Here is a 56,461-nt window from a genome sequence, read left to right as displayed (position 1 = left end):
GTGATATGAGGGGTGATGTCATTCTAGCCGCTTGCCCGGGTCAGGGGTACGCCCTGGCCCGCATGCGGCTCATGCATCCACGCCATAGAAATGGCCGAACTGCTGTCCCTGGGAAGGAAAGAGCCCATCGGGGTCGAACAGCGCCCGGACGGCCTGGTCGGTCGATGACGCCGCCGCGCCCGACCCGGCGCGATGCCCATAGCGGGATTCGTAGGGACGCTCGGCAGGAATGCCCTGGCGCTCGTCGAAGACCAGCCATTCGACCCAGCCCAGTTCCCCGCCGTGGCCCAACAGCAGGTGGGACAGGTTCAGCGTGCTCTCCTGTGCCGGGCTGAGCGCATCGAGCCGGTAGCGGGCGTCCCAGAGGGCATCCGCATCTGCGGGCGCAGCCGCCAGGGCGCTGGCATTGAGTTCGAAAAGGCGCGGAATCATGGCCTGCACCCGCAGGTTGTCCAGGGGCTTGCGATTGTCGACCCCGAACGCCCCCAGGTTGGCCTGGGTGCCATCGGCCAGCAGCACCATGGCATGCACCAGGCCGCTGGCAGCGGTCTGCCCGCGATCCCAGTCGCAACTGCGGCGGTCCGCCAGCCAGGCGGCCACGGTCAGGTGAGGCGGCTGATCGCGGAACTGCGGCAGGCCGGCGGATTCCAGTTCCCCCACCAGGCAGCCCGGCTGCACGAACCAGCGTGGATCATCGGCCCCCAGGCGTTCGTAGCGGGCCATGGCCGAACCGGGTTCCACCCACAGCACGGGTGCGTCATCCAGCAAAGCCGGGGACGGAATGCTGTCCAGCGCCAGCGTGACGCCGTATTCGTGACACAGGGCGCGCGCCTGGTAGACGTCCTGCATGTGGCCCGGCACCAGCCGGGCGCTGCCGGCCGGCGTGGAAAAATCGTAGACCTGCCCCTGGGCAGCCCGGCGCAGACGAGCCAGGAAGGCTTCCCAGGGAGATCGATCGGCACGGCGTCCAACCAGAAAGGCGCGGCGCGACGGTGACTGCATAGGGGCCCCCCAAGGCTACAATGAAGCTTTTAGACAATGCGGTAGAGATTCGTCATGGTCCGACTGGCCGACAGAACCCAACGCACGGTGCCATTCTACGCCGTGGAAGTCCTGAAACAGGCGCAGGCGCTGGCTGCCCAAGGCCGCGACATCATCAGCCTGGGGATCGGCGAACCGGATTTCACGGCACCGGCCCGGGTGCTGGAAACCCTGAATCGGGCTGCGGACGCCGGCCTCAGCGGCTATACCGCGCCTGTCGGCATCCCCGCGCTGCGCGAGGCCATCTCGCATTACTACGACACCCACTTCGGCGCACGGGTCGACCCATCCCGTATCCTGGTCACCAGCGGCGCATCCGGCGCCCTGCTGCTGGCCACCCTGGCCCTGATCAACCCCGGCGACGAGGTCCTGATGCCCGACCCGTCCTACCCGGCCAACCAGAATTTCATCACCGCCGCCGGCGGCACCGCCCGGCTGATTCCCACCGACGCCGAGCACCGCTTCCAGCTGCGGCCCGAAGACATCGCCGCCCACTGGGGGCCGGCCACACGGGGGGTGCTGATCGCCTCGCCCAGCAACCCCACCGGCACGTCCATGCCCCGCGAAGCCCTGCGCGCCCTGATCGCCGCCGTGCGCGAACGCGGGGGTTTCGTCATCATGGACGAAATCTACCTGGGCCTGTACTACGACGAGGCCCCGCAAAGCGCCCTGACCCTGGACGACGACCTGGTGGTCATCAACAGCTTCTCGAAATACTTCCACATGACGGGCTGGCGCCTGGGCTGGCTGATGGCCCCGGCCGCCCTGATGCCGGCCATCGAACGGCTGGCGGCCAGCCTGGCCATCTGCGCACCGGCGCTGGCCCAGCATGCGGCGCTCAGCTGCTTCGAGCCTGAAGTCATGCAGATCTACGAGCGCCGGCGCCTGTCCTTCAAGGAAAGACGCGACTACCTGCTGCCGGAATTCGCACGGCTGGGGCTGGACGTGCCCGCCGCACCCGACGGCGCCTTCTATATCTTTGCCGACATCCGCGCCCAGGGCCTGGACGGCGCTGAATTCTGCCACCGGTTGCTGCACGAGGCCGGCGTGGCCGCCGTGCCGGGCCTGGACTTCGGCCGTGCGCATGCCGGCCATACCGTGCGCTTTTCCTATGCCACGGGCCTGGACCGCCTGCGCGAGGCCATATCCCGGATGGAAACCTTTCTGGGTTCGCTGCGTGACACCCAGGCTGCCGCGTCGTCGGCCCAGCCGTTGGCCTGACGAGCGCGCCACGACCCTCTGCAAATGGCTGGGCGGGCCCGCAGTCTGTCAGTCCTTGCCGGGAGGGATACCGGACGCCAGTGCGATGCGGCGACGCTCGGCCAGCACGCTGGCGCCATAGCCCCCGTCGCTGGGGCCTGACGCCCCCACGTAACAGGCCAGGCCACCTTCGATCGAGCCGCGCCGGCGGATGCAGTCCGACAGGATCTGCGCCCCGATGCGGATGTTCACCGAGGGATTGAAGATCGCCGCCGGCCCGCCGTGCGCCTGCAGTTTCTCGCGATGCACCCGGCCCATGATCTGCATCAGGCCCTGGGCCCCGACGGAGCTTTCCACAAAGGGGTTGTAGCGCGACTCGATGGCGATGACGGCCAGCAGCAGCTGCGGATCCACGTGACGTTCCTTGCCCACGGCAAACGCCATGCGCACCAGCGCGCCAGCCACGCTGGAGGCGATGCGGTATTTGCGCGACAGATAGCTGCGCAGGCCCTGGGCCTGGGCCGCCGTCACGCCGGGAATGGCCTTGTCGCCCATGCTGGCGGACAGGGCCTGCATGAAATCCAGAGGCCCGGCGGACGCCACGACGGGTGGCGCGGCCGCCTGGTCGCCTGCGGCGGGCTTTTGGTCTGCTGCCGCGATATCGGGCGAAGGCGCCGCAGTCGGCGCACCGGCATCCGCTGTCGGTGCGGGCGCCTGGCCTGCCGAAGGCGGCGCCCAGGCATAATCGGCGTCGCTGCCGCTATAACCGGCGCCATCGGCCTGGAACATGGTCAGCACGACTTCGTGCAGTTGCTGCGACTGCTGGCGCATGGACGGCAGCACCAGGCTCAGGCCCAGCGTCGTCAACACGGCCAGCCCCAGATAGATGGCGCTGACGTGGATGAATTCACCGACGGGATACAGCACGGCTCGTACGCCATGCTGCAAGCGATCAGGCAGGAACCCTGCAACCATGGATGCCTCCGGCAGCCGTGCGGGCGGGGGGAATGGTAATCTTTGGCACGACGACACTGTAACCTGATTGGCCATTTTCTGTGAAATACCGCGACCTCCGGGACTTCATCGCCCAGCTTGAACGCCAAGGACAACTGAAACGCATCCGCCACCCGGTCTCCACCGCCCTGGAGATGACCGAAATCAGCGATCGCGTGCTGCGCTCCGGCGGCCCCGCCCTGCTGTTCGAGCAGGCGCAGCACGACGGGCAGACCAGCCCCATCCCCGTGCTGACCAACCTGTTCGGCACCCCGCAACGGGTGGCCTGGGGCATGGGCGCCGAAGACGTATCGGCCCTGCGCGACACCGGCGAACTGCTGGCGTCTCTGCGCGAGCCGACCCCGCCCCACGGCATGCGCGACGCCCTGTCGAAAGTCGCCCTGCTGAAATCCGCGCTCTGGGACATGAACCCGCGCCAAGTGCGGGGCGCCGCCTGCCAGGACATCGTGATCGAAGCCGATCAGGTCGACCTGAACACTCTGCCGCTGCAAAGCTGCTGGCCCGGCGACGTGGCGCCTCTGCTGACCTGGGGGCTGGTGATCACGCGCGGCCCCAACGCCCGGCGCCAGAACCTGGGCATCTACCGCCAGCAGCTGATCGGCCGCAACAAGCTCATCATGCGCTGGCTGTCTCACCGTGGCGGCGCCCTGGACTTCCGCGACCATTGCCTGGCGCACCCCGGAAAGCCGTTCCCGATCGCCGTGGCGCTGGGCACCGATCCAGCGACCCTGCTGGCAGCCGTCACCCCGATCCCCGACAGCCTGTCCGAATACCAGTTCGCCGGCCTGCTGCGCGGCTCGCGCACCGAACTGGCGGCGGCGCTGGGCAGCGGCCTGCAGGTACCCGCCCAGGCGGAAATCGTGCTGGAAGGTCACATCCTGCCGGCATCCGACCCCGAGGCTCTCGCGCCTGCGGTGCCCGACGGCGCCCCCCTGCCTCCCGACACCGGGTACGAAATGGCGCTGGAAGGCCCGTACGGAGACCACACGGGCTACTACAACGAACAGGACTGGTTCCCGGTCTTCACGGTCGACCGCATCACCCACCGACGCCAGCCCATCTACCACAGCACCTATACCGGCAAGCCCCCCGACGAGCCCGCCGTGCTGGGCCTGGCCCTGAACGAAGTGTTCGTGCCGCTGCTCAAGCGCCAGTTCCCCGAAATCACGGACTTCTACCTGCCCCCGGAAGGCTGCAGCTACCGGCTGGCGGTGGTGTCGATCCGCAAGCAGTATCCCGGCCACGCCAAGCGCATCCTGTTCGGCTTGTGGAGCGTGCTGCGCCAGTTCATGTACACCAAGTTCATCGTCGTGGTCGACGATGACATCGCCGTGCGCGACTGGGCCGAGGTCATCTGGGCCATGACGACCCGCATGGACCCGGTGCGCGACACCGTGCTGGTGGAAAACACCCCCATCGACTATCTGGACTTCGCCTCGCCGGTGTCCGGGCTGGGCGGCAAGATGGGGCTGGATGCCACCAACAAATGGCCGGGCGAAACCCAGCGTGAATGGGGCCGGCCGATCAGCATGTCCGAGGACGTCAAGCAGCGGGTGGACGCCATGTGGGACCAGCTGGGAATTTCCTGATCAGGCCGGGTGTCCCGGCCGATCAGGTATCGCTGCGATCCGGGGACGCCCGCCGCGCCAGCCAGATCAGTCCGGCGACCAGGGCCGTTTTCAGGGCAACGCGCCGGCGACCGCCAGCGCCCAGGGCCGACCCCAGCAAGGATCCCATCAGGGGATAACGGCGCCAGAGCCGCAGGCCCGTGCCCAGCCATCCCAGGCCGGTGGCCCGCAGATGATCGCCGGCTTGCGCGGCCAGGGCCTCCGGCTTCAGGGCCCCCGCCAGACGGCAGGCGCTTTGGCGCACGGCCAGGCGCTGATAGCCTGCCTGCAGACGCAGCAATTCGATGCGCAGGTGACGATCCTGGGCTGCGGGTGCCTGCTGGGCGGGCCGGGTCATGGGATTTCTCCGGGGATGGCCGATTCATCGGCCGGCCGGCCCTCGGGCCCGGTCGGTGCTTGCCCGAACGCCTTGGCGTCCTGGCGCAGCACATCCGCCGTCACGGCAAAGGGTGTCGGGTCCCGCCGCAGGCGCCTGACGAGCACCACAGCCAGCACCGCGCCTGCAACGGCATACCCCAGGGCCAGCAGCCCCAGCGCCAGGAAACGGTAATCAGTGGGCCAGAAATACAAAGCCAGGGTCAGGGTGGCAACCAGCAGGGCCAGGAACAGGAAAACGGCGGCCGCCAGCAACATGGCCAGGCGGCCCAGCAGCCGGTCGCGGACGTCCTGGGCCTCCAGGCCCAGGAGTTCCAGGCGGGTGCCCAGCAGCGCGGTGGTGTGCGCCGCCAGGTCCGCCGCTGCGCGGCCAAGCGCCCCCATGGGCATCAGCGCCGCGACAGCAGGGCGCCCAGCAGCAAGCCGGCCACGCCCGCGATCCCCACGGCTTTCCAGGGATTGGCCTGGACGTATTCATCGGTGTCCTGGACGACCTTGCGCCCCTGTTCGACCAGATTGGCCTGGGTCTCGGACAGCACCGCGCGGCCCTGGTCCAGTGCCTGCAGGGCCCGGGCCCGCAGGTCGGCGGCTTTGTCGCCGGTCGCGTCGGCCGCTTCGCGCAGCAGCTTTTCAGCCTGGTCCAGGCTGGACTTCAGGTCCTCGATCAGGGCGTCGCCAGCTGATTGGGTGGCGATTTGCTTGCGTGTAGCCATTCGAAAACTCCTTGAATCAGACAGCAGGACCCCTATCCTACCCGATCGTCCGCCCCGAAAATGTCAAAAACTGTGTGACCCTGAGGCAGATCAAGCCGCTGCGTCCGTCAGGGCGCTTCAGTCGGTCTTTTGCCGAGTGCCGAAAATACGATCACCTGCGTCGCCCAACCCGGGGATGATGTAGCCGTCCTCGTTCAGATGGTCGTCGATGGATGCGGTATAGATGTGCACATCCGGATGAGCCCGTTCGACGGCGGCGATGCCCTCGGGGGCCGCCACCAGCACCAGGGCGCGGACGTTGCGGCTGCCGGCTTGTTTAAGCATGTCGATGGCGGCCACCATGGAACCTCCTGTGGCCAGCATGGGATCGACGATCAGCGCCAGGCGCTGGTCCAGCTGGCCGACCAGCCTTTCCAGATAGGGCTGCGCCTGCAGGGTTTCCTCGTTGCGGGCGATGCCCACGGCGCTGACCTTGGCCCCTGGAATCAGGTTGAGCACGCCGTCGAGCATGCCGATGCCGGCCCGCAGGATGGGCACGACCGTGACCTTCTTGCCCGCCAGTTTTTCCACGTCCAGCTCACCCGCCCAGCCGGTAATGCGCGCGGGCTCCAGCGGCAGGTCCTTGGTCGCCTCGTAGGTCAGCAGCGACCCGATTTCCTGCGCCATCTCGCGGAAATTCTTGGTGCTGAGGTCGGCACGGCGCATCAGGCCCAGCTTGTGGCGGATCAGGGGATGGCGAATTTCGTGAATAGGCATGGCGGCTCGGTCAGCAAAGAGAGGGTGGCCTGCAGTGTACTGCCTCTGCAAACGGCCACGCACTCTCGCCGGATCAATCGGGAATCACGGCCGTGACTTCGATCTCGACCTTGGCACGGTCCTCGATCAGGGCGGCGACCTGGACCGCCGTCATGGCGACATTGAAGCTGCCGATCAATTCGCGGAAGGCCTTGCCGATTTCGGGATAGGCGGCCACGTATTCTTGCTTGTCGATGACGTACCAGGTCATGCGCACGATGTGTTCTGGCTTTGCGCCGCCTGCGGTCAGCACGTCGACAATGTTCTGCAAGGCCTGGCGCACCTGGCCGGCCATGTCGTCCGTATGAAATACCCCGTGGGCATCCCAGCCGATCATGCCGGCTACAAAGATCTGACGGCCGCTTACGGCTACGCCATTGGCATATCCCTTGGGCCGGGGCCAGCCCGGGGGAAGCAAGACTTGCATGGGGGAATCCTCCATTGATCCAACAGGTTCTGGGGATCGGGCCGGCTGCACCGGGCCCGACCGGTTTCAGGCGGGCTCATGCAGCTTGAAGCGCTGCAGCTTGCCTGTCTGGGTGCGCGGCAGGGATTCCACGAAATCCAGTGCGCGCGGATACTTGTAGGGCGCGATGCTGGCCTTGACGAAATCCTGCAGGGTCTTCTTCATGTCGTCTCCGGCCGCCTGGCCTGGCCGCAGCACGACGAAGGCCTTGACCAGCTGGCCGCGTTCGTGATCGGGCACACCGATGACCGCGCACTCGGCCACCGCCGGATGCTGCATCAGGGCATCCTCGACATCGGGCGCAGCGATGTTGTAGCCCGAGGAAATGATCATGTCGTCCGTACGCGCCTGGTAGTGGAAATAACCATCGACATCCATCAAATAGGCGTCGCCCGTCAGGTTCCAGCCGTTCTGGACATACTTCCGCTGCCGCTCGTCGTTCAGGTAGCGGCAGCCCGTCGGCCCCCGCACCGCCAGGCGGCCGATGGTGCCGGGCGGGACATCCTGACCCTGCTCATCGACGATCTTGGCCTGATAACCGGGCACCGGCGTACCCGTCGCCCCGGGGCGGGCATGCGCTTCATCGTGGGAAATGAAGATATGCAGCATTTCCGTGGACCCGATGCCGTCGATCATCTCGATGCCGGTGGCCTCTTTCCAGGCCGCCCGGGTCGACGCAGGCAGGGCCTCGCCAGCCGATACGCACTTGCGCAGGGCCGTGCGGCGCAGTTCCGTGCCGCGTGCCGACAGGGTCCTGTAGGAGGTCGGCGCGGTGAACAGCACCGTCGCGCCGAACGTCTGGATGGCTTCCAGCAACTGCGGCGGGCTGGCCTTTTCCAGCAGAACGGTCGACGCGCCCACGTGCAGGGGAAACAGCAGCAGCCCGCCCAGTCCGAAGGTAAAAGCCAGCGGCGGGCTGCCCATGAAGACATCGTCCTCGCTGGGATGCAGCACATGCCGGGGCCAGCACAGGCAGATGGCCATGACGTCCCGGTGATAGTGCATGGTCGCCTTGGGTATGCCCGTGGTTCCGGACGTGAAGCCCAGGATGCAGGTGTCGTCGGACGCCGTCGCGACAGTGTCGAACTCGGGCGAGGCGCGCCGCATCAGGGCCTCCAGGCCGTCCGGCCCGTCATGATTGAAGTGGCGGATGTGTTTCAGGACCGGCTTTTCCGCCACGGCCAGTTCCATCTCTTCTGACAAGGCCGCATCGCACAGGGCGTGCGATACCTGTCCGATGTCGATGATGGCCTTCAGTTCCTTGGCCCGCAGCAATGGCATGGTGGCCACGGCGATGCCGCCGGCCTTGATGATGCCGAACCAGCAGGCCGCCAGCATGGGATTGTTGGGCGCGCGCAGCAAGACGCGGTTGCCCGGGACCAGGCCCATGTCATGCACCAGCACGTTGGCGATGCGATTGGCCTTGTCCTGCAGATCGGCATATGTCCAGTTGATGCCGGGCGCACGGATGCACATCCGCCCCCCACGGCCCTCGCGCACGTGCCGATCCAGCAACTCGGCTGCGCAGTTCAGCTGTTCGGGAAACTGCAATTCGGGAAGATCAAACAGAAATTCAGGCTGCTGGTCCGCAGGCGGCAAATGGTCGCGCGCAAACGTATCCTGGTGGGCACTGCTCATGGTCTTGTCTCCTGATCAAGGATCATCTCTTACGGTCTTCGGGGCCTTGAAGCCCTCTTGCACGGCGTTTCCGGGGGCGCGTCATCCAGGCGGGGTCTGCACGGTCTTCAGCAATTCGCGAGCAATGATCAGCTGCTGCACCTCGGTGGCCCCCTCGTAGATGCGCAGGGCGCGAATTTCCCGATACAGGCGCTCGACCGGCTGTTCGCTGACCACACCCAGGCCGCCAAAGAGCTGCACGGCCGCATCGATGACCTGCTGGGCGTTTTCGGTAGCCGTCATCTTGGCCATGGCGGCCTCCCGTGTAACGGTATGCCCCTGGTCCCGCAGCCAGGCGGCGCGATAGGTCAGCAGCGCCGCGCTGTCGATGGCGGTGGCCATCTGCGCCAATTTCGCCTGACTGAGTTGAAAATCGGCCAGCACCCCCTGGAACATGCGCCGCGTCACGGCACGGTTCAGGGCTTCGTCCAGCGCCCGGCGGGCAAAACCCAGGGCCGCTGCGGCCACGGACGTGCGAAACACGTCCAGGGTGCGCATGGCCAGCTTGAAGCCCTGCCCTGCGGCTCCCAGGCGCTGGCTGGCCGGGATCCGGCATTCGGTAAAGCGCAGGCGCGCCAGCGGATGGGGGGCAATGACTTCGATGCGTTCGGCAATCTCGAACCCCGGTGTCCCGGCGTCGACGATGAATGCGGAAATGCCGCGAGCGCCCGGAGCCTCGCCCGTGCGGGCGAAGAGCACGTAGAAATCGGCGATGCCGCCGTTGGAGATCCAGGTCTTCTCGCCATTGAGCACGTATTGGTCGCCCTCGGCCCGTGCGGAGCAGGACAGGGCCGCCACGTCCGAGCCGGCATCGGGCTCGGACAGGGCGAAGGCAGCGATCGCCGTCCCCTGGGTCACGCGTGGCAGATAGCGCCGGCGTTGCTCGGGCGTGCCTTCCAGGGAGATCGCCCCGGAGCCCAGGCCCTGCATGGCGAAGGCAAAGTCCGCCAGGCCGGAATGACGCGCCAGGGTTTCACGGATCAGGCAGATGGCCCGGGTGTCGATCGTATCGACCAATCCGCCATCGGCCGTTCCGGCCACGGCATGACGCAGCCAGCCAGCCGCCCCCAGCGATCGCGCCAGGGCGCGGCAGGCCTGGTCCACGTCACGTTCATGCGTGACGGAGATGTGTTCTGCGGCCCAGGCATCCAGGGCCTGGGCCAGTTCGCGGTGGCGTGGCTCGAAAAACGGCCAATCCAGATAGGCGGTATCGGCCATGGTCAATCCCCCTGGAACCGAGGTTTCTGCTTGTCCACGAACGCATGGTAGGCACGGGAAAAATCCTGCGTCAGCATGCAGATGGCCTGGGCCTGGGCTTCGGCCTCGATGGCCTGGTCGATGGTCATGGCCCATTCCTGATGCAGCATGGTCTTGGTGATGCCGTTGGCGAAGCTGGGCCCCTGCGCCAGCTGCGCCGCCAAGGCCTGCGCGTCGGCCAACAGGGCATCGGGCTCGCACAGGCGATTGAAGAAGCCCCAGCGTTCGCCTTCCTCGCCGCCCAGGCTGCGACCGGTATACAGCAGTTCGCTGGCCCGGCCCTGGCCCACGATACGCGGCAACAGGGCGCAAGCCCCCATGTCGCAGCCGGCCAGGCCGACCCGGTTGAACAGGAACGCGGTCTTGCTGCGTGCCGTGGCCAGGCGCAGATCGGAGGCCATGGCGAGAATGGCGCCGGCGCCGGCGCACACGCCGTCGACCGCCGCGATGATGGGCTGCGGACAGGCCCGGATGGTCTTGACGACTTCCCCCGTCATGCGCGTGAACATCAACAGTTCCGGCGCCTTCAGGCGGATCAGCGGGCCGATGATCTCATGCACGTCACCACCCGAGCAGAAATTGCCCCCTGCCCCGACCAGCACGACGACCCGCACGTCGTCGGCCCACTTCAGCTGATGAAACAGATCCCGCAGCTCGGCATAGCTCTCGAACGTCAGCGGGTTCTTGCGCTCCGGGCGGTTCAGGGTGACAGTCGCCACGCCATCGCGCACTTCCCAGAGGAAATGGCGGGCCTGATAGCCGGCCATGGGGCGACGGTTGCCGGCCAGCAGGCCAGGGTCGATCACAGATTCAGTCATGAGATTTCCTTCGGGTCGGGTGAACCGCCTTCTTGGCGGTGGCGGCGGCCTCCAGTTCAGGCTGGCGATGGGCCAAATGCACGCGCAACTGGCCCAGCAGCGCGTACAGGGTTTCCTTGCTCTCGACCGGCAGCCCCCGGAACATTTCCGTCAGCCATTTCTCGTGTTCGACGGCCATGGTGGCGAACTGTTCGCGCCCCTGATCGGTCAGGCTGACGAAAAAGGACCGGCGATCCTCGGGGTCTTCCACGCGCCGCACCAGGCCATCTTTCACCAGTTCGTCGGTCAGGCCGGTCACGTTGCCGCCGGTCACCATCAGGTAGCCCGACAGGACTTTCATGCGCAGGCCCTCTGGATGGCGGTCCAGCTGGGCCATGTAGTCGAATCGTCGCAGGCTGGTGGCGATGCGCGTGCGCAGCAATTTGCGGATCTGCTGTTCGATCTGGTTCGAGCAGGCCAGCAGCCGCAGCCAGATCCGGGTGTCCAGATGATCGTCGGCCTGCACACGGGCCTCGAGACCGATGTGCTCGTCGCCCAGGGACTGCAGCAGCTGCTGATGTTGTTTGGCCAGAGTATTCACGGTTCGCGCTCCTTACATCACTTCGCCGCCGCTGACCGAAATCGTCTGCCCGGTCACCGCGCCCGCCCCCGGGCCGCACAGCCAGGCGACGGCATCGGCGACCTCCGCAGGATCGATCAGCCGCCCCTGGGGATTGGTCTTGACGAGCTCGGCGCGCGCGGTGGCCTCGTCGCGCCCGGTGCGCGACACGATGCGGGCGAGGCTCTCGCGCACCAGATCGGTGTCGGTATAGCCCGGACACACGGCATTGACCGTGACGCCGGTCGCGGCCAGTTCGCGGGCCAGGGCGCGGGTCAGGCCAATGACGCCGTGCTTGGCGGCGCAGTAGGCCGACACGTAGGCGTAGCCCGTCTGCCCCGCCGTGCTGGCCACATTGATGACGCGCCCCCAGCCGGCCTGCAGCATGTCCGGCAGCACCGCCTGGGTGCACAGCATGGTGCCGGTCAGGTTTACGTCCAGCATGCGCTGCCACAAGGCAGCGTCCGTTTTCAGAAAGGCGGCGCTCTCGGCCTGGCCGGCGTTGTTGACCAGCAGAGCGATGGGGCCGAAGCGACGCCGGGCCTGGTCCACCGCCTGCGCCAGCTGCCCGGCGTCGGCCACGTCCGCCGTCACGGCGCAAATGCCATCAGGGTCCTGCTCGGCCAGGGCCTGGCCTGGCGCAGCGCTGCGCCCCAGGACCGTGACACGGCAGCCCTGCGCCCGCAGACGCTGGGTGATGGCGGCGCCGATGCCACGGGCTCCGCCCGTCACCAGCGCATGCTGACCGACCACCGTGACCGCCGTCATAGCGCGGCCTTTCCGGCGGCGTGGCGCAAGGCCTGTTCCTGGGCGGCGTGCTCGCGCTGGAACAGGGCTTCCATCTGGCGCTTGCCCTGGAAATACGGCTTGGGCCAGGCGATGTCGGTGTAGCCGATCTTGGCGGCTTCCGTCAGCGTCCAGGCCGGGTTGGCCAGATGCGGGCGCGCCACGGCGCACAGATCGGCGCGACCCGCTGCGAGAATGCTGTTGACGTGATCAGCCTCGCTGATGGCCCCCACGGCAATCGTCGCAATGCCGGCTTCCTGGCGGATATGGTCGGCCAGGGGGGTCTGGTACATGCGGCCAAACACCGGCTTTTCCTGTTTGCTGACCTGCCCGGAAGAACAATCGATCAGGTCCGCTCCTGCGGCCTTGAAGGCGCGGGCAATCTCGACGGCGTCTTCCGGCGTGGTGCCGCCGTCCACCCAGTCCGTGGCGGAAATCCGCACCGACATGGGCTTTTCCTGGGGCCAGATGGCCCGCATGGCGGTGAAGATTTCCAGGGGATAGCGCAGCCGATTGGCCAGGGTCCCGCCGTATTCGTCGGTGCGGTGATTGGTCAGCGGCGAGATGAAGGCCGACAGCAGATAGCCGTGGGCGCAGTGCAGTTCCAGCCAATCGGCGCCCACGTAGACGGCAGCGCGGGTCGAATCCAGGAACTGATCCAGGACCTGATCCATGTCCTGGCGCGTCATCTCTTGGGCGACCTGGCTGACGCCTTCCAGGTACTGCTGCGGCGAAGCCGACATGATGGGCCAATTGCCTTCGGGCAGGGGCAGATCGGTGCCTTCCCAGGCCCGGCGGGTCGAGGCCTTGGGCCCCGCATGCCCCAGCTGCAGGCCGAAACAAGCGTCCGTATTCGCATGGATCCAGTCGGCGATGCGCTTGAAGGCAGCCGTGTGTTCCGGACGATACAGCCCCGGGCAACCCGGGGTGATGCGGCCTTCGGGGCTGACGCAGGCCATTTCGGCAAACACCAGGCCGGCGCCGCCCATGGCCCGCGCGCCCAGATGCACCAGGTGATAGTCGCCCACCAGGCCGTCTTCAGCCGAATACTGCGCCATGGGTGACACCACCACCCGATTCTTCAGCGTCAGGCCGCGCACCGTGTAGGGAGTGAACATGGGCGGCGGCGGAGTCTGCCCGTCGGACACCTCTAAGCCATCGCGCCGGGCGAACCAGCGCTCGTAGCCTTCCAGCCAGCGCTGGTCGCGCAGGCGCAGGTTTTCGTGGCTGATGCGCTGGCTGCGCGTCAGCATGGAATACATGAACTGTTCGGGTTCCAGCTGATCGCAATAGCGCCGCCCGCAGACCTCGAACCATTCCATGGCGTTCCAGGCGGCGTTCTGCAGACGCAGGGTTTCCACCCGGCGTGCCTCCTGATAGGCGGTCAGCACGTCGGGGATACGATCGGGCGTGTCGCCCAGCAGCTTGAACTGCCGGGTCAGCTCGATGGCGTCTTCGATGGCCAGCTTGGTGCCCGAACCGATGGCGAAGTGCGCCGTATGCACGGCATCGCCCATCAGCACGACGTGGCTGCCGTGTTCATTGCGCAGCCACCAGTGCTCGCAGACCACCCGCTGGAAATTCAGCCAGGCCGAACCCCGCAGATGCCGTGCATTGGAAATCAGCGGCTCGCCCTGCAGATTGTCGGCGAACAGCCGTTCGCAGAATTCGATGGACTGGCTCTGGTCCGCCTGGTCCAGGCCGTGCGCCTTCCAGGTGTCCTCCGTGGTTTCAACGATGAAAGTCGAGGTGCTGTCGTCGAATTTGTAGATGTGCGCCTGGAACCAGCCGTGCTCGGTGCGCTGGAAATCAAAGGTGAAGGCATCGTACAGGCGATGCGTGCCCAGCCAGATGTAGCGGTTGGGCCGGGTGACGATGTCCGGCTGGAAGACGGACTCGTATTTCTGGCGGACCCGGGAATTGACGCCGTCGGCGGCGATGATCAGGTCGGCGTCGGGGTAGTCGGCGTCGGACTGGACATCGGTCTCGAACACCAGCCGCACACCCAGCGCCTCGCAGCGAAGCTGCAGGATGTTCAGCAGCTTCTTGCGCCCGATCCCCACGAAACCATGGCCTCCCGAACGAATGCTGCGTCCCTTGAACAACAGTTCGATGTCGTCCCAGTGATTGAAGGCCGCCTGGATTTCATCGGCGGTTTCCGCATCCCACTGGCGCATGTTGTCCATGGTGATGTCCGAAAACACCACGCCCCAGCCAAAGGTGTCGTAGGCGCGGTTGCGCTCGACTACGGTGATGTCATGAGCCGGGTCCAGCTTCTTCATCAGCAGGGCCAGGTACAGGCCGGCAGGCCCGCCGCCGATACATACGATTTTCATGATCCGTCTCCTGATGCCAGGAAGACGCCCGGCATCGCCAACTTAATTTAGTTTCTATTAATTTAAAAGTAAATTAAATTGGTGTCAACGGACGCATCGACAGGTCAATTGTTCCAATCGCCCTGAAAGACCGGCCTCTCCAGGCGACAGTTCTGTCGCGCAAAATGCAGCGCCCCGCTCTGGGAGCGGGGCGCATCGGCATGAACGATCAGAAGGAGGATGCCGTCGGGCTCGTGCGGCCCCGTCAGCGGCTGGCCAGCCAGCGCACGAGTTCGTCATCGAACGGCCGCACCGCCGCCGCACCGGGATGGTTGACGAGACTGACCAGGATGTAGCGTTTGCCGCTGGCGCCACGTACATAGCCGGCCAGGGCGCGGGAATTCTTCAAGGTGCCGGTCTTCAAGTGCGCCTGTCCCCGGGTGTCGTCGGACCGCAGGCGGCGGCGCACCGTGCCATCCATCCCGGAAATCGCCAGCGAAGACACGAATTCAGGCATCATCGGAGACCGCCAGGCGGCATCCAGCATCTGTGCCAGGCCACGCGCCGTGATCCGCCCCTGGCGCGACAGGCCCGAGCCATTGTCCAACACCCATCCGGTGGTATCGACATTCTGGTTCTTCAGGACCTGCTGCACGGCACGGCCGGCGGATTCCGGCGTGGCGCCCGGACCGTTCATGTCCGCCCCCAGGGTCAGCAAAGTCATGCGCGCCATCACGTTGTTGCTGTGCTTGTTGATCTGGCGGATGACGTCGGCCAGCACAGGCGAATCATGCCAGGCCAGAACCTGGCCCTTGGCGGGCGCCTGCCCCTGCGTGAAACCACGCCCCAGCGTGCCGCCCAGTTCGCGCCACAACAACCCGAACAGCGCCTCGAAATGATCCGCCTGCGAACCTGCCAGGCGATACAGGCTGAACTCGCCACAGCTGCCCCAGGCCTTGCCCGCCAGACGGATGGTCGTCACCGGCCCCTGCGTCCTGGCATCCACGACAAAATCGCTGGCGGGGCGGCAGCGCCCATCCTGCCAGGCCAGGCTGCCCTCGACCCGGACAGTGGGCGTCGGCGGATCAATGATGGGAATCCACTGGCGATGCGCCTCGTCCGGCTGGAACAGGATGCGCGTGGCGCCAAAGCCCACCATCATGGCGTCGGGGCTGGCGTTGTACGGCCGGTCGGGCGAATCGTCGAATTCGCCCGGATCGATCGCGACCTGGCCGAACAGGCTGCGGTCGACGACCACGCTGGTGAGATTCTTGATGCCGCGCAGGCGCAATTCACGCAGCACGTTCCAGAGGTCTTCCGTCGTGAACCAGGGGTCGCCAGCCGCCTTGACGTACAGCGGTCCCTGCAAGGTGCCCTGCGCGTCGACCCGGGCACCGGGATCGGACAGAAACTGGGTGCGCCAGACATAATCCGGCCCCAGCGCCGACAGCGCCGTCCAGGTGGTCACGGTCTTCATGACCGAAGCGGGGTTGCGCGGCACATCGGCCTGGATGCTGCTGATGATCGGGCCGCCTGCTTCGCGGATTTCCAGGGACAGCGCGGATTCCGGCAGCTTGGTGGCCTTCCAGGCCTTTTGCAGTTCAGGAGGCAGCCCCTGGGCTGCAGCGCCCAGCGCCATACCCAGCAGCGCTGCCCCGGCCAGGATCCGGCCCAGGCGTGACCAGCCGGCCGGCCCCGACAACCGGAACGATGTCCGTCCATTCCCCCGCTGTGCTGCACGACCCATGCTGCCACCCGACAAAAACCGTCAGCATAATCCAAAGAGCGATGGGACTAAAATACGGGCCGACTTTTATCTTTCCGGCGCCGTGCGCGCCCATGCCCGTGACTGCTGATCTGGACCTTGCCGACTTCGATTACGAACTGCCCCCCGAACTGATTGCCCAGCACCCCGCCGCCCGGCGCGACGCCAGCCGGCTGTTGCACCTGGACGCCGGCGGCAGCCTGCACGACCGGCAGTTCACCGATCTGCCCAGCCTGCTGCGCGCCGGGGATCTGCTGGTTTTCAACAACACCCGCGTCATCAAGGCGCGGCTGAAGGGCCACAAGGACAGCGGCGGGCAGGTGGAAGTCCTGGTAGAACGCATCCTGGATCCGCACCATGCGCTGGCGCACGTGCGCGCCAGCAAATCCCCGCGTCCCGGCACCCGCCTGCTTTTGGCTGACGGCGCCTTCGAGGCCGAGGTGCTGGGTCGCCAGGACGAACTGTTCGAACTGGCGTTTCCGACCCCCATCCTGGACCTGCTGGATCAGCATGGCAGCGTGCCCCTGCCCCCTTACATCACCCACGCGGCCGACGACGATGACGAGTCCCGCTACCAGACCGTCTACGCGCAACAGCCCGGGGCCATCGCCGCGCCCACGGCCGGCCTGCACTTCGACCAGGCCATGCTGGACCGCCTGCGCGACCAGGGCATTGCCCAGGCCTTCGTGACCCTGCATGTAGGCGCGGGCACCTTCCAGCCGGTGCGCGTGACCCACATCCGCGACCACGTCATGCACGCAGAGCGCTACGTCGTGCCGCAGGAAACCCTGCAACAGATCCGCGATACCCACGCCCGGGGCGGGCGGGTGATCGCCGTGGGCACCACCAGCGTCCGCTCGCTGGAAGCCGCTGCCCGCGAAGGCGACGGCCTGCACACCACCGAAGGCGATACACGCCTGTTCATCACCCCCGGCTTCGAATTCGCCCACGTGGATGCCCTGATCACCAATTTTCACCTGCCGCAATCCACCCTGCTGATGCTGGTGTCGGCGCTGGCCGGCATGGAGCCCATCCGGCGGGCCTACGAGCACGCCGTACAATCGCGCTACCGCTTCTTCAGCTACGGCGACGCCATGTTCATCGAGGCCGCCCAGACTTCCTCTGTCCAGACCCCATGACCGGATTGCAATTCGAACTGCTGCACACGGACGGCGCCGCACGGCGCGGCCGCATCACCCTGAACCACGGCATCGTCCAGACGCCGATCTTCATGCCCGTGGGCACCTACGGCAGCGTCAAGGCCATGCTGCCGCACGAACTGGAGGACATCGGCGCCCAGATCGTGCTGGGCAACACCTTCCACCTGTGGCTGCGCCCCGGCACCGACATCATGGACCGGCACGGCGGCCTGCACGGCTTCATGCAGTGGGACAGGCCGATCCTGACGGACTCGGGCGGCTTCCAGGTCTTCAGCTTGGACGGCATGCGCAAGATCACCGAAGAAGGCGTACGTTTTGCTTCGCCCATCGACGGATCGCGACAGTTCCTCTCGCCCGAGGAATCCATGCGCATCCAGCGCAGCCTGAATTCCGACATCGTCATGGTGCTGGACGAATGCACGCCCTACCGCATCGATGACCGGCCAGCCACGCACGAAGAAGCCGCAGCCTCCATGCGCATGTCGCTGCGCTGGGCGCGGCGCTCCCGCCAGGCCTTCCATGACCTGAACAACCCGAATGCGCTCTTTGGCATCATCCAGGGCGGCATGTACGAGGATCTGCGCGACGAATCCCTGGCCGGCCTGACCGACATCGGCTTCGAGGGCTATGCCATCGGCGGCCTGTCGGTGGGCGAGCCCAAGGAAGACATGATGCGGGTGCTGGCGCACGTAGCACCGCGCATGCCCGCGCAGGCGCCCCGCTACCTGATGGGCGTGGGCACCCCGGAAGACCTGGTCGAAGGCGTGCGCCAGGGCGTGGACATGTTCGACTGCGTGATGCCCACTCGCAACGCCCGCAACGGCTGGCTGTTCACCCGCTACGGCGACCTGAAGATCCGCAATGCCCGCTACCGCGACGACACGCGCCCGCTGGACCCGGATTGCCACTGCCACACCTGCCGGCATTTTTCCCGATCCTACCTGCACCACCTGCAGCGCGTCGGAGAGATCACCGGCGCGCGGCTCAATACCCTGCACAATCTGCACTTCTACCTGAACCTGATGGCCGAGATGCGCGCAGCCATCGAGCAGGGCCGGTTCGAGGCCTGGCGCCAGGCCTTCCTGCAGGATCGAGCCCGGGGCATCGACTAGCCGCTCCGCACGATCTGCCCCTTTATCGCTACAATCAAAAGTTAATCTCGTACCCAGACCTCTCGTCCAACCCCTGATTTCCAGGAGCTTTCATGTCCCTCGTTGACACCCTGACCCTGATCCCGGCCCAGGCGGCCGGCGGCGAACCCAACGCGCTGATGAGCATGCTGCCCATCATCCTGATGTTCGTCATCCTGTATTTCCTGATGATCCGCCCCCAGATGAAGCGCCAGAAGGACCACAAGAAAATGGTGTCGGCCCTGTCCAAGGGCGACGAGGTCATCCTGTCGGGCGGCATGCTGGGCAAAATCAGCAAAGTCAGCGACAACTACCTGACCGTGGAAGTCGGCCAGTCCGGCGACAAGGCCGTCGAATCCATCGTCCAGCGCAGCGCCGTGACGGCCGTGCTGCCCAAGGGCACGATCAAGTCGCTCTGATCGCCCCATCCGGCGCCGCTGAAACGCGGCGCCCGGTCTTTTCAGCCCTCCCATCCGACCGACCATGAACCGCTACCCCCTCTGGAAGTACCTCATCGTGCTGGCCGCCGTCCTGATCGGCGTGCTCTACACGCTGCCCAATCTTTATGGCGAATCGCCTGCCGTCCAGATCGCAGGGGCGAAGACGTCGGTCAAAATCGATCAGAACACGCTGGAAAAAGCCGACCAGATCCTGAAGCAGGCCGACATCCAGCCCACGGCCAGCTCATTCGAGATGAACGGCCCCGTGGGATCGGTGCGGCTGCGCTTCGATTCCACCGACACCCAGCTCAAGGCCAAGGACACGCTCGAAAAGGCGCTGAACACCGACCCTCAGAACCCGGACTACACGGTGGCGCTGAACCTGATGTCGGCCTCGCCCAACTGGCTGACGAGCCTGGGCGCGCACCCCATGTACCTGGGTCTGGACCTGCGCGGAGGCGTGCACTTCCTGCTGCAGGTAGACCTGCAAGGCGCCCTGACCAGCCGCTACGACTCCATGGCCGGCGAGGCCCGCACCACCCTGCGCGACGCCAAGCTCAAATTCGAGGACGTAGAGCGCAACCAGCAATCCGTGCGCGCGACGTTCGCCTCGCAGGATGAGCGCGACGCCGCCGCCGATGCGCTGCGTCGCTCCATCCCGGAAATGGTCTTCACGACCAGCCAGTCGGGCAACACCTGGATGCTGGACGGCACGCTCAGCGCGGCCTCGATCACCCAGGTGCAGAACAATGCCCTGAAACAGAACATCCAGACCCTGCACAACCGGATCAATGAACTGGGCGTGGCCGAGCCGGTCATCCAGCAACAGGGCGGCGACCGCATCGTGGTTCAGTTGCCCGGTGTCCAGGACGTGGCCAAGGCCAAGGAAATCCTGGGCCGCACCGCCACCCTGGAAATCCACATGGTGGACGATTCTCCGGCAGCCACGGCAGCCCTGCAATCAGGGCGCGTGCCTTTCGGTCTGGTCCGCTACACCGACCGCGACGGCCGCCCGCTGCTGCTGCGCCGCCAGGTCATCCTGACCGGCGAGAACCTGCAGGACGCCCAGCCCGGCCGCGACCAGCAGACCCAGGAACCCACGGTCAACCTGACGCTCGACTCCAAGGGCGCGCGCATCTTCCGCGACGTCACCCGCGACAACATCGGCAAACGCATGGCCATCGTGCTGTTCGAGAACGGCAAGGGCGAAGTCGTGACGGCCCCGGTGATCCGGTCCGAGATCCCCGGCGGCCAAGTGCAGATTTCCGGCAGCATGACCGCCCAGGAAGCCGCCGACGTGTCGCTGCTGCTGCGCGCGGGCTCCCTGGCCGCGCCGATGCACATCATCGAAGAACGCACCATCGGCCCCAGCCTGGGCGCTGCCAACATCAAGCAGGGCTTCGATTCGACGCTGTACGGCTTTACCGCCATCGCGATCTTCATCATCCTGTACTACCACCTGTTCGGCCTGTTCTCGACCCTGGGGCTGTCGTTCAACGTGCTGCTGCTGCTGGCCGTGCTGTCCATGCTGCAGGCCACGCTGACCCTGCCCGGCATCGCCGCCATCGCGCTGACGCTGGGCATGGCCATCGACGCCAACGTGCTGATCAACGAACGGATCCGGGAAGAACTGCGCCTGGGGCTACCACCCCAGCAAGCCATCCATCTGGGATTCGACCGCGCCTGGGCGACGATTTTTGACTCGAACCTGACCAGCCTGATCGTCGGGGTGGCGCTGCTGACCTTCGGCACCGGCCCGGTGCGCGGCTTCGCCGTGGTGCACTGCATCGGCATCCTGACGTCCATGTTCTCGTCGGTGGTGGGCGTGCGCGCACTGGCCAATCTCTACTACGGCCGCAAACGCAAACTGAAGTCCGTGTCGATCGGCCAGATCTGGAAACCCAATCAGGATTAATCATGGAATTTTTCCGCATCCATCGCTCCATCCCGTTCATGCGGCATGCGCTGATCCTGAACATCATCAGCCTGCTGACTTTCCTGGCCGCCGTCTTTTTCATCGCCTCGCGCGGCTTTCACCTGTCGATCGAATTCACCGGCGGCACGGTGATGGAAGTCCACTATTCCCAGACGGCCCCCGTGACCGACATCCGCACCGCCATCGATGCGCTGGGCTACAAGGACTTCCAGGTGCAGAACTTCGGCACCTCGCAAGACGTGATGATCCGCCTGCCTATCCGCCCCGATGAAGACACGGCCACCCAAAGCCGGACCGTGCTCTCTGCCCTGCAGGCCCAGCATGCCGACGTGCAGCTGCGCCGGGTGGAATTCGTCGGCCCGCAGGTGGGCCAGGAACTGCTGCACAACGGCCTGATGGCGCTGCTGTTCGTAGTGGTGGGCATCATGGCGTACCTGGCCGTGCGTTTCGAATGGAAGCTGGCCGCATCGTGCGCCATCGCAAACTTGCACGACGTGGTGATCATCCTGGGCTTCTTCGCCTTCTTCCAGTGGGAATTCTCGCTATCGGTGCTGGCGGGGGTACTGGCCGTGCTGGGCTATTCGGTGAACGAATCCGTGGTGGTGATGGACCGGATCCGCGAAAATTTCCGCAAGATGCGCAAGGCATCGGTGCGAGAAATCATCAACCTGTCCATCACGCAGAACATCTCCCGGACAGTGATCACCCACGGGTCCACCCAGATGATGGTGCTGTCGATGTTCTTCTTCGGCGGCCCGACCCTGCACAACTTCTCCCTGGCGCTGACCATCGGGATCTGGTTCGGGATCTACTCGTCGGTGTTCGTGGCCGCCGCCCTGGCCATGTGGATGGGCATCCGGCGCGAAGACCTGATCAAACACGTCAAAAAAGAAGACACCGAAGTGGAATTGGGATGAGATCGGACACATGAAGGCCCCTGCGGGCCTTCATGTGCCTATCGAATCGGAGCAGCTTGCAAGCTGCGACGTGGGGCGCGTCCGGGGAGATCTACCGCCCCCGCAGCCACATCCGCCCGGCCCCCACGATCCCCAGCAGCGCCAGGGCTCCGGCGCAGGCAACAGGCGCCACCCAGCCGCCGTCCAGACGCCACAGCGCAGCAACGCGGTCGAACTGAAAGCCGGTGGCCATCAGGCCCACGCCGATCAGCCCCAGCGTCGCCGATGCAAACTGGGGCCGAAACAGCAGCAAGGCCAGGGCGGCGGCCAGCAGCACGATCGCCGCCGACCACAATGCGGCGTCGCGCAAAGGCACGGGAGAACCCGGCCACAGCCGATCCAGGAAGCTGGGTTCCGCCAGTTCATAGCCCAAGGCTCCCGACACCGCATCACCGGCGGCGGACTCCACGTGCCAGTTCAATGCATAGACGCCATATGCCGTTTCCGGCGGGATGGGGATGCGGATCTCGGCCCGGGCATCGCGGATCGCATGCAAAGGCTGCGCCAGCCCCTGCGGATCCACCAGATCGATCCGCGCCGCCCAGACGGCTTCACTGAAGACCAGGGAGACTTCCGCCGGAGGCTGGGCCAGCGTGCTGTCCGATGGCAGGGACGTCGCAACCAGCGCAATGCCCCCCCAGGCAATCTGTGACCAGAGCAGCAGGCAGGCGGCAAGAAATGACTTCACGACATCGGCTTCGTTGGAGGACGTGCGCAGTATAGATTCTTTTTGGTTCCGGACTGCGCCGGGCTCGGAGCGCGCCGCGAGGCAAAAAGTATTGCGATCCGCTATACGAGTATGTGGTTTGGACTTCAACAGTTTAAACAGTTATAAAGCCATTATTAAAAGTAATGTCATTGCTGCACAAACTGAGGAGAAGTCATGCAGACACCCGAACTCAAAGACCCCAACAGGCGCCGTGCCCTGCTGACAGGCGGCGGCTTGGCCGCGCTGGCCGCAGTCCCGGGGACATCCTGGGCGGACGGCGTCCGTACCGACCCGCCTGCCAAGGCCACGGCCGCCGGCGGCAAGGCCCTGCCCGAATACGCCGTCTGGAAGGACGCGGACGCGATGATCGTCCACAGCGCCAACACGATCGAACTGCGTCGCCAGGACTTCGGCAACAGCACGATCACGCCCAGCAACCGCTTGTACGTGCGCAACAATCTCACTCCGCCCTCGGCCGACATCGTCAAGGACCCGGATACCTGGGCGCTGGAAATCTCCGGCGTTGCCAAGCCCGCCAAGCTGACTGTGGCAGATCTCAAGCGCCTGGGCCTGACGGCCGTCACCATGGTGCTGCAATGCTCCGGCAACGGCCGGGCCTGGTTCCCCCACAAGCCCAGCGGCACGCAATGGACGGTCGGTGCGGCCGGGTGCGTGGTGTTCGCCGGCGTCCCCGTCAAGGACGTCATCAAGGCCTGTGGCGGCATGGCCGGCGACATGAAATACATCACCGGCACGGGCGGCGAAGTCCTGCCTGAAGGCCTGGACCCCAAGACCCTGATGGTGGAACGCTCCGTGCCGCTGGCCGCGATGGACGACGCGATCCTGGCCTGGGAACTGAACGGCGAACCCCTGCCCCTGGCCCACGGCGGGCCGCTGCGCCTGATCGTGCCGGGCTACATGGGCGTGAACAACATCAAATACATCAAGCACCTGGCGCTGACGGCCGAACAGTCCCCCGCCAAGATCCAGCAAAGCAGCTACCGCTTTTCCGCCGTTGGCGTCAAAGGCACGCCGGACGATCCCTCCATCTGGGAAATGCCAGTCAACTCCTGGATCACCTCGCCCTTCGATCCGGCCAAGCCCGTCTCGGCCGGCCGTGTCCAGATCACCGGCGTCGGCCTGGGCGGATTCCATGCACTCAAAGGCGTGGAAGTCTCCATCGACGGCGGCAAGACCTGGCAGGCAGCCCAGGATTTCGGCCCCGACATGGGCCGCTATGCCTGGCGCACCTTCGTGCTGGGCGTAGATCTGAAGCCCGGCAAATACCAGATCGCCACCCGGGCCACCAACACTCATGGGGATACCCAACCCAAGGAACGCCAGGAAAACAACCGTGGCTACAACAACAACAGCTGGCTGGATCACAGCATCGAACTCGAGGTTGTCTGAAGTGAATCGTTTTATCTTGAAGTCCATGAATAGCGCAGCGATGGCCCTGGCCTGCGGGGCCTTGGCCATCGCTGCGGCAAGTCCTGCCAGCGCCGCCAGCGAGGCGGCTCTGGCCGAAGGCAAGGTCCTGTTCCAGAAGGGCGCGGTCCCCGCCTGTGCGGTCTGCCACGCCCTGCAAGATGCCGGCGCCAGCGGGTCCATCGGCCCCGACCTGGATGAACTGCGGCCAAACCGCGACCAGGTCCTGGCCGTGCTGCGCGACGGCTCCGGTCCCATGCCCTCGTTTGCCGAGAGCCTGACGGAAGAGCAGCGTCAGGCGGTTGCCGACTACGTCGTCTGGGCCACCCAGCCGCACTGATCCCGAGCGGCCGCCGGGCCCCCATCCGGGGCCCGGCCTGCAGTAAAATGGCCGATTACCCATCATTGACCGCCCCCGGGATATAAACCCGCCCCGGCGACCTGCCATGCAAGAAACCCCCGTGCGCCGCCCAGGCGTCATTCCCGCTTCCCGAGAATCCGCCGAACACCTGAAGGACCAGGCCTGGCGCCAGGCCCAGGACGAGGCCCTGGCAGGGCTGCTGCAGCCCATGGAACCCGGGCAGCACAAGAAACTGTTCATCCGCACCTTCGGCTGCCAGATGAACGAATACGACTCCGAGAAAATGGTCGACCTCCTACGCGCCACCAAAGGAGTCGAACTCACCGACACGCCGGACGACGCCGACATCATCCTGTTCAACACCTGTTCGGTCCGCGAAAAAGCCCAGGAAAAGGTCTTCTCCGACCTGGGCCGGGTCCAGCACCTGAAGCAGGCCAAGCCCGATCTGGTCATCGGCGTGGGCGGCTGCGTCGCCAGCCAGGAGGGCGAGGCCATCGTACGCCGCGCTCCTTATGTCGATGTCGTGTTCGGCCCGCAGACCCTGCATCGCCTGCCCGAACTGATCGACCGGCGCCGCGCCACCGGGAAATCCCAGGTGGACATCTCTTTCCCCCTGATCGAGAAATTCGATGCGCTGCCTCCGGCCCGTGTCGAAGGCCCCTCGGCTTTCGTCTCCATCATGGAAGGCTGCAGCAAATACTGCAGTTTCTGCGTCGTGCCCTACACGCGCGGCGCGGAAGTCTCACGCCCCTTTGACGACGTGCTCACCGAAATCGCCGACCTGGCCGACCAGGGGGTGCGTGAAGTCACGCTGCTGGGCCAGAACGTCAACGCCTATCGCGGCCCCACCGGCGAATCCGGCGAAATCGCCGATTTCGCCATGCTGCTGGACTACGTGCACGACATCCCCGGCATCGAGCGCATCCGCTACACCACCTCGCACCCCAAGGAAATGACGGCCCGCCTGATCGAGGCGCACGGCCGCCTGCCCAAACTCGTGCCGTTCCTGCACCTGCCGGTGCAGGCAGGCAGCGATCGGGTGCTGGCCGCCATGAAACGCGGCTACACGGCCCTGGAATACAAATCCATCATCCGCCGCCTGAAGGCCGCCCGCCCCGACATCACGCTGTCGTCGGACTTCATCATCGGCTTTCCCGGCGAAACGGAAGACGACTTCCAGAAGACCCTGGACCTGGCTCGCCACGTAGGCTTCGACCAGTCCTTTTCATTCATCTATTCCAAACGCCCAGGCACCCCGGCCGCCGACCTGGACGACCCGGTCCCGCAGGCCGAGAAACTGGATCGCCTGCACCGCCTGCAGACGCTCATCAACGAACAGGCCGCCGCCTACAGCCAGGCCATGGTGGGCAGCGTCCAGCGCCTGCTGGTCGAAGGCCCATCCAAAAAAGACCCGAACGACATGAAAGGCCGCACCGAGAACAACCGCATCGTCAATTTCGCCGGGCAGCCGCGCCTGATCGGCCAGATGGTGGACGTGCGCATCACCCAGGCCCTGACCAACACCCTGCGTGGCGAGATCGTCACCACCGAAACCGACCGGGCAGGCGCATGACGGCCCCGAAATCTGCCGGCAACCGGCCCGCGTCCTTGCAGTTGCCCGGCAACAATGCGCAACTGTCCAATCTCTGCGGCCCCCTGGATGAAAACCTGCGCCAGATTGCCCAGGCTTACGACGTCACCATCGGCCGGCGCGGCAACCGCTTCAGCGTGCGCGGCGCCCGCGCCCGCGAAGCCAGCCAGGCCTTGCGCTGGTTTCACGAACGCTCGGCGCGCGAGCCGCTATCGCTGGACGACCTGCAGCTGGGCCTGGTGGAACTGAGCAATCGCGGCATCGCCTCGGTCCCCCAGGCCGACACCGCCAGGCACCTGCCCGAACTGCCCCCGGTGGACGACGAAGGCCCGACGCTGCGCACTCGCAAATCGGATCTGCGCGCGCGCACCCCGCGCCAGCGCGATTACCTGAACGCCATTCTCAAGCACGACGTCAGTTTCGGGGTCGGCCCTGCCGGCACCGGCAAGACCTGGCTGGCCGTGGCGTGCGCCATCGACGCCCTGGAACGCGAATCGGTCGGCCGCCTGGTGCTGACCCGCCCGGCCGTAGAAGCCGGCGAACGCCTGGGCTTTCTGCCCGGCGACCTGGTCCAGAAGGTCGATCCCTATCTGCGCCCGCTGTACGACGCGCTGTACGACCTGATGGGCTTCGAGAAAACCCAGCGCCTGTTCGAAAAGCAGACCATCGAAATCGCCCCGCTGGCCTATATGCGCGGACGCACCCTGAACCACTCCTTCATCATCCTGGACGAGGCCCAGAACACCACGCCTGAACAGATGAAGATGTTCCTGACCCGCATCGGCTTTGGCAGCAAGGCCGTCATCAACGGCGATCCTTCCCAGGTGGATCTGCCCAAGGGCCACCAGAGCGGCCTGCTGCACGCCCTGGACGTGCTGGATGGCGTGCCGGGCATCGCCCAGACGCGCTTCACCAGCCGCGACGTCGTGCGCCACCCCCTGGTGGCCCGCATCGTCGATGCCTACGAACAGGCGGGTGACCATGTATCCTGATTTCTCCCTGAGCATCCAGTACGCCGTCGCTGCGCCGCTGCTGCCGCGCTGGCGCCTGCGACGCTGGGTGGGCCGCGCCCTGGCGCAAGCCTTGGCCGCCCCCGACCCGCGCGCAGGCCAGCCCGTCGCCCTGACCCTGCGCCTGGTCGACGCAGACGAAGGCCGCAGCCTGAACGCCGCGTGGCGACAGCGCGACTACGCGACCAACGTGCTGACCTTCGAATACGGCGCCGATCCGTCCGGCCTGATCAGCGGCGACATCGTGCTGTGCCTGCCGGTGCTGGAACGCGAGGCTGCCGAACAGGGCAAGCCCCTGCTGCACCATGCCGCCCACCTGACCACCCACGGGGTGCTGCACGCCCTGGGTTACGATCACATCGAAGCCCAGGAAGCCGAACTCATGGAAGCCCTGGAAACCGCCATCCTGGCCGCCCAGGGTATCCCCGACCCCTATTGCGCATCGGATGCCGGCTAAGCGCGCCGCATTATCGGTTATGCTAAAGAATCCACAATCTCGTCCTACGGACAATGCCAGACCCTAACTCACCAGACCCGGAACCTCGACCTGCGTCGACGTCCACCATTTCCCTGTTCTCACGCCTCAAGGCCCTGCTGCGGCCATCTCCGCCCGCTGACCGCGATGGCATCCGGGCCGTACTGGAAGCCGCGCACGACCACTCCATCCTGGACGGCGAATCCTACGCCATGATCTCCGGGGCGCTGGAGGTCGCCGACAAGACCGTCGCGGACATCATGGTGTCGCGCTCACGCATGGATCTGCTGGACGTCTCCCAGCCGCTGGCCGACCTGATGCCCTTCATCACCGAAACCGGCCATTCCCGCTTCCCTGTCTACGAAGGCGACCGCGACAACATCATCGGCGTTCTCTTGGCCAAGGACCTGCTCCTGACCCTCTCGGACCACGCCCTGGACATCCGCGCCCTGATCCGCCCGCCGGTCTTCATCCCCGAATCCAAGCGGCTGAACGAACTGCTGCATGAATTCCGCATGAGCCGCAATCACCTGGCCATCGTCATCGACGAACATGGCGGCATCGGCGGCCTGGTCACCATGGAAGACGTGCTGGAGCAGATCGTCGGCAACATCGAAGACGAATTCGACGACGAAGACCAAAAGACGATCTTCCGCACCGGGGACAACAGCTGGCGGGCCATGGGCACCACCGAGATCGAAGACTTCAACGAAACCTTTCACGTGCAGCTGCCCGACGAGGACTACGACACCCTGAACGGCTGGCTGGCCGCCGAACTGGGGCATATCCCCCGACGCGGCGAACGCTTCGAAGGCCAGGGCCTGGCCTTTACCGTCGTCGGCGCCGACGGCAAGCGCGCCCGCTGGCTGCACGTGCAACGCCTGACCGATTCCCCAGCCGCCACCGGCGCCCCCCACGCCTGACTCACTTCCCGCCGACGCTCCTCATGATGTCCCGATCCGTGCCGACTGATTCCTCCGCGCCCGCCCAGCGCGCTCATTCATCGGCAGGATCCCCCTGGCGCACGCGCTGCTGGGTGCTGCTGGCAGGCGCCGTGCAGGCCCTGTGCTATGCCCCGGGCCCCCTGCCCGCCTGGAGCCTGCCTTTCGTACAGATCGCCAGCCTGGCGGTCCTGGCAGCCTGCACCCTGGGGGCCGCCGGGCCGCGCCAGGCCGCAGTCCTGGGCTGGCTGTTCGGCCTGGCCCAGTTCGCCATCGGGGTGTACTGGCTGACCATCAGCATGCACCAGTTCGGCGGAATGGCCCTGCCTCTGGCCATCGGGGCCCTGCTGCTGTTCGCGGCCGCCATGGCCCTATACGCAGCGGGGGCCTGCGCCCTGGGCGCATGGCTGTGCGCCTGGCATCGCAACCCGGAACAACTCGCGCGGCGGCAGATCCTGAATGCCGTAGCCTGGGCCTGCGCCTGGACCCTGTCCGAATGGCTGCGAGGCACCTTGTTCACCGGCTTCACCTGGCTGAACGCCGGCTACGCCCATGCCGAAGGCATGTTCGCTGCCTGGGCGCCGTTCGTCGGGGTCTACGGCCTGGCCTGGTTGTCGGCCTTCGCCGCCGCATCCATCGCCCTGATGGCCCGAGCCAAGGACACCCCCTACGACCGCAGCGCGGCCGCCGCCATCGCGCTGACGCTGCTGACGGGCCTGCTGGGCATCGCCTGGTCGCACATCGACTGGGCGATGCCCCAGGGCCAGCCGCTGCTGGTCCGCCTGGTTCAGCCCGCCACGCCGCAATCGGACAAGTTCGATCCGGCTCGCTTCCCGGCCATCCAGGACCGCACGCGGCAACTGGCGGGCCTGCCGGCCAAGACGCCACAGGATCAACCCAAGCTGGTCGTCCTGCCCGAGACCGTCATGCCGATATTCCAGGATCAGGTGCCGCCAGCCATCTGGCAGCCCTGGCTGGATCTGGCCCGGCGCATGGATGCAGGCCTGCTGCTGGGGCTGCCGTTGCACGAACGCCTGCCGCAGAGTGAGCGCTACACCAACAGCGCCACCGTCATCCTGCCAGGCGACCACCAGCCGCCGCTATCGGCTGGGCAATGGCACTACGACAAACACCACCTGGTGCCCTTCGGGGAATTCATCCCCCCGGGGTTCCGCTGGTTCGTGCACGCGCTGCAGATCCCGCTGGGCGATTTTGACCGGGGGCCGCTGCGCCAGCCACCCCTGATGCTCGACGGACAGGCGCTGGCCGTGAACATCTGCTACGAAGATGCCTTCGGCGAGGAGATCGCCGCAGCCGTCCAGCCGGGCGAAGACGGCAGCCCCGGCGCCAGCATCCTGGTCAACCTGAGCAATCTGGCCTGGTTCGGCAACACCTGGGCCTTGCGCCAGCATCTGTGGATTTCACGCATGCGGGCCCTGGAAACCGCGCGGCCCGTCATCCGCGCCACCAACACCGGCACGACGGCTGCCATCGGTCCGGACGGGCAGGTGCGCGGCATGCTGGACCCGGCCACCCCTGGCGTGCTGGACGTTGAAGTCCAGGGCGCCCAGGGGCTGACCCCCTATGCGCGCTGGGGCAATGGGCCAATCCTGATCTGGGTGTTGTTGGGGCTGCTGCTGGCCTGGCGCTACCGCCGCCCGCAGCGCTCTGCCTAGTCAGTCCCCGGATCCGCGCGGGATACCGGCCTTCAGTGCTTGAAGAGCGCGTCCTTTGAGTCTCTCAGGCGCCGCTCGAAACTGGGCTGGTCCAGCGGTTCGCCCAGCCAGAACCCCTGCCCCGCGTCGCACCCCATTGCCTGCAGCAGATCGTATTGGGCCTGATTGGTGATGCCCTCGGCAATCACGCGCATCCCCAGACTGTGAGCCAGGGTGATGACGGACTCGCAGACCATACGGGCGGCATCACCGCCTGGCAACTGCTCGGTCATCTCGCGTTCGAGCTTGAGCGTCTCGAAAGACAGGTCATGGGCCGCCAGCAACGCGGGCATGCCCACGGACACCGCGCCCACGCTGAAACGCATGCCGGATTGCCGCAGATGACGCAGGTGCTCGCGCACCAGCGGGCTGAGGTTCAGCACCAACTGTTCACTGAATTCCAGCGACAGGCTGTTGGCGGGCAGCGAGAGGGTATTGAGCAGGCTGAACACGGCATCCAGCCCGGACTGAGCCAGGCCCAACTGGCCGGGCGACACATTCACCGTCAGGCGCAGATCCGGGTCCAGGGTCTCGCGCCAATGGCTCAGCTGACGGATGGCCTCGTGAAACACCCAGTCGCCCAGCGGCTTGATGATCTGGCGTTCTTCGGCAAACGGAATGAAATCCATGGGGGCAATGACCCCGAATTCCGGATGGCGCCAACGCAGCAGGGCTTCGGCCTTGACGATGCGTCCCGTCTCGAAAGCATAAATCGGCTGATACAGCAGGAAGAATTGGCCCGCATCGATGGCTTCGGGCAGAGTCACCAGCAGATCGTGCTGCATGCGGGCACGCTCGCGCATGGACGGATCAAAATACCGATAGCAGTTGCGTCCTGCTGCCTTGGCCTGATACATGGCCATATCGACATGGCGCATCAGCATTTCCGCGTTGTTCGCGTCCTCTGGATACAGGGCGACACCCAGGCTGGCGGAAATCTGTATCTCGCTGCCCATCAGCAGATAAGGTTCCGTAATGCAGTCCAGCAGGCGCTGGCACAGGGCGTCGAGCTGCGGCCTGCCGGACACCCCGGTCGCCAGGATCACGAACTCATCGCCCCCCAGGCGGGCAATGAAGTGCTGGTCCTGATCGCTGCTGCAGCGACGCAGACGGTCGGCGACCTCGACCAGCAGGCGATCCCCCATCTCGTGCCCCATGGAATCATTGACTTCCTTGAAGAGGTCCAGATCCAGGAACAGCAGCGCCATGGATTGCGCCTGATGGTCGGCCTCGTCCACCGAGCCCTTCAGATGTTCGTTGAAATACTGGCGATTGGGCAGGCCGGTCAGCGGATCGTGATGCGCCTGGTTCCAGATGGCGGTCTCGACCTGTTTTTTCTGCGTGATGTCGCTGAGCATGACGACCCGGCAGTTGACCGAGCCGTCGTGATTCCAGGCGGTATCGAGCACGACGCGCTGGGCATATTCCTCGCCGGACTTGCGCTGCAGCCAATATTCGCCTTCCCAGCGCCCCTTGGTATTGATGGCATGCCACATCTGGTCGTAGAAATCCCGGTTGTGGCGGCCCGGGCGCAGCAGTATCAGGAGCTCGCCAGCCACTTCGTCAGGCCAGTAGCCCGTCATGCGGGAATAGGCCGGATTGACGTCGATGATGACACCCGTGGCATCGGTGATGGCGATGGCCTCTCCGCTGTTCTCATAGGCGATTGCAGCCAACTGGGCAGACGATTCCGCCTGTTTGCTTTCGGTAATGTCCTGGACCAGGCCGATGATTGCGGCATCATCCCCCGATCCGACCAGCGTGATGAAGGTTTCGATATCGAACAGAGTGCCGTCCTTGCGGCGGCCGTGGCGTTCGAAGCGTAATGTGGAGGTCTTCTGGCTGCGGCCCGATTTCAGCGCCTCGTCGACCAGATAGCGTTCCCGAGGCGCGATGATGGACAGCAGCGACAAGTGTCCGATCATCTCGTCGGGCTGATAGCCGAAGATGTCCGCCATTTTCTGGCTGACGAAACTGAAACGGTCGTGGGCGATCAGGAAAATGCCTACCAGGGCGTTGGATGCCAGGCCCTGGAAGATGATTTCGGACCGCTGCAAGCCGGCCTGATCGGCCCGCATCTGGGTGAGCAGTTCATGGACCTGCTGGCATCCGGTATTGTAGGCCTGGGCAATGTCGACGATTTCCGACGCCCCCGTGGGCGTCAGTTTTACGGTGAAGGTGCCCTGCATCATGGCGCGCATGGCGTTTCGCAGGGCCAGCAAGGGCAGCACCACGCCTCGACGCACCAGAATAAAGGCCCCCACCAGCACAGCCAGATCCAGCAGCACCAGAATCACCAGCCAATTGAAGGCCTGGTCCCTGGACTGATGCAGCAAGGGCATCAGGGCATCCTGCGCCGAATTCAGGGTGCTCAATAGGGCAGCGGCGTCATCGGCGATCCACTGCCGCTGCACGACGTGCGACTGGTCGGGACGATCTTCGGGCGCCACATCGCCGCGCGAATAGGAATCCAGCATCACCGCCTGCAGGCGCCCGCGCAACCCCAACCACTCGGTGCGGATCCTGGGCAGGAACTGGCGCACGGACGGCTGGTCCAGGGCCACGACCTCGCGCCCCCCGACGACCCCACCCCGATCCAGCGCCTGCAGCGCCAGATCCGTGGCATCGATTTCCTTGCTGATCTGCCCGGCCTGCAGCAGCCCGCCATCAGCCAGCCGCATCGCCCGCACCGCCAATTGCTGGCTGTAGGCGCGCATGCTGCCCAGGGTGGCGGATTGATCCAGCGCCGCATCGTAGCGCGACATCAGCGCTGACACCAGCAAGGCATTGCCCAGCACGAAAACCAGCATCAAACCATAGAATATGGCTGAAACGGCCCGAAGCCCGAGCAATGCCCGGGCGACAGGCCCTGCTGGTTTCAAAAATCGTGGGCGCATGCGATCCTGATGGTCAAGGTCTCGGCAGCGTAGTCCGCTATCGCGCATCTGCTGGCGCTGCCTCCAAGCATGTTACCGGATATGCCCGCAAAGACAATCCTGCACAATGCCGAATCCTGACGGGAGATCAAGCTTTTCAAGTAAAAAATAAAAAGCCTGATGACCCACTGAGTCATCAGGCTTTTTGAATAGTTGGCGGAGCGGACGGGACTCGAACCCGCGACCCCCGGCGTGACAGGCCGGTATTCTAACCAACTGAACTACCGCTCCGCAGCGGTGCCAGAAAATCCTGGCGTCCCCTAGGGGATTCGAACCCCTGTACTCACCGTGAAAGGGTGATGTCCTAGGCCTCTAGACGAAGGGGACAGCACATTCATCGACGAAGTTTGGTGGAGGTAAGCGGGATCGAACCGCTGACCTCTTGCATGCCATGCAAGCGCTCTCCCAGCTGAGCTATACCCCCAAACAAGGTCTTCATCAATGAAGAAGCGAGATTATGCATGAGTTTTTTGGCCTGTGCAAGTCGCCCTCTTTATAATTACAAATGGATGCAATTTGATCGCAGACAGGCTCCACTGCCCATATAACGGATGTGGCCGGGAGAATGCGCACAGTTTGACGCCAGATTCACCAACAGCATCGAAAACCCTTTATTTTCAATAAGCTTTCGCATTTGCCACAAGCGGAGCCGCCCCCTACTATCCGGGCTGTTTTCCACTGATCTGGCAGATTTTCCCATGAGCTTCAGCATTCGCCACGAAACGCTGTCACGCATCTGGCCCGTTTCCGACATTCTGGATCTGTTCGCCCTGCCCTTCAATGATCTGCTGCTGCAAGCACAGACCATCCATCGCCAGCACCATCCGGCCAACGCCGTGCAGCAGTCCAGCCTGCTGTCGATCAAGACCGGCGCCTGTCCGGAAGACTGCGCCTATTGTCCTCAATCCTCCCGCTATGCGACTGCGGTGGAACAGGCTCCCCTGATGCCGCTGCCGCAGGTGCTGGAAGCAGCCCGCCAGGCCCAGGCTGCGGGCGCGCAGCGGTTCTGCATGGGCGCAGCCTGGCGATCCCCGACCGAACGCCAGTTGGACGACGTGATCGAGCACGTACAGGCGGTCAAGGCCCTGGGCATGGAAACCTGCGTGACGCTGGGCATGCTCAAGCCCGGCCAGGCCGAGCGCCTGAAGGCTGCCGGCCTGGACTATTACAACCACAACCTGGACACGGCGCCTGAATACTACGGCGAGATCATCCACACCCGGACCTACGACGACCGCCTGCAGACGCTGCAGCGGGTACGCGACGCGGGCTTGAAGGTCTGCTGCGGCGGCATCGTCGGCCTGGGGGAGTCACGCGAGATCCGCGCCGGCCTGATCGCCGCCCTGGCCAACCTGGACCCCTACCCGGAATCCGTGCCCATCAACCAGCTGGTCAAAGTCCCCGGCACGCCACTGGCGGACGCACCCGATCTGGACCCGCTGGAATTCGTGCGCACCATCGCCGTCACCCGCATCGTCATGCCCAAGACCGTCGTGCGCCTGTCAGCCGGGCGCGAATCGATGCACGACAGCACCCAGGCCCTGTGCTTCATGGCCGGCGCCAATTCGATCTTTCATGGCGAACAGCTGCTGACCACCCCCAATCCGCACACGCAGGCCGATGCCAGCCTGTTCCAGCGCCTGGGCCTGGTGCCCATGCCCCAGCCCACCGAAGCCCACCTTTCCTGAGCCGCCATGCACACCTTGACCCTGAGCATCACCTTCAGCGTAATGGTCTCCGTTTTCCTGAAGCTCGCCCGACGCTGCCAGGTGCACGTCGACCAGGCCATCGCCGTGAACTACGTCACTGCCTGCGCGTTGTGCCTATGGCTGCTGCGCCCGCCCCTGGAATCGCTGGGACAGCAGACGCCGGCCGGTTGGGCATTGCTGGGCCTGCTGGGCGTGCTGCTGCCCACGGTCTTCCTGATCATGGCAGCCGCTGTGCGCCAGGCCGGCATCGTGCTGAGCGACACTGCCCAGCGCCTGTCCCTGATCATCCCGATCCTCGCGGCCTTCCTGGTGTTTCATGAAGCCCTGTCCGGCATGAAGGGCCTGGGCATCCTGCTGGCCCTGGGCGCGCTGGCCTGCCTGCTGCGCCGACCGGCCAGCACCGCTCCGGCTGCCGGACATCCGGGCGACGCAGCACACCACAAAGGCCGTCTTGCATGGCTGACGCTGCTGGGGGTCTGGGCGGGCTACGGCACGATCGACATCCTGTTCAAGCAGATGGCGCGCACCGGGTCCGGCTTCACCAGCACGCTGCTGCTGAGCTTCGTCCTGGCCGGCGCCCTGATGGGGCTGTGGCTGCTGATCCGTCGCACGCAGTGGCATGCCCGCAGCCTGGCATCCGGCATCCTGCTGGGCGCGCTGAACTTCGGCAACATCTATTTCTACATCCGGGCGCACCAGACCTACCCGGACAACCCGACGCTGGTCTTCGCCGCCATGAACATCGGTGTGATTTCCATCGGCACGCTGGTGGGCGCCGGGTTGTTTCGCGAACGCCTAAGCCGGACCAACCTGGCCGGCATCGGCCTGGCGCTGGCCGCCATCGTGCTGCTCTTCCCCCGCTGAGCCCGCCGGAGCGTCGCCCATCGCCGCCTGCAGGGTGGCATCAATGACAGGGTCATGAGAAATATCGTGCTGGATGTCGACCCGGGGATCCAGCACCGCCATGACGTGGGCATTCTGCAGGGTATCGGCCATGGGCACGAACTGCGTGGGGGCGTCGGGACTGACATGGGTGCCCTTGACCCGCTGTTCGCGAATGAACAGCACCAGCACGGCCGAACACGCGGACACGAACACGAAATAGACGTCGCTGCCCCAGGTGCGCATCAACAGGCCTGCCAGCAGCGGCCCCAGACAGGCGCCCACCCCATAGACCATGTACAGCAGCGCGCTCAGGCCCACGCGCCGTTCGGGATCGACGTTGTCATTGGCGAAGGACGTACCCATGGGATAGAGCGTGAACTGGACGATCCCCAGAATGACCGAGAACGCCACCAGGGCCGGATAGGAAAACTGCAGCCAGCCCCACAGCGGAACGCCCAAGACCACCAGGATCAGGGCGCCAAAGCGTATCAGTTTCACCCGGCTGGTGCGGTCCGCCAGCCAGCCCAACGGCCACTGGAAGATCAGCCCGGCAGCCAGGGACGCAGCCAGGAACACCCCCACCTGATGGTTGTCCATGCCGTGCTGCAACCCATACACCGGCGCCAGACCGTAGAAGGCGCCATTGAGCATGCCGGCGACGAACAGCACCGTCATGGACATGGGCACGCGAGCCAGGTAATAGCGCAGCGCCAGGGGTGCCGGGACCTGCAGGGCCGGGTGCAGGCGCCGCGTCAGCGTGATCGGGATCAGGCTGAGCACACTGCAGATCGCGACGAACACCAAAGGCTGGTAATTCAGGTCCGGGAACAGGCCCAGGGCCAGTTGGCCCAGCACCGTGCCCATGCAGGTCGCCACCATGTAAAAAGCGAACACCGTGCCTCGGGCGGAATTCTCGGTCTGTTCATTGAGCCAGCTTTCGATGGCCACGAAGAGGCACACCATGGCCACCCCCGCCACGAAGCGCACTGCCAGCCAGAACCACAGATCGTGGATCAGGATCATGACCAGCACGGTGATGGTGGTCAGGGCCGCGCAGGCCGCATAGGTGCGGATGTGGCCGACCTGGATGATCAGGCGATAGCCGAATCGCGCCCCCAGGACCAGGCCCAGGTAATAGGACGCAATCATGGCCCCCACCCAGACCTCGGACACCGATTGCGCCGTCAGCCGCAAGCCCAGATAGGTATTGAACAGGCCCGAACTGAGCAGCAGAATCAGAGTTGCCAGGTACAGGGAAAAGAAGGCGCCGATCGTCTTGGCCATGGAAAAGTCCGGTCAGAGCCGCGCCGTGTCCCGGCAGCAGTCTGGATGAAATATCCGATATGATAGAACGATGAACGAAACCGAAGTATCGCCCACTCTGACGCACCTGGATGAACACGGCCAGGTCCGCATGGTTGATGTCGGCGCCAAGGCCGCCACGGCCCGCACCGCCATCGCCGAAGGCCGGGTGCGGCTCAACCCGCATGCCTGGACACTGCTGTCCGCCCAGGCCAACGCCAAAGGCGAGGTCCTGAACACTGCCCGCATCGCCGGGATCCTGGCCGCCAAACGCTGCGCCGAATTGATCCCCCTATGCCACAGCCTGCCGCTCAGCTTCGTGGGGGTGGATTTCAGCGCCGACGACGCCAGCCACACCCTGACGATCCGCAGCACCTGCCGCACCAGCCACCAGACCGGCGTCGAAATGGAAGCCATGACCGCCTGCACCGTCGCGGCCCTGACCGTCTACGACATGTGCAAGGCCGCCGATAAGGGCATTGTGATCGATCAGGTCCGGCTGGTCTACAAATCCGGAGGTAAAAGCGGTGAATGGCGCAACGATTGAAGTCCTGTATTTTGCCCAGGTCGCCGAACACCTGGGCACCCGCCGCGAAACCCAGGCGCTGGACGCGCCGATTTCGGCCGGCGCCTGGCTGGACGCCCTGGCGGCACGCTGCCCGGCCCTGGGTCCGGTAAACCGCCTGAAACTGGCCATCAACCAGGAACACGCCGGGCGCCAGGACACCATCCGCCCCGGCGACGAGGTCGCCGTCTTCGAACCCGTGACCGGGGGCTAGGGCCCTGCATTCGATGACCGACATGGTTGTAATTCAGACAGAGCGCTTCGACGTGGCAGCGCTGATCGATCGGCTGCAGGCCCGCACGGCGGGCCGGGCAGGCGCCCTGGTGCATTTCCTGGGCACCGTACGCGACTACAGTCCCGACGCCGGGTCCCGCAGCCTGTTCCTGGAACACTATCCGGGCATGTGCGAACGCGAGATCCAGGCGCTGTGCGAACGCGCAAAACAGCGCTGGGACATTCTGGATACGCTGGTCGTGCACCGCGTGGGCGAACTGCCGCTGGGCGACCCCATCGTATTCGTAGGAGTCGCCAGCGCCCACCGGGGCGAGGCTTTCCGCGCCTGCGAATACATCATCGACACCCTGAAGACCCGAGCCCCCTTCTGGAAGCGCGAGACGCTGGCCGATGGGCAGGCGTTCTGGGTGCAGCAGCACGATGCCGATGCCCTGAAAACCGAACAATGGGACATTCCTTCCGAACCATGAAAGCCGATCCGACCCAAGCCCCCGTCAGCCTGCAGTGCGCCGTGCTGACCATCTCCAGCCGCCGGCAGGCGCAGGACGACACCAGCGGCGACTACCTGGATCAGGCCCTGCGCTCGGCCGGCCATACCGTGCAAGCCCGCAGCCTGTGCCCGGACGACCGCTATCAGATCCGCAGAATCCTCAGCGACTGGATCGCCCACCCGGACATCCAGGTCATCCTGTGCAACGGCGGCACGGGCTTCACCCATCGAAAGTCCACCATCGCCGCCGTCACGCCCCTGCTGGATCAAGCCGTGCCGGGCTTCGGAGAACTGTTTCGCCATCTGTCCTGGATGGACATCGGGGCCTCGTCCCTGCAGTCCGACGCGCTGGGCGGCATCGCCAACGACACTCTGGTGTTCTGCCTGCCGGGCTCGACCGGCGCCTGTCGGCTGGCCTGGGAAAAAATCCTGCAGCCGCAGCTGGACAGCCGCCAGCCGCCCTGCAACTTCGCCAGTGCCTACCGCGCCCGGACCCCGGACTGATCATGCTGGATTTCGACAGCGCTCAAGCTCGCCTGGCGGAACGCGCCCGCCTCCCGGTCCAGCAGGAAACCCTGCCTCTGGCGTCCCTGCCCGGCCGCGTGCTGGCCGACGACATCGTGGCCGCACTGGACCTGCCCCCTGCCGACAACAGCGCCATGGACGGCTACGCCGTGCGGGCAGCGGACACGGCCGCAGCGCCCGTCACCCTGCCTGTCCAGCAGCGCTGTTTTGCCGGCCAGGCGCCCGATGCGCTGCTGCCCGGACAGGCGATCCGCCTGTTCACCGGCAGCGTCATCCCGGCGGGCGCCGATACCGTCGTCATGCAGGAAGACTGCCGGGAAGAAGAATCTGGCGTCACCTTCCAAGCTCCAGCACCGCCAGACCAGCACATCCGCCACCGTGGCGAGGATATGCGGCGTGGCAGCCGCATCCTGGCTCGGGGCACCCTGCTGGGATCCGGACAAATCGCTGTCCTGGCGGCCCAGGGGTTCGCGCAGGCATCCGTCTACGCACCGCTGAAGGTCGGGATCCTGACCACCGGAGACGAACTGATTCCCCCTGGCAATCCGCTGCCGCCCGCCGCGATCTATAACTCCAACGCCCCCATGCTGGCCAGCCTGTGCCAAGGCCTGCACACGGCGCCGGTCCTGCTGCGCCACGCCCGCGACGACGCCCAGGCCATCGAATCGGCTCTCCAGGAACTGGCCCAGGCCTGCGACCTGGTACTCAGCGTCGGCGGTGCTTCCGTCGGTGAAAAAGACCTGGTCAAACCGGCCATCGAATCCCTGGGCGGCACGCTCGACCTCTGGCGAGTGCGCATGAAGCCAGGCAAGCCGGTCGCCCTGGCAGACCTGAACGGCCGGCCCATGGTGTGCCTGCCCGGCAATCCGGTGTCGGCCTTTGCAGTCTTCACCTTGTTGGTCAGCCCACTGATCCGGGGCCTGCAGGGCCGCGTCCAGGTGTTGCCGCCCACCCGGCGCGGCATCCTGCGCACGGACCACCCTCTGGGTGGGGATCGCGATGATTTCATCCGCATTCAGGCCAGCCTGTCGCCCGACGGCACCACCCTGCTGACGCCTCACTCGCAGCAAAGCTCCGGGGCCCTGAGCAGCCTGGCCTGGGCAGATGGGCTGGCGCGGATTCCGGCCGGCAGCCGCCTGTCGTCCGGCGCCGAGGTCAGCTGGTACGCCCTGTCGGACTGGTTGCGCTAAGGCTGGGCCCAGCGCCCCCAGTCCTGGGGCGTGTTCAGGTTGACCAGGCAGTCCGGCCCGGCAAAGTCCACCGGCCGGGCCTGGCAGCCCTGCAGCCAGGCCTGCACCTGGCGTCCCCCCGACTGCACGAAGGCCTGCAGGCCCGCATGCTGCTGGCGATGCAGCAGCACGCACAATGGGTGCGGGCCATCCGGGGTGCAGGCATAGGCAGGGTGATCGGGGCGCGCGGCGGCAGCCAGCTGATTCAACAGATCGTTCGGCCAGCGCACCACGTCTACCGGCAGCACGAACAGCCAGGGAGATTGCGCCTGTTCCAGCCCCGCCAGCACCCCAGCCAACGGCCCGCAATCCTGCCGCTCGGGCGCATCAGGCACGACCTGGCCGTAGGCCGCATAGGCCGGCGCATTGCGATTGGCGCTGATATGGATCCGATCAACGCCCTGACCCTGCATGAAGCGACAGACGTAGGCGACCAGCGGCTGGCCTTGCCAGTCTTGCAGGCCCTTGTCGATATCGGGAGTGGCTGGGGTGCGCATGCGCCGCGATTGGCCGCCCGCCAGGATCAGGCCATCGATTCGCCCACAGGCGGGATCATCCGGCGCAACAGCCGTGCAAGCACCGGATGCCCAGGCGTCGGACGGAACGGAGGCGGACACGGTCAGCCCCCGATGTAGCTCATTTCGATCTTGTGATCGCGGTGCGCCTGGCCGCGCCGTTCGGAATAGCGATCGTCGCGAGCCAGCCAAACGCCGGCCAGCCGGTCGCGCAGGGCCTGATCGTCGGCGCCGGAGCGCAGCAAGGCCCGCAGGTCGTGGCCCTGTTCGGCGAACAGACAGGTGAACAGACGCCCTTCGGGCGATAGACGCAAGCGCGTGCAATCGCCGCAGAAAGGCTGGGACACGCTGGTGATCAGGCCGATCTCTCCTGCTCCGTCGGCGTAGGCCCACCGGCTGGCGACTTCGCCACGATACTGGGGCTGGGCTGGCTGCAGGGGAAATTCGCTGGCGATCAGGCGCACGATATCGGCACCGGTGACGACTTCGTCCATGCGCCAGCCATTGGTATTGCCGACATCCATGTATTCGATGAAGCGCAGCACATGGCCTGTGCCCCGGAAATGGCGGGCCATGGGCAGGATCTGGGCGTCATTCATGCCCCGGCGCACAACCATATTGACCTTGACGGGCGCCAGGCCTGCAGCGGCGGCGGCGTCGATGCCCGCCAGCACCGTGGCGACGGCCACGCCGCTGTCGCTCATGCGTTCGAACAGTGCGTCATCCAGGGCATCCAGGCTGACCGTGACACGGCTCAGGCCGGCGCGCGCCAGGGCATCGGCCTTTTTCGCCAGCAGCGTGCCATTGGTCGTCAGCGTCAGTTCAGGTGCCTGGCCGTCAGGCGTGCGCAACTGTGCCAGCATGCCGACCAGGACTTCGATCTGCTTGCGCAGCAGCGGCTCGCCGCCCGTCAGGCGGATCTTGTGCACCCCCTGGGAGACGGCCACGGCCGCCACCCGGGTGATTTCCTCGAAGGTAAGCAAGGCGCTGTGCGGCAGGAATACGTGATCGGACCCGAAGACCTCGCGCGGCATGCAGTAGGTGCAGCGGAAATTGCAGCGATCCGTGACGGAAATGCGCAAATCGCGCAGCGGCCGCCCGAATGTGTCGCGCACGGCATCGCCCGGCGCCAGATCGGGCGCCGGGCGATGTTGGTCTTCGAGCCGATGGAAAATGACGCGGCTCATGGGGCAACCGCGATCAATCGTTTTCCTTGACGCGATAGACCAGGGTGGCGACCTTCGCCAGGCCCAGGACCTTGACCGTGACACTGCCCAGCAACAGGCGGGACAGGCCACTGCGGCCGTGGCTGCCGATGAAGATCAGGTCGCAGTCTTCTTCCTTTGCGGCATGGACGATGCCATCGGCCACATTGAAATTGGACACGGCGCGGCCGGTGGCCTTGACCCCGGCGGTCGCGGCGCGATCGAGCACCTGCTGCAGGTACTTCTGCGCCTGTTCGGCCGCTGTGCGATCGTAGTCTTCGTCCGTGATGGCATAGGCGGCGGCCATGCCGTCGAACCCGACCGTGGCGGCGAAAGGCTGCGTGACATGCAGCGCGACGACTTCGGCCCCGATCGTACGAGCAAAGCAGACACCCTTGTTGGCGGCCTGGGCCGAGAGCTTGGAGCCGTCCGTAGGGATCAGGATTTTCTTGAACATGCGCGGATCATCCAAAAAGCTAAACAGAGACTTCAGCATACCTGCTGGGCCAACGAAATAACAGTCGGGATCAGCCCTGGGATTGATGTGAAGCAGATTCCTGGGCGGCCTGAAACAATTTGGTGCAACGTCCGCCCGACCGGCAGAAGGCCAGCACAGGGCCGGGGAGTTCCTGCAGCAGGTGGGAAAAATCGGCCACATCGGCGGCCGTCATGGCGCCACTGACCACGGGCTGATAGCGCGCCTGCAGGCCGGCCTCGCGGGCGGCTTCCAGCACGTCGTCCGACAGGGGCTGGTCGGGGCCGCCTTCGCCGTCCGGGCGATTGATGATGACGGACTTGAAACCGGCATCGGCCAGGGCCTGCATGTCGGCAGGCTGCAACTGCCCCGTGACGGCAAAATCGGGGGCCAGGGATTGATAGGATACGGTCATGAGGGCTCCTTGCGGGGTTCCGTCCCCGCGATCGTCAAATGATGATCGGCCAGCCACTGCGCCATCGACGCACCGGCCAGCACGGCATATTCGGCCTGGCGCTGGGCGGCCAGCGCATCCAGCGGATCGGCGCCCCAGGCCGGGTGGCACATCAGCGTGTCACCATCGCGGGCCTGGGCCAGCCAACGGGACATCCAGGCCTCATAGGCCGGGACGCCACCCTTGAAATCATACACGCCCAGAAACCCGGAATTCTGCGAAAACCCTGCGGCCAGCGCCCGACGCCGCAGGCCTGCGGCCCCCAGGCCGGCAATGACCCGCGCCTTGAGCCGCAACCGCCAGGGCAGGCCTGCCAGACGGGGGCGGCCGGTGTCGCGAATCCAGGGCCCGGCCGCGGTCCCGCCACCAGACGCCCCCCCCAAGGCAGCCAGCAATTGATCGCGCACCCCGGGCAGTTGATGCACGTGCTGGTGGCCATCCACATAGTCTGGCCGGCGGCCCGTCAGTGTCTGAAAGAGATCGAGTTGCCGATCGATGCTGTGACGCACCTGGTCCAGAGGCAGGCGGCCCAGGTAGGCGGTCTGGATCAGGGTCTTCAGGGGCAGGCACACCCCGGGCTGGCCGAAGGATTCGGTCAAGTTCAGGTGCAGGCCGACCTGCAGGCGGGTATCGAGCAGGGCCGGCAGGTCCTGCATGGCAGCGGGGCCATCGACCAGCAGGCTGGTGGCCGACAGACGCCCCAGTTGCGCCAAGCGCAGGATGCCGGCATCGACGGCCGTGTTCATTCCGAAATCGTCGGCGCACACTACAATGCGGCGGTATCCGGAAGGGGAGCTGGCGCGCGAGCGGTCAGGATTCATGTTCAGAAAACTCTATACCCAGATCGGCTGGTTCGTCATTGTAGGCTGCGCAGCGGCGGCCACTCATTGGGCGGTCGCCGTCGCCTGCGTGGCCTGGGCGGGGCTGGCGCCGCTGCTGGCCAATGTGGCGGGGTGGCTGGTGGCTTTCGGCGTATCGTTCACCGGCCACTACCGGCTGACGTTCCGCCATCAGCAGGCCCCCCTGCTGCAAGCGGCCGTGCGATTCTTTCTGGTGTCCGCCCTGGGGTTCGCCGTCAATGAAGCCGCCTATGCCACTCTGTTGAACATCACCCCGATCCGTTACGACATCCTGCTGGCGCTGGTGCTGATCGGCATTGCCGGCATGACCTTCATTCTGGGGCGTTACTGGGCGTTTCGCCACAACCGCTGACGGCATCCCCGGCAGCGATCCGCCACAGGCCCATCTTGCGCGACTGCCCCACCGGCGCCCGACCGGCCAATGCCGGCAGACGGTCGGCTTCGTCCAGCCAAGCCATCAGCCACGTCGTCGGATGACCGGGCTGGCACAGGGCATCCTGCAGACGCGACGGCTGCCACAGCACGTCCGCCCCGTGATCGGGCATGAACGCAGCGGCATCGGCCAGTTCGCGGCGCCAGTCGTCGCCCTGGAGGACGCCGGGATCGTCCCAATTCGTCACCACCACGATGGGAGACCGCCAGTCGGCGTACATCGGCACGTCGTAGGCGAACTGGTTGAACATCACCAGACGATCGCCCGGCGCGGCGGACTGCGCCAGCGTCTGCGCCAGGGATTTGGAACTGCGCTGCGGAAAGGCCAGCAGGACCACCACCGCCAGCAGGCAGAGGCCCAGAGCGACCAGGGCGTGGCGCATCAGGCTGCGGCGCACGTCCGGGGCGGTTTCTTCCTTGCGCTGTTCGAAGGTTTCCTGGATGAACCAGGCCAGCGGCGGCAGGACGGCGATCACGTAACCGACCAGCTTCGAGCTGGGAATGGAAAAGAACACCAGCACGACGGCCAGCCAGGACAGCATCAGGCCGCGCAGGACCCGGCGATCCACCTGTTCGGACCGCCTGGCCGGCGGCACGAACCCCGCATGCAAAGGCCCGTGCAGATGCAGCCAGCGCCAGAGCTGGATCGACCAGGGCAAGGTCAGGCCCAGCACGACCGGCACGTAGAACCAGAAGGGATGCGGATTGTTGAAGCCGGTTTCCAGGAAGCGCTGGAAATGCTGATAAACGATGTAATAGTCGAAGAATCCGGGATGGCGGGCCTGCATGGCCACCATCCAGGGCAGGATGAGCGCGAGGAACAGCAGGATGCCGGGCCACCACAGCAGGCGGCCCATCGCCCGGTACTGGCGCCGTCCCAGCAGCCAGAAGAACAGCACGCCGCCCGGCAGCACCACGCCGATCAGGCCTTTGGCCAGGAAGCCGGCGGCTGCCAGCACGTACATCCCCAGGATGGCCGCGCGGTCGGAACGCTGCTGTTCGCGGCGGAACACCGCATCCGCCCCCGTCATGACCGTCAGGCTGATCAGGGCGGCCACCAGCATGTCCAGGTTGGCGTAATGCGCGGCGCCGAACAGAAAGGGCTGCACCGCCAGAATCAGCACCGTGCGGCCAGCAGCGGACACCCGCGCATAGCGACGCAAAAAGAGATAGAACACCGTGACCATCAGGGTGGCCGACAGCACCGACACCAGGCGGCCGGCCCAGGCATTGTCACCGAATACCGCCAGGGCACCGGCCGTCAGCCAGTAGAACAGGGGCGGCTTGTGAAAGAACGGCATGCCGTCCAGGCGCGGCGTGAGATAGTCGCCCGACATCAGCATGTGCCATGCCACCCCCACATAACGGCCCTCGTCGGGCAGCAACAAGGGATACGTCCAGGTCGTGGCGGCCAGCCAGACAAAAGTGAGCGCCGCCACCCAGATCCAGGAGGCCCGCGCCTGCAGGGCCTGCCAGACAGATTCGGCGCCATCGACCAGACGATGGCCCGCGTTACCGAAGCCGAGCGGGCTCATGCCTGGCCACCCTCGGGGTGATCGGCATCGCCATCCGCTGCGGCCGCCTGGCCAGTCCGGCCGGGGCCTGACGGGGCATCCACCGAGCCGGCATCGGCCCGCAGCGACGCCCCACCCCCGACCCGTTCACGCAGCAGGTAGACAGGACGCCCCTTGACCTCGGTGAAGATGCGCGCGACGTATTCGCCCACGACTCCCAGGGACATCAGGTTGACGCCGGAAAAGAACAGGACCACTGTGATGAGCGTGGCCCAGCCGCGCACCGGGTCGCCGAACATCAGGTGGGTGACGATGATCAGCAAGCCGTAGATGAAAGCCACCAGCGACAGGCAGGCGCCCAGCAGGCTGAGCAGGCGCAGCGGCCAGGTGGTGAAGGCCGTCAGGCCGTCGACGGCGAAACGCAGGAGTTTCAATGGATGAAAGCGGCTGACCCCGTGCCGGCGCTGCGGCGGCGTGTAGGGCATGGCCTCGGACTCGAAACCCACCCAGGCAAACAGGCCTTTCATGAAACGGTCGCGTTCGGGCAGGCTGAGCAGCGCATCGACCACGATGCGGTCCATCAGGCGGAAATCCCCTGCATTGGGCGGCACGGAACGGCCATCGGACGTGCGCATCAGGGCATAGAACACCCGCGAACCCACGCGCTTGAATGAACTTTCATCCTGGCGAGTGGCGCGCACGGCATAGACCATCTGCACACCGTCGTTCCAGCGATCCAGCATGGCCGGAATCATCTGCGGCGGATGCTGCATGTCGGCATCCAGGCAGACCACGACCGAGCCCCGGGCGGCCTCCAGGCCGGCCGTCAGGGCGGCTTCCTTGCCGAAATTGCGCGACAGGCGCAGGTACACGATCTGGGGATGCAGGCTGCACCAGTGCCGCAGCAGGTCCGGTGTGCCGTCGGTGCTGCCATCGTCCACGACGATGATTTCCAGAGCATCCACCCGGGATTCCAGGGTCGCCAGCAGCTCGGGCAGCAAAATGCCCAGGTTGGCCTGTTCGTTCAGGCACGGCACGACGCACGACAGAATCACAGGTTCGGACATGAGCACCAGTGGGATGGCAATAAGTGGATTCCGGCAGACTTGCCAGAGAGACGTTGATGATAACTGAACGGCGGCCCGCCCGGCCATCCAACGGACGGTTTCCAGCAGCTTTTCCCCTGCCTGCGCAGCTTTACGCTCATCCATAAAGATTCATATAATAGGCATCTTCAAGAATCCATCGACTGCGAGACCTGCATGGACGACTCCTTTGTCTGCACGGAAGACGACATCGTCAACCTCGTCCACCACTTCTATCGACGCGTGCGCCAGGACGCGGTGCTGGGGCCGATCTTCGATGACCACATCGACGACTGGGACGAGCACCTGGAACGCATGGTGCGCTTCTGGTCGTCGCTGCTGCGCCGCACCGGCACATACAGCGGCACACCCATGCCGCGCCACGTGGCGCTGCCTGGCCTGGAAGGCCCCATGTTCACCCGCTGGCTGGATCTGTTCGGCGAAACCCTGGGCGAATTCGACAATCCGGCCTTCGTCGCGCTAGCCCGGGACTTCGCCCATCGCATTGCCCGCAGTCTGTGGTACGGCTACCAGATCAGCCACCACCCTGATCAACCCATGACCGAGTTCGACGCCCATGTCCCATCTGCTGAACATTGAAGAAACCCCCGCCCGAGCCACTCCGGCCGGCCCTTCCATGGCGGCCTTCCTGGCGCTGGGTTTCCGCCCCTTGTACATCGCTGGCGCCAGCTGGGCAGTGATTTCGATCGCCCTGTGGATCTTTGCCCCGCAACTGCTGGGCGAGCCGCTGACCCTGGTGGCCTGGCACGCGCATGAAATGCTGTGGGGCTTCATCATCACCATCGCGATCGGCTTCCTGCTGACGGCCAGCGCCACCTGGACGGGATTCAACCCGCTGCAGGGCCGGCCCCTGGCCGGCCTGTGCATCCTGTGGTGCATCGCGCGCATCGGCTTCCTGGCTGGTGGCCTGACCGGTTTCTGGATCGCGACCGCCGCCGAGCTGCTGTTCTTCCTGGGCGCTGCGGTCGCCCTGGCCCGTGTCATGTTCAAGGGCCGCAGCCGGCGCAACTACGGCCTGCCCGCCCTGGTCCTGGCACTGGGCATCGCGGACCTGCTGTATCTGCTGGCGGCCCTGCAGGGCGACTACCTGGCGCTGATGGAACGCTTCGACCTGGGCCTGATCGGCATGGCCGTCGTGGCCTTGCTGATCGCCCGCCGGGTCATCCCATTTTTCGCCATGCGCATGGTGCAAGGCCTGCAAATCCCCATGCTGGTCCGGTCCGGGCACGCGCAGATGATCTTCAGCGTCCTGGCCCTGGCGGCCGGCGTGCTGGCCCAGATCACCGACGTTCCCATGACGCCGGGCAGCGGCCCCCACACCCTGACCCTGATCATGGCGGCCAGCCTGGGCATCACCGGCCTGATCAGCCTGGGCCAGCTGGCCTGCTGGAAACCCCAGGCGGTGCTGCGCAAGCCCATGCTGTGGATTCTGTACCTGGGCTACGCCTTCATCGGCATCGGCCTGCTGGCCGCCGCCTGGAAATTCAGCAACCTGTTCGACCCGGCCATTCTCAACGGCGTGCTGGCCCGTGGCGCCACCCACGTGCACCTGATCGGTCTGGCGGGCTTCTGCATCCTGATCATCGGCATGCTGACACGCACCGCCCTGGGCCACCTGGGGCGCCCCCTGGCGCTGGATCGCAGCATGCTGGCGGGCCACTGGCTGATGGTGCTGGCCGCCCTGCTGCGCCTGGCCGCGCTATGGCCCTCGGCCGCCAGCCTGCATCTGCTGCACCTGGCCGCGCTGGCCTGGATTCTGTCGCTGGGCCTGTACCTGTGGCGCTTCGTGCCGATGCTGATCCGCCCGCGGCCGGACAAACCTGCCCCGGTCGCTGCCCCCAAAAAGGCCGCCGGGGTTCAACCCGCTCAGGCCCGCTAGCCGGACGGCCGCCACCATGCGACTGACCAACATGAGCGACTATGCGGTCCGGCTGCTGATGTATCTCAGCAGCCACCGCGACCGGCTGTGCACGATCGCCGAGATCGCCCAGTTCTACGGAATTTCCGAACCGCATCTGATGAAGATCACGCACCGGCTGGCCCAGCACGGATGGATCCGCACGGTGCGCGGCAAGAACGGCGGCATGGAACTGGCCCACGAACCGCACGATATTTCGCTGGGCGCCCTGATTCGCGACATGGAAAACGACCTGGCCCTGGTCGAATGCATGGGGCCCGGCAACCACTGCATCCTGACTGGCCACTGCGGCCTGAAACCCGTCATCGCCGGGGCGCTGCAGGCGTTCATGGACTATCTGGACGCCCGCACCCTGGCCGACGTGCTGCCTCCGGCCCCGCCCGACACGGTTCGGATCGTTCCCGAGCGCGTGGCTACGCGGGCTTAGAGCAGCCCGGGCTAGAACAGCCCTTTCGCCGCCGGGCCGCCCCAAGGCGAAAGGCGCCCCCTCGGGGGGCAGCAAGCGGCCGCAGGCTGCGCAGCGTGGGGGCCCCCTATTGCACCAGCGGGGAATCCGCCCCCTGCATCGGGATTCCCTGGATCTGCGCCGCGCCCACCAGCTGCTGCAGATACTGATGCACGGCACGGCGGTAGCTGGATTCCTCCAGCCACGCAGCCAGCCGGTCATGCGCCTCGTCAAAGGGCACGATCCGGCCTTCGACCTTGCGGCCGGTGCGCACGATATGAAAGCCGAAGCGCGTCTCGATCAGCTCGCCGGCCAGGGTGTATTCCGGCAGGGCGAACACGGCCTTTTCAAATTCCGGCACCATCTCGCCTCGGCTGAGTTCCCCCAGGGAACCGCCTTCCGCCCCCGAAGGGCAGTTGGAATATTCGCGGGCGAACTGGCCGAACGCCCCCAAGCCCTGGCGATGCAGTTCGGCCAGGTGCAGATTGGCGCGAGACCGCAGCTTCTGCACGTCCAGGCCCGAGGTCGCCTGGAACAGGATGTGCCAGACCTCGATCAGGTCGCCTTCGCGGAACTCATCGGGATGCTGGTCATAGTAGCGCCGGCAACTGGCCTCGTCGGCCTGCGGGGTACGCACGTCTTCGGTCAGCACCGCAGCCAGAAGGGCCTCGTCGCCATCGGCGTTCAGGTCCAGTTCGCCGCCCCGCTGGCGGATCAGTTCGCGCAGCACCAGTTCCTGCCCGGCAGCCAGACGCGGGTTGGCTTCCTGTTCGTGGTTCGGCACCTCGGCCAGGATATCGGCCTCGGCGATGACGACGTCGTTCACAGTGATCATGAGCAATCCTCAGCGGCGCGGACGCACCAGTTGCCAGGGGCGCACCAGGTAGGTGACGGAAGCGAAGCCCGACCACACGTGCACCAGACGGGTGAAGGGGAAGATCACGAACAGCGTCATGCCCAGCACCATGTGAATGCGATAGATTCCCGGCACGCCCACCAGCGCGCCCACTGCCCCGGCGCGGAAGGTCACGATGCGCTGCGCCCAGTCGCCCAGCTGCACCATGACCGCCCCGTCGGTATGCTGCACCGAGGTGAAGAGCGAGATCAGGCCCAGGACCAGCACCAGCAGGATCCACAGCAGCGTGACCCAATCCGAGACCGTGGAATTGTGATGCAGGCGGATTTCCGACCAACGGCGATGGATCAGCATCACCAGGCCGATCAGGCAGACCACACCCAGGACGGCCCCCACGACGATGGCCATCCACTGCTTGAAATGCGTGGTGACGCCAAAGGCATGGTAGACGGCGGGCGGCGTCAGCAGCCCGACCAGGTGCGTGAAGAACAGCGAAATGATCCCGATGTGGAACAGATTGCTGCCCCATCGCAGCGACCCGGAACGCAGCAACTGGCTGGAATCGCTTTTCCAGGTGTACTGTTCGCGCTCGAAGCGCACCAGGCTGCCCAGGAAGAACACAGTCAGGGCAATGTAGGGGTACACCCCGAAAAAGAACAGATCAAGTGTGTCTTTCATGATGGTCTCCTCAGGTCTGGCTGCCGTTCGGATGGCCGGCTCGTGCGCGCGGCGGATGGAACACAATGGGTTGGGCGCCGTCGCGGGGGCGGCGCATCAACAGCGGCTCGGTCCCGTCGGCCTGCGGCCCGAAGGTGATCATGGTTTCTTCCATGTCGCCTTCGGGGGGATCGGGCAGGACTTCAGGCTGCACCGCCGTCATGAGCCGCAGCTGCGCGAACACGCTGGCGTAGGGGCTGTCCGATTCGGCCAGCTTGTCGCCCAGGCGAGCCAGCACGTGGATGGCGTCGCCCAAGAGGTCCTCGGCGGCCTGGGGCGGAATCTGCCCCAGGAACTCCAGGAACAGCGGCACATAGTCCGGCAATTCGGTCGTGGCCGGTTCCAGGCCGTGCTTGAGATATTCCTGCTGCAGGTCGACCATGGCCTGGCCCCGGTCCCGGGACTCGCCATGCACGTGTTCGAACAGATGCAGGGAATGGGCGGCCCGCCGATCAAAGGTCGCAACGTAGGCTTCCTGCAGATCGATCACGTCATCGAATCCGCGCAGATAGGCGAACAGCGGGTCCAGGCGATCCCGCGCAGGCGCCGGCAGGGTGTCGGACAGTTCAGGCAGCGCGGCCAGCCAGTCCTGTTCGGGGTAGCTCAGCAGCACCGACAGGACGGAAAAGGTGGAGCTGTCTTCGAGAGTCAAGGCATGCGTCATGGCGGGCTCCTTCATGCGGTCCTGGCCGGATCCAGAAATACGACCGACGGCTTGCGCTTGCCGCGCGGCTTGCCAAACAAAGAGCCATCGGAACTGCCCCCCGAACAGCCATTGCCGAAGGTGAACCCGCAGCCCCCCCGGATCTCGAAGGCGTTTTCGGCATTTTCCCGATGCGCGGTGGGAATCACGAAGCGGTCTTCGTAATTGGCGATGGCCAGATAGCGGTGCATGTCTTCGACCTGATGCAGCGACAATCCCACCTGGTCCAGGATGTCGTGCCGTTCCTGGCGGTCGACGGACCGTGCCCGCATGAAGGCACGCATCGCCAGCATGCGTTCCAGCGCGACGCCCACCGGGGCCTCGTCGCCAGCCGTCAGCAGGTTGGCCAGATACCGCAGCGGGATGCGCAGGGATTTGACGTCCGGGATCTCGCCAAAAGAACCGATCTGGCCGCTGTTGGCCGCCGACTGGATGGGCGAGAGCGGCGGCACGTACCAGACCATGGGCAGGGTGCGGTATTCCGGGTGCAGCGGGAAGGCGATCTTCCATTCGACCGCCATCTTGTAGACCGGCGAATTGCAGGCCGCGTCCAGCCAGTTTTCAGGGATGCCGTCGGCCAGGGCCTGGCGGCGGACCTCAGGGTCGTTCGGGTCCAGGAACAGGTCCAACTGGGCCTGATACAGGTCCTTTTCATTGGGCACGCTGGCGGCGGCCTCGATGCCGTCGGCATCGTACAGCAGCACCCCAAGGTAGCGGATGCGCCCGACACAGGTCTCGGAACAGACCGTGGGCTGGCCGGCTTCGATGCGGGGATAGCAGAAGATGCACTTTTCCGCCTTGCCGGACTTCCAGTTGTAGTAGATTTTTTTGTACGGGCAGCCGGAAATGCACATGCGCCAGCCCCGGCACTTGTCCTGGTCGATCAGGACGATACCGTCTTCGGCGCGTTTGTAGATCGACCCCGACGGACAACTGGCGACGCACGTGGGGTTCAGGCAGTGTTCGCACAGCCGGGGCAGATACATCATGAAGGTGTTCTCGAACTGCCCGTAGATGTCTTTCTGCACCGCTTCGAAGTTGTAGTCCTTGGACCGCTTGGAGAACTCTCCGCCCAGGATTTCTTCCCAGTTGGGCCCCCATTCGATCTTTTCCATGCGCTGGCCGGTGATCAGAGAACGCGGCCGGGCCACGGGCGGCGTCGTGCGTTCCGGGGCCTTTTGCAGGTAGTCGTAGTCGTAGGTGAAGGGCTCGTAGTAGTCGTCGATCTGCGGCAGGTTGGGGTTGGCGAAGATGCGCGACAGCAACTTCAGTTTGCCGCCCTGGCGCGGTTCGATGCGGCCGTTGGCCTTGCGGCGCCAGCCGCCGTTCCAGCGGTCCTGATTTTCCCAATCCTTGGGGTAGCCCACGCCAGGCTTGGTCTCGACGTTGTTGAACCAGGCATATTCCATGCCTTCGCGAGACGTCCAGACGTTCTTGCAGGTGATCGAACAGGTATGGCAGCCAATGCATTTGTCCAGATTCAGGACCATGGCGACTTGTGCGCGAATTTTCATGGGTGCGACTCCTTAGGCCTGCGTCTGGACGGATACTTCGTGCGTTTCGTCCATCCAATCGACTTTCTTCAGTTTGCGGACCACCACGAATTCGTCCCGGTTCGATCCGACCGTGCCGTAGTAATTGAAGCCATAGGCCAGCTGGGCGTAACCGCCGATCATGTGGGTGGGCTTGATGACCGTGCGCGTCACGGAATTGTGGATGCCACCGCGCTTGCCGGTCAGTTCCGACCCCGGCACGTTCACGATTTTTTCCTGGGCGTGATACATCATGGTCATGCCCTCGGGCACTCGCTGACTGACCACCGCGCGGGCCACCAGGGCACCGTTGACGTTGAAGACCTCGATCCAGTCGTTGTCCACGATGCCGGCCTTGGCCGCGTCGATTTCGGACATCCAGACGATGGGGCCGCCACGCGACAGCGTCAGCATGATCAGGTTGTCGGAATAGGTGGAATGGATGCCCCATTTCTGGTGCGGCGTGATGAAGTTCAGGACCACGTGCGGTTCGCCGTTGCTGAATTTCTTATCCAGCATGGGCTTGATGGTCTTGGTATCCACCGGCGGCCGATACACGCACAGCGCCTCGCCGAAATCGCGCATCCAGGGGTGATCCTGGTAGAGCTCCTGGCGGCCGGTCAAGGTGCGCCAGGGGATCAGTTCATGCACATTGGTGTAGCCCGCGCTGTAGCTGACCTTGTCGGATTCGATGCCCGACCACGTAGGCGAGGTCAGGATCTTGCGCGGCTGCGCCTGGATGTCGCGAAAGCGGATCTTTTCATGTTCGCTGGACCGGATCAGGTGCGTGTGGTCGCGTCCCGTGATTTTCGACAGCGCCTGCCAGGCCTTCATGGCCACGTGCCCATTGGTTTCCGGCGCCAGGGTCAGCACGGTTTCGCAGGCATCGATGTCCGTGAAGATGCGCGGCTGGCCCTGGCCGACGCCGGGCTCGCGTTCGGCATAGTTCAGCTTGCGCAGGAATTCGACTTCTTCCTTGGTGTCCCAGGAAATGCCCTTGCCGCCATTGCCCAGTTTTTCAGCCAGCGGCCCCAGCGTGGTGAAGCGTTTGTAGACGTTCTTGTAATCCCGGTTGACCACCATCAGGTTGGGCATGGTCTTGCCCGGAACCAGGTCGCATTCGCCCTTGTGCCATTCGCGCACGGCATAGGGGTCGGTCAACTCACCCGGCGAATCATGCTGCATGGGCTGCAGCACCAGGTCTTCGTCGGGCAGGTCTGCATCGACCGCCAGCTCGGAGAATTTCTTCGCCAGGTTCTTGTAGATTTCCCAGTCGCTGCGCGATTCCCAGATCGGGTCCACGGCCGCCGACAGCGGGTGGATGAAGGGGTGCATGTCCGACGTGTTCAGGTCGTTCTTTTCGTACCAGGTAGCCGTGGGCAGCACGATGTCCGAATACACGCAGGTCGTCGACATGCGAAAGTCCAGCGTCACCAGCAGGTCGAGCTTGCCCTCCGGGGCCTGATCGTGCCAGTTGACCTCCAGCGGTTTGCCCGCGCCCATCTCGCCCAGGTCCTTGCCCTGCACGCCATGCTGGGTGCCCAGCAGGTGCTTCAGGAAATACTCGTGCCCCTTGCCCGACGAGCCCAGGATGTTGGACCGCCAGACGAACAGGTTGCGCGGGAAGTTGTCGGGGTTGTCCGGGTCCTCGCAGGCGAATTTCAGTTTGCCATCGCGCAGGCCCTGCACGGCGTATTCCTTGGGATCCATGCCGGCTGCCTGGGCATCGCGCACCACCTGCAGCGGATTGGTCTGCAGCTGCGGCGCCGTGGGCAGCCAGCCCATGCGCTCGGCCCGCACGTTCATGTCGATCAGGCTGCCCTGGTATTTCGAGGCATCCGCCAGCGGCGACAGCAGTTCGGAGACCTGCAGTTTTTCATAGCGCCACTGGTCCGTGTGCGCATAGAAGAACGAGGTGCCGTTCATGTGGCGCGGCGGGCGCAACCAGTCCAGTGCGAACGTCAGCATGGTCCACCCGGTCTGCGGACGCAGCTTTTCCTGGCCCACATAGTGGCACCAGCCGCCACCCGACTGGCCCACGCAGCCGCACATCGACACCAGGTTGATGATGCCCCGGTACGCCATGTCCATGTGATACCAGTGGTTCAGGCCGGCGCCCAGGATGACCATGGACTTGCCTTCGGTCTTGTCGGCGTTGTCGGCGAACTGACGGGCCACCGTGATGACTTGTTCGCGCGGCACGCCGGTGATGCGTTCCTGCCAGGCCGGGGTGTAGGGGACATCGTCATCGTAGGAAGCCGCCACATTGTCGCCGCCCAGGCCCCGGTCGATGCCGTAATTGGCCACGAACAGATCGAAGACCGTGGCGACCAGCACCTCGCCTTCGGCGGTCTGCACACGCTTGACCGGCAGATTGCGCAGCAGGACCTCGTCGTGATCGGTGCCCTTGAAGTAATCGTGATGTACGCCGCCGAAGTACGGGAAGGCCACCGGCACAACCTCGTCATGGGATCCGATCAGGGACAGGCGCGGGCTGACGTCCTGGCCCCGGGCGTCCTTCAGGTCCAGATTCCATTTGCCGGCGTCCTCGCCGTCTTTCTGGCCCCAGCGAAACCCGATGGATCCCTGCGGGACGATGAATTCTCCCGTCTGCTCGTCGCAGGCGACTGTCTTCCATTCGGGATTGTTCTGCTGCCCCAGGCGATCAGGAAAATCAGCAGCGCGCAGCTTGCGGTCCGGCACGTAGCGGTCGCCCTGGCGCACCAGGCGCACCAGGAACGGCATGTCGGTGTACTGGCGGCAATAACGGTCGAAATAGGCGCTCTTGCCCGCCAGGTGGAATTCCTTCAGGACCACGTGTCCCATGGCCAAGGCCAGGGCGGCATCGGTGCCTTGTTTCGGGTGTATCCACAGGTCGCCGAATTTCGCGCCCTCGGCGTAATCCGGGAACACGGACACGACCTTGGCGCCACGATAGCGGGCCTCGACCATGAAGTGGGCGTCGGGCGTACGCGTCTGCGGCACGTTCGAGCCCCACAGCATGATGAAGGTCGAGTTGTACCAGTCAGCCGATTCACTGACGTCGGTCTGTTCGCCCCAGGTCTGGGGGCTGGAAGGCGGCAGGTCGCAATACCAGTCGTAGAAGCTGAGCAACGACCCACCCAGCAGGGACAGATAGCGGCTGCCCGAGGCATACGACACCATGGACATGGCCGGGATTGGCGAAAAGCCGGCGATGCGATCCGGGCCGTGGCGCTTGATGGTGTGGATATTGGCGGCAGCGATGATCTCGTTGACCTCGTCCCAGGTGGAACGCACGAATCCGCCCAGGCCGCGCACGGATTTGTAGGCCCTGGATTTTTCCGGGTCCGTCACGATGGATTCCCAGGCCTGCACGGCATCCAGGGATTTGCGCTGCTCGCGCCACATCCGGGCCAGGCGCCCGCGCAGCATGGGGTATTTCACCCGGTTGGCGCTGTACAGGTACCAGGAAAACGTCGCGCCGCGCGGGCAGCCGCGCGGCTCGTGGTTGGGCATGTCGGGCCGGGTACGAGGGTAATCGGTCTGCTGGGTTTCCCAGGTGACGATGCCGC

Annotated in this window: 54 protein-coding genes and 3 tRNA genes (1 of these 57 cut by a window edge); 25 read left to right on the top strand and 32 right to left on the bottom strand. The window is 65.4% G+C overall.

The window, feature by feature from the left end; all coding sequences use genetic code 11:
- Positions 1–69 precede the first annotated feature (69 nt).
- On the bottom strand, positions 70–1,002 hold the full coding sequence (locus VDP74_RS05290) for a hypothetical protein (protein WP_322998583.1): 933 nt from the start codon (positions 1,000–1,002) through the stop codon (positions 70–72).
- A 54-nt stretch (positions 1,003–1,056) separates the two neighbouring features.
- Between VDP74_RS05290 and VDP74_RS05285 the strand changes: the two genes are divergently transcribed.
- Positions 1,057–2,262 carry a pyridoxal phosphate-dependent aminotransferase gene (locus VDP74_RS05285; RefSeq protein ID WP_322998582.1) on the top strand — a complete coding sequence of 402 codons (1,206 nt, stop codon included), beginning with the start codon at positions 1,057–1,059 and terminating at the stop codon, positions 2,260–2,262.
- Between the two features lie 48 nt (positions 2,263–2,310).
- Here VDP74_RS05285 and VDP74_RS05280 read toward each other — a convergent pair whose 3' ends face one another.
- Complete coding sequence (locus VDP74_RS05280) at positions 2,311–3,216, bottom strand: lytic transglycosylase domain-containing protein (protein ID WP_322998581.1); 906 nt, start codon at positions 3,214–3,216, stop codon at positions 2,311–2,313.
- Between the two features lie 80 nt (positions 3,217–3,296).
- Between VDP74_RS05280 and ubiD the strand changes: the two genes are divergently transcribed.
- On the top strand, positions 3,297–4,844 hold the full coding sequence (ubiD, locus tag VDP74_RS05275; RefSeq protein WP_322998580.1) for a 4-hydroxy-3-polyprenylbenzoate decarboxylase: 1,548 nt from the start codon (positions 3,297–3,299) through the stop codon (positions 4,842–4,844).
- 22 nt (positions 4,845–4,866) lie between these two features.
- On the opposite strand, the gene VDP74_RS05270 is transcribed toward ubiD, so the two are convergent.
- The 12 genes from VDP74_RS05270 to dacB form a co-directional block, all read right to left on the bottom strand.
- Positions 4,867–5,220, bottom strand: coding sequence for a hypothetical protein (locus VDP74_RS05270; protein WP_322998579.1), 354 nt, complete (start codon positions 5,218–5,220; stop codon positions 4,867–4,869).
- Complete coding sequence (locus VDP74_RS05265; RefSeq protein WP_322998578.1) at positions 5,217–5,642, bottom strand: phage holin family protein; 426 nt, start codon at positions 5,640–5,642, stop codon at positions 5,217–5,219. Before VDP74_RS05265 ends, VDP74_RS05270 begins: the two co-directional genes overlap by 4 nt.
- 5 nt (positions 5,643–5,647) lie before the next feature.
- Positions 5,648–5,971, bottom strand: a complete 324-nt coding sequence (locus VDP74_RS05260; RefSeq protein WP_322998577.1) for a DUF883 family protein — start codon at positions 5,969–5,971, stop codon at positions 5,648–5,650.
- 117 nt (positions 5,972–6,088) lie between these two features.
- Positions 6,089–6,727 carry a uracil phosphoribosyltransferase gene (gene upp / locus VDP74_RS05255; protein ID WP_322998576.1) on the bottom strand — a complete coding sequence of 213 codons (639 nt, stop codon included), beginning with the start codon at positions 6,725–6,727 and terminating at the stop codon, positions 6,089–6,091.
- A 73-nt stretch (positions 6,728–6,800) separates the two neighbouring features.
- Positions 6,801–7,193 carry a RidA family protein gene (locus VDP74_RS05250; RefSeq protein WP_322998575.1) on the bottom strand — a complete coding sequence of 131 codons (393 nt, stop codon included), beginning with the start codon at positions 7,191–7,193 and terminating at the stop codon, positions 6,801–6,803.
- Positions 7,194–7,259: 66 nt separating this feature from the next.
- On the bottom strand, positions 7,260–8,870 hold the full coding sequence (locus VDP74_RS05245; protein WP_322998574.1) for a benzoate-CoA ligase family protein: 1,611 nt from the start codon (positions 8,868–8,870) through the stop codon (positions 7,260–7,262).
- A gap of 81 nt (positions 8,871–8,951) precedes the next feature.
- Complete coding sequence (locus VDP74_RS05240) at positions 8,952–10,127, bottom strand: acyl-CoA dehydrogenase family protein (RefSeq protein ID WP_322998573.1); 1,176 nt, start codon at positions 10,125–10,127, stop codon at positions 8,952–8,954.
- A 2-nt stretch (positions 10,128–10,129) separates the two neighbouring features.
- On the bottom strand, positions 10,130–10,984 hold the full coding sequence (locus VDP74_RS05235; RefSeq protein ID WP_322998572.1) for an enoyl-CoA hydratase family protein: 855 nt from the start codon (positions 10,982–10,984) through the stop codon (positions 10,130–10,132).
- The gene (locus VDP74_RS05230; protein WP_322998571.1) at positions 10,977–11,564 is read right to left on the bottom strand and encodes a MarR family winged helix-turn-helix transcriptional regulator; all 588 of its coding nucleotides are present in this window, start codon (positions 11,562–11,564) and stop codon (positions 10,977–10,979) included. The genes VDP74_RS05235 and VDP74_RS05230 overlap by 8 nt, the downstream gene beginning before the upstream one ends.
- A 12-nt stretch (positions 11,565–11,576) precedes the next feature.
- On the bottom strand, positions 11,577–12,350 hold the full coding sequence (locus tag VDP74_RS05225; protein WP_322998570.1) for an SDR family NAD(P)-dependent oxidoreductase: 774 nt from the start codon (positions 12,348–12,350) through the stop codon (positions 11,577–11,579).
- A complete protein-coding gene (locus tag VDP74_RS05220) occupies positions 12,347–14,704 on the bottom strand; it encodes a bifunctional salicylyl-CoA 5-hydroxylase/oxidoreductase (RefSeq protein ID WP_322998569.1) in 2,358 nt (785 codons plus the stop codon). Before VDP74_RS05220 ends, VDP74_RS05225 begins: the two co-directional genes overlap by 4 nt.
- A 244-nt stretch (positions 14,705–14,948) precedes the next feature.
- Complete coding sequence (dacB, locus tag VDP74_RS05215) at positions 14,949–16,322, bottom strand: D-alanyl-D-alanine carboxypeptidase/D-alanyl-D-alanine-endopeptidase (RefSeq protein ID WP_322998602.1); 1,374 nt, start codon at positions 16,320–16,322, stop codon at positions 14,949–14,951.
- Positions 16,323–16,522: 200 nt separating this feature from the next.
- Between dacB and queA the strand changes: the two genes are divergently transcribed.
- From queA to secF, 5 genes are all read left to right on the top strand, one after another.
- Complete coding sequence (queA, locus tag VDP74_RS05210; RefSeq protein WP_322998568.1) at positions 16,523–17,587, top strand: tRNA preQ1(34) S-adenosylmethionine ribosyltransferase-isomerase QueA; 1,065 nt, start codon at positions 16,523–16,525, stop codon at positions 17,585–17,587.
- Positions 17,584–18,720, top strand: a complete 1,137-nt coding sequence (gene tgt, locus VDP74_RS05205; protein ID WP_322998567.1) for a tRNA guanosine(34) transglycosylase Tgt — start codon at positions 17,584–17,586, stop codon at positions 18,718–18,720. The genes queA and tgt overlap by 4 nt, the downstream gene beginning before the upstream one ends.
- Before the next feature lie 92 nt (positions 18,721–18,812).
- Positions 18,813–19,157, top strand: a complete 345-nt coding sequence (gene yajC / locus VDP74_RS05200; RefSeq protein WP_322998566.1) for a preprotein translocase subunit YajC — start codon at positions 18,813–18,815, stop codon at positions 19,155–19,157.
- 64 nt (positions 19,158–19,221) lie between these two features.
- Positions 19,222–21,093, top strand: coding sequence for a protein translocase subunit SecD (gene secD, locus VDP74_RS05195; protein WP_322998565.1), 1,872 nt, complete (start codon positions 19,222–19,224; stop codon positions 21,091–21,093).
- A gap of 2 nt (positions 21,094–21,095) precedes the next feature.
- Entirely contained in the window at positions 21,096–22,031 is a 936-nt protein-coding gene (gene secF, locus VDP74_RS05190; RefSeq protein ID WP_322998564.1) for a protein translocase subunit SecF, read from the top strand.
- A gap of 91 nt (positions 22,032–22,122) precedes the next feature.
- Here the strand turns inward: secF and VDP74_RS05185 are convergent, their stop codons facing one another.
- Positions 22,123–22,758, bottom strand: a complete 636-nt coding sequence (locus VDP74_RS05185; protein WP_322998563.1) for a copper resistance CopC family protein — start codon at positions 22,756–22,758, stop codon at positions 22,123–22,125.
- Between the two features lie 195 nt (positions 22,759–22,953).
- Here VDP74_RS05185 and VDP74_RS05180 point away from each other — a divergent pair, with 195 nt between their 5' ends.
- From VDP74_RS05180 to lnt, 7 genes are all read left to right on the top strand, one after another.
- Positions 22,954–24,189 (top strand): sulfite oxidase, encoded by a 1,236-nt coding sequence (locus tag VDP74_RS05180; protein WP_322998562.1) that lies wholly within the window; start codon positions 22,954–22,956, stop codon positions 24,187–24,189.
- Positions 24,190–24,214: 25 nt separating this feature from the next.
- Positions 24,215–24,547: a cytochrome c gene (locus tag VDP74_RS05175; protein ID WP_322998561.1), complete on the top strand. Its 333-nt coding sequence runs from the start codon at positions 24,215–24,217 to the stop codon at positions 24,545–24,547.
- 229 nt (positions 24,548–24,776) lie between these two features.
- Complete coding sequence (gene miaB / locus VDP74_RS05170) at positions 24,777–26,141, top strand: tRNA (N6-isopentenyl adenosine(37)-C2)-methylthiotransferase MiaB (RefSeq protein WP_322998601.1); 1,365 nt, start codon at positions 24,777–24,779, stop codon at positions 26,139–26,141.
- Positions 26,138–27,151, top strand: a complete 1,014-nt coding sequence (locus VDP74_RS05165) for a PhoH family protein (protein WP_322998560.1) — start codon at positions 26,138–26,140, stop codon at positions 27,149–27,151. The genes miaB and VDP74_RS05165 overlap by 4 nt, the downstream gene beginning before the upstream one ends.
- On the top strand, positions 27,141–27,626 hold the full coding sequence (gene ybeY, locus VDP74_RS05160) for an rRNA maturation RNase YbeY (RefSeq protein ID WP_322998559.1): 486 nt from the start codon (positions 27,141–27,143) through the stop codon (positions 27,624–27,626). The genes VDP74_RS05165 and ybeY overlap by 11 nt, the downstream gene beginning before the upstream one ends.
- A 53-nt stretch (positions 27,627–27,679) precedes the next feature.
- Positions 27,680–28,567, top strand: coding sequence for an HlyC/CorC family transporter (locus VDP74_RS05155; protein WP_322998558.1), 888 nt, complete (start codon positions 27,680–27,682; stop codon positions 28,565–28,567).
- 26 nt (positions 28,568–28,593) lie between these two features.
- Positions 28,594–30,261 (top strand): apolipoprotein N-acyltransferase, encoded by a 1,668-nt coding sequence (gene lnt / locus VDP74_RS05150; RefSeq protein ID WP_416232935.1) that lies wholly within the window; start codon positions 28,594–28,596, stop codon positions 30,259–30,261.
- Between the two features lie 32 nt (positions 30,262–30,293).
- Here lnt and VDP74_RS05145 read toward each other — a convergent pair whose 3' ends face one another.
- The 4 genes from VDP74_RS05145 to VDP74_RS05130 all read right to left on the bottom strand — a co-directional run bounded on the left by VDP74_RS05145 (position 30,294) and on the right by VDP74_RS05130 (position 33,660).
- On the bottom strand, positions 30,294–33,110 hold the full coding sequence (locus VDP74_RS05145) for an EAL domain-containing protein (RefSeq protein ID WP_322998556.1): 2,817 nt from the start codon (positions 33,108–33,110) through the stop codon (positions 30,294–30,296).
- Between the two features lie 280 nt (positions 33,111–33,390).
- Positions 33,391–33,467: transfer RNA gene (locus VDP74_RS05140), tRNA-Asp, on the bottom strand.
- 20 nt (positions 33,468–33,487) lie between these two features.
- Positions 33,488–33,563, bottom strand: a tRNA-Glu gene (locus VDP74_RS05135).
- A 21-nt stretch (positions 33,564–33,584) separates the two neighbouring features.
- A tRNA-Ala gene (locus tag VDP74_RS05130) sits at positions 33,585–33,660 on the bottom strand.
- A gap of 274 nt (positions 33,661–33,934) precedes the next feature.
- Here VDP74_RS05130 and bioB point away from each other — a divergent pair.
- Complete coding sequence (gene bioB, locus VDP74_RS05125; RefSeq protein WP_322998555.1) at positions 33,935–34,924, top strand: biotin synthase BioB; 990 nt, start codon at positions 33,935–33,937, stop codon at positions 34,922–34,924.
- Between the two features lie 6 nt (positions 34,925–34,930).
- The gene (locus VDP74_RS05120) at positions 34,931–35,809 is read left to right on the top strand and encodes an EamA/RhaT family transporter (protein WP_322998554.1); all 879 of its coding nucleotides are present in this window, start codon (positions 34,931–34,933) and stop codon (positions 35,807–35,809) included.
- Here VDP74_RS05120 and VDP74_RS05115 read toward each other — a convergent pair.
- Positions 35,741–37,114, bottom strand: a complete 1,374-nt coding sequence (locus VDP74_RS05115; protein WP_322998553.1) for an MFS transporter — start codon at positions 37,112–37,114, stop codon at positions 35,741–35,743. The genes VDP74_RS05120 and VDP74_RS05115 overlap by 69 nt on opposite strands.
- A 70-nt stretch (positions 37,115–37,184) precedes the next feature.
- Here VDP74_RS05115 and moaC point away from each other — a divergent pair, with 70 nt between their 5' ends.
- The 5 genes from moaC to glp are packed head-to-tail and all read left to right on the top strand — an operon-like array spanning position 37,185 to position 40,136.
- Positions 37,185–37,679, top strand: a complete 495-nt coding sequence (gene moaC, locus VDP74_RS05110) for a cyclic pyranopterin monophosphate synthase MoaC (protein WP_322998552.1) — start codon at positions 37,185–37,187, stop codon at positions 37,677–37,679.
- A complete protein-coding gene (locus VDP74_RS05105) occupies positions 37,660–37,911 on the top strand; it encodes a MoaD/ThiS family protein (RefSeq protein WP_322998551.1) in 252 nt (83 codons plus the stop codon). The genes moaC and VDP74_RS05105 overlap by 20 nt, the downstream gene beginning before the upstream one ends.
- 13 nt (positions 37,912–37,924) lie before the next feature.
- Entirely contained in the window at positions 37,925–38,401 is a 477-nt protein-coding gene (locus tag VDP74_RS05100; protein ID WP_322998550.1) for a molybdenum cofactor biosynthesis protein MoaE, read from the top strand.
- A complete protein-coding gene (moaB, locus tag VDP74_RS05095) occupies positions 38,398–38,925 on the top strand; it encodes a molybdenum cofactor biosynthesis protein B (protein ID WP_322998549.1) in 528 nt (175 codons plus the stop codon). The genes VDP74_RS05100 and moaB overlap by 4 nt, the downstream gene beginning before the upstream one ends.
- Before the next feature lie 2 nt (positions 38,926–38,927).
- Complete coding sequence (gene glp, locus VDP74_RS05090) at positions 38,928–40,136, top strand: gephyrin-like molybdotransferase Glp (RefSeq protein WP_322998548.1); 1,209 nt, start codon at positions 38,928–38,930, stop codon at positions 40,134–40,136.
- On the opposite strand, the gene mobA is transcribed toward glp, so the two are convergent.
- The 5 genes from mobA to VDP74_RS05065 all read right to left on the bottom strand — a co-directional run bounded on the left by mobA (position 40,133) and on the right by VDP74_RS05065 (position 43,570).
- Complete coding sequence (mobA, locus tag VDP74_RS05085) at positions 40,133–40,792, bottom strand: molybdenum cofactor guanylyltransferase (RefSeq protein WP_322998547.1); 660 nt, start codon at positions 40,790–40,792, stop codon at positions 40,133–40,135. The genes glp and mobA overlap by 4 nt on opposite strands.
- A gap of 2 nt (positions 40,793–40,794) precedes the next feature.
- Complete coding sequence (gene moaA, locus VDP74_RS05080; protein ID WP_322998546.1) at positions 40,795–41,877, bottom strand: GTP 3',8-cyclase MoaA; 1,083 nt, start codon at positions 41,875–41,877, stop codon at positions 40,795–40,797.
- Between the two features lie 13 nt (positions 41,878–41,890).
- Positions 41,891–42,352: a universal stress protein gene (locus VDP74_RS05075; protein ID WP_322998545.1), complete on the bottom strand. Its 462-nt coding sequence runs from the start codon at positions 42,350–42,352 to the stop codon at positions 41,891–41,893.
- A gap of 70 nt (positions 42,353–42,422) precedes the next feature.
- On the bottom strand, positions 42,423–42,785 hold the full coding sequence (locus VDP74_RS05070) for a TIGR01244 family sulfur transferase (protein ID WP_322998544.1): 363 nt from the start codon (positions 42,783–42,785) through the stop codon (positions 42,423–42,425).
- Positions 42,782–43,570: a ChbG/HpnK family deacetylase gene (locus VDP74_RS05065; RefSeq protein WP_416232932.1), complete on the bottom strand. Its 789-nt coding sequence runs from the start codon at positions 43,568–43,570 to the stop codon at positions 42,782–42,784. The genes VDP74_RS05070 and VDP74_RS05065 overlap by 4 nt, the downstream gene beginning before the upstream one ends.
- Before the next feature lie 73 nt (positions 43,571–43,643).
- On the opposite strand from VDP74_RS05065, the gene VDP74_RS05060 reads away from it, so the two are divergent.
- Complete coding sequence (locus tag VDP74_RS05060) at positions 43,644–44,036, top strand: GtrA family protein (protein ID WP_322998542.1); 393 nt, start codon at positions 43,644–43,646, stop codon at positions 44,034–44,036.
- On the opposite strand, the gene VDP74_RS05055 is transcribed toward VDP74_RS05060, so the two are convergent.
- Positions 43,996–45,651 (bottom strand): glycosyltransferase family 39 protein, encoded by a 1,656-nt coding sequence (locus VDP74_RS05055; RefSeq protein WP_322998541.1) that lies wholly within the window; start codon positions 45,649–45,651, stop codon positions 43,996–43,998. The two genes, VDP74_RS05060 and VDP74_RS05055, sit on opposite strands and share 41 nt — an antisense overlap.
- A complete protein-coding gene (locus tag VDP74_RS05050) occupies positions 45,648–46,697 on the bottom strand; it encodes a glycosyltransferase family 2 protein (protein WP_322998540.1) in 1,050 nt (349 codons plus the stop codon). Before VDP74_RS05050 ends, VDP74_RS05055 begins: the two co-directional genes overlap by 4 nt.
- Positions 46,698–46,892: 195 nt before the next feature.
- Between VDP74_RS05050 and VDP74_RS05045 the strand changes: the two genes are divergently transcribed.
- Genes VDP74_RS05045 through VDP74_RS05035 form a run of 3 tightly spaced genes read left to right on the top strand, consistent with a single transcriptional unit; the run spans position 46,893 to position 49,081 of the window.
- Complete coding sequence (locus VDP74_RS05045) at positions 46,893–47,315, top strand: group III truncated hemoglobin (protein ID WP_322998539.1); 423 nt, start codon at positions 46,893–46,895, stop codon at positions 47,313–47,315.
- Complete coding sequence (locus VDP74_RS05040) at positions 47,293–48,615, top strand: NnrS family protein (protein ID WP_322998538.1); 1,323 nt, start codon at positions 47,293–47,295, stop codon at positions 48,613–48,615. Before VDP74_RS05045 ends, VDP74_RS05040 begins: the two co-directional genes overlap by 23 nt.
- Before the next feature lie 16 nt (positions 48,616–48,631).
- On the top strand, positions 48,632–49,081 hold the full coding sequence (locus VDP74_RS05035; RefSeq protein WP_322998537.1) for an Rrf2 family transcriptional regulator: 450 nt from the start codon (positions 48,632–48,634) through the stop codon (positions 49,079–49,081).
- Between the two features lie 106 nt (positions 49,082–49,187).
- On the opposite strand, the gene VDP74_RS05030 is transcribed toward VDP74_RS05035, so the two are convergent.
- The 5 genes in view from VDP74_RS05030 to VDP74_RS05010 are tightly spaced (at most 12 nt apart) and all read right to left on the bottom strand, a layout consistent with a single transcriptional unit that may run on beyond the window.
- The gene (locus VDP74_RS05030) at positions 49,188–49,934 is read right to left on the bottom strand and encodes a peptidylprolyl isomerase (RefSeq protein WP_322998536.1); all 747 of its coding nucleotides are present in this window, start codon (positions 49,932–49,934) and stop codon (positions 49,188–49,190) included.
- 9 nt (positions 49,935–49,943) lie between these two features.
- Positions 49,944–50,633, bottom strand: a complete 690-nt coding sequence (gene narI / locus VDP74_RS05025; protein ID WP_322998535.1) for a respiratory nitrate reductase subunit gamma — start codon at positions 50,631–50,633, stop codon at positions 49,944–49,946.
- A 10-nt stretch (positions 50,634–50,643) separates the two neighbouring features.
- Positions 50,644–51,336 carry a nitrate reductase molybdenum cofactor assembly chaperone gene (narJ, locus tag VDP74_RS05020; RefSeq protein WP_322998534.1) on the bottom strand — a complete coding sequence of 231 codons (693 nt, stop codon included), beginning with the start codon at positions 51,334–51,336 and terminating at the stop codon, positions 50,644–50,646.
- Between the two features lie 11 nt (positions 51,337–51,347).
- The gene (narH, locus tag VDP74_RS05015) at positions 51,348–52,889 is read right to left on the bottom strand and encodes a nitrate reductase subunit beta (RefSeq protein ID WP_322998533.1); all 1,542 of its coding nucleotides are present in this window, start codon (positions 52,887–52,889) and stop codon (positions 51,348–51,350) included.
- A 12-nt stretch (positions 52,890–52,901) separates the two neighbouring features.
- A protein-coding gene (locus VDP74_RS05010) for a nitrate reductase subunit alpha (protein ID WP_322998532.1) crosses the window boundary here: on the bottom strand, positions 52,902–56,461 show its 3' portion. Its footprint extends 196 nt past the window's final position; 3,560 of the gene's 3,756 nt are visible here — the last part of the coding sequence; its start codon lies beyond the right edge, outside the window — the gene reads right to left on this strand; the stop codon is at positions 52,902–52,904.

Origin of the sequence: Castellaniella sp. (genome assembly GCF_034674885.1) — a bacterium.
In the GTDB taxonomy this organism is placed as follows: Bacteria; Pseudomonadota; Gammaproteobacteria; order Burkholderiales; family Burkholderiaceae_B; genus Castellaniella.
This window is presented reverse-complemented; position numbering and strand designations above follow the sequence as displayed.

Bases quoted from the DNA above. Each gene is read 5' to 3' on its own strand.
- VDP74_RS05270 (WP_322998579.1), bottom strand. From the start codon at position 5,220: ATGACCCGGCCCGCCCAGCAGGCACCCGCAGCCCAGGATCGTCACCTG.
- VDP74_RS05235 (WP_322998572.1), bottom strand. From the start codon at position 10,984: ATGACTGAATCTGTGATCGACCCTGGCCTGCTGGCCGGCAACCGTCGC.
- glp (WP_322998548.1), top strand. From the start codon at position 38,928: ATGCTGGATTTCGACAGCGCTCAAGCTCGCCTGGCGGAACGCGCCCGC.
- narJ (WP_322998534.1), bottom strand. From the start codon at position 51,336: ATGACGCATGCCTTGACTCTCGAAGACAGCTCCACCTTTTCCGTCCTG.
- tgt (WP_322998567.1), top strand. From the start codon at position 17,584: ATGACCGGATTGCAATTCGAACTGCTGCACACGGACGGCGCCGCACGG.
- VDP74_RS05280 (WP_322998581.1), bottom strand. From the start codon at position 3,216: ATGGTTGCAGGGTTCCTGCCTGATCGCTTGCAGCATGGCGTACGAGCC.
- VDP74_RS05040 (WP_322998538.1), top strand. From the start codon at position 47,293: ATGTCCCATCTGCTGAACATTGAAGAAACCCCCGCCCGAGCCACTCCG.
- secF (WP_322998564.1), top strand. From the start codon at position 21,096: ATGGAATTTTTCCGCATCCATCGCTCCATCCCGTTCATGCGGCATGCG.
- dacB (WP_322998602.1), bottom strand. From the start codon at position 16,322: ATGGCGCTGGGCGCTGCAGCCCAGGGGCTGCCTCCTGAACTGCAAAAG.
- VDP74_RS05060 (WP_322998542.1), top strand. From the start codon at position 43,644: ATGTTCAGAAAACTCTATACCCAGATCGGCTGGTTCGTCATTGTAGGC.
- lnt (WP_416232935.1), top strand. From the start codon at position 28,594: ATGTCCCGATCCGTGCCGACTGATTCCTCCGCGCCCGCCCAGCGCGCT.
- moaC (WP_322998552.1), top strand. From the start codon at position 37,185: ATGAACGAAACCGAAGTATCGCCCACTCTGACGCACCTGGATGAACAC.
- VDP74_RS05245 (WP_322998574.1), bottom strand. From the start codon at position 8,870: ATGAGCAGTGCCCACCAGGATACGTTTGCGCGCGACCATTTGCCGCCT.
- yajC (WP_322998566.1), top strand. From the start codon at position 18,813: ATGTCCCTCGTTGACACCCTGACCCTGATCCCGGCCCAGGCGGCCGGC.
- VDP74_RS05265 (WP_322998578.1), bottom strand. From the start codon at position 5,642: ATGGGGGCGCTTGGCCGCGCAGCGGCGGACCTGGCGGCGCACACCACC.
- VDP74_RS05175 (WP_322998561.1), top strand. From the start codon at position 24,215: ATGAATAGCGCAGCGATGGCCCTGGCCTGCGGGGCCTTGGCCATCGCT.
- miaB (WP_322998601.1), top strand. From the start codon at position 24,777: ATGGAACCCGGGCAGCACAAGAAACTGTTCATCCGCACCTTCGGCTGC.
- VDP74_RS05070 (WP_322998544.1), bottom strand. From the start codon at position 42,785: ATGACCGTATCCTATCAATCCCTGGCCCCCGATTTTGCCGTCACGGGG.
- VDP74_RS05180 (WP_322998562.1), top strand. From the start codon at position 22,954: ATGCAGACACCCGAACTCAAAGACCCCAACAGGCGCCGTGCCCTGCTG.
- VDP74_RS05065 (WP_416232932.1), bottom strand. From the start codon at position 43,570: ATGAACACGGCCGTCGATGCCGGCATCCTGCGCTTGGCGCAACTGGGG.
- ybeY (WP_322998559.1), top strand. From the start codon at position 27,141: ATGTATCCTGATTTCTCCCTGAGCATCCAGTACGCCGTCGCTGCGCCG.
- VDP74_RS05260 (WP_322998577.1), bottom strand. From the start codon at position 5,971: ATGGCTACACGCAAGCAAATCGCCACCCAATCAGCTGGCGACGCCCTG.
- VDP74_RS05220 (WP_322998569.1), bottom strand. From the start codon at position 14,704: ATGAAAATCGTATGTATCGGCGGCGGGCCTGCCGGCCTGTACCTGGCC.
- VDP74_RS05285 (WP_322998582.1), top strand. From the start codon at position 1,057: ATGGTCCGACTGGCCGACAGAACCCAACGCACGGTGCCATTCTACGCC.
- queA (WP_322998568.1), top strand. From the start codon at position 16,523: ATGCCCGTGACTGCTGATCTGGACCTTGCCGACTTCGATTACGAACTG.
- VDP74_RS05120 (WP_322998554.1), top strand. From the start codon at position 34,931: ATGCACACCTTGACCCTGAGCATCACCTTCAGCGTAATGGTCTCCGTT.
- VDP74_RS05155 (WP_322998558.1), top strand. From the start codon at position 27,680: ATGCCAGACCCTAACTCACCAGACCCGGAACCTCGACCTGCGTCGACG.
- VDP74_RS05240 (WP_322998573.1), bottom strand. From the start codon at position 10,127: ATGGCCGATACCGCCTATCTGGATTGGCCGTTTTTCGAGCCACGCCAC.
- upp (WP_322998576.1), bottom strand. From the start codon at position 6,727: ATGCCTATTCACGAAATTCGCCATCCCCTGATCCGCCACAAGCTGGGC.
- VDP74_RS05115 (WP_322998553.1), bottom strand. From the start codon at position 37,114: ATGGCCAAGACGATCGGCGCCTTCTTTTCCCTGTACCTGGCAACTCTG.
- VDP74_RS05145 (WP_322998556.1), bottom strand. From the start codon at position 33,110: ATGCTGGTTTTCGTGCTGGGCAATGCCTTGCTGGTGTCAGCGCTGATG.
- VDP74_RS05290 (WP_322998583.1), bottom strand. From the start codon at position 1,002: ATGCAGTCACCGTCGCGCCGCGCCTTTCTGGTTGGACGCCGTGCCGAT.
- VDP74_RS05165 (WP_322998560.1), top strand. From the start codon at position 26,138: ATGACGGCCCCGAAATCTGCCGGCAACCGGCCCGCGTCCTTGCAGTTG.
- moaA (WP_322998546.1), bottom strand. From the start codon at position 41,877: ATGAGCCGCGTCATTTTCCATCGGCTCGAAGACCAACATCGCCCGGCG.
- VDP74_RS05035 (WP_322998537.1), top strand. From the start codon at position 48,632: ATGCGACTGACCAACATGAGCGACTATGCGGTCCGGCTGCTGATGTAT.
- narI (WP_322998535.1), bottom strand. From the start codon at position 50,633: ATGAAAGACACACTTGATCTGTTCTTTTTCGGGGTGTACCCCTACATT.
- VDP74_RS05055 (WP_322998541.1), bottom strand. From the start codon at position 45,651: ATGAGCCCGCTCGGCTTCGGTAACGCGGGCCATCGTCTGGTCGATGGC.
- VDP74_RS05050 (WP_322998540.1), bottom strand. From the start codon at position 46,697: ATGTCCGAACCTGTGATTCTGTCGTGCGTCGTGCCGTGCCTGAACGAA.
- secD (WP_322998565.1), top strand. From the start codon at position 19,222: ATGAACCGCTACCCCCTCTGGAAGTACCTCATCGTGCTGGCCGCCGTC.
- VDP74_RS05030 (WP_322998536.1), bottom strand. From the start codon at position 49,934: ATGATCACTGTGAACGACGTCGTCATCGCCGAGGCCGATATCCTGGCC.
- VDP74_RS05225 (WP_322998570.1), bottom strand. From the start codon at position 12,350: ATGACGGCGGTCACGGTGGTCGGTCAGCATGCGCTGGTGACGGGCGGA.
- VDP74_RS05045 (WP_322998539.1), top strand. From the start codon at position 46,893: ATGGACGACTCCTTTGTCTGCACGGAAGACGACATCGTCAACCTCGTC.
- VDP74_RS05250 (WP_322998575.1), bottom strand. From the start codon at position 7,193: ATGCAAGTCTTGCTTCCCCCGGGCTGGCCCCGGCCCAAGGGATATGCC.
- VDP74_RS05075 (WP_322998545.1), bottom strand. From the start codon at position 42,352: ATGTTCAAGAAAATCCTGATCCCTACGGACGGCTCCAAGCTCTCGGCC.
- narH (WP_322998533.1), bottom strand. From the start codon at position 52,889: ATGAAAATTCGCGCACAAGTCGCCATGGTCCTGAATCTGGACAAATGC.
- moaB (WP_322998549.1), top strand. From the start codon at position 38,398: ATGAAAGCCGATCCGACCCAAGCCCCCGTCAGCCTGCAGTGCGCCGTG.
- VDP74_RS05100 (WP_322998550.1), top strand. From the start codon at position 37,925: ATGACCGACATGGTTGTAATTCAGACAGAGCGCTTCGACGTGGCAGCG.
- bioB (WP_322998555.1), top strand. From the start codon at position 33,935: ATGAGCTTCAGCATTCGCCACGAAACGCTGTCACGCATCTGGCCCGTT.